49 protein-coding genes and 2 pseudogenes (1 of these 51 only partly in view) are annotated in these 55986 nt (G+C 71.1%); 21 read left to right on the forward strand and 30 right to left on the reverse strand.

Annotated features, from left to right (window positions below):
- The 3 genes from ASF39_RS17195 to ASF39_RS17205 all read right to left on the reverse strand — a co-directional run.
- Window positions 1-680 (reverse strand): outer membrane beta-barrel protein (locus ASF39_RS17195; protein ID WP_056286143.1); only part of this gene is annotated, 680 nt, incomplete at its 3' end.
- A gap of 284 nt (window positions 681-964) precedes the next feature.
- The gene (gene pgeF / locus ASF39_RS17200) at window positions 965-1732 is read right to left on the reverse strand and encodes a peptidoglycan editing factor PgeF (protein ID WP_056286146.1); all 768 of its coding nucleotides are present in this window, start codon (window positions 1730-1732) and stop codon (window positions 965-967) included.
- Between the two features lie 136 nt (window positions 1733-1868).
- Complete coding sequence (locus ASF39_RS17205; protein ID WP_056286149.1) at window positions 1869-4070, reverse strand: 3-hydroxyacyl-CoA dehydrogenase NAD-binding domain-containing protein; 2202 nt, start codon at window positions 4068-4070, stop codon at window positions 1869-1871.
- A 114-nt stretch (window positions 4071-4184) separates the two neighbouring features.
- On the opposite strand from ASF39_RS17205, the gene ASF39_RS17210 reads away from it, so the two are divergent.
- Complete coding sequence (locus ASF39_RS17210; protein ID WP_156387791.1) at window positions 4185-5003, forward strand: EAL domain-containing protein; 819 nt, start codon at window positions 4185-4187, stop codon at window positions 5001-5003.
- A gap of 96 nt (window positions 5004-5099) precedes the next feature.
- Here ASF39_RS17210 and ASF39_RS17215 read toward each other — a convergent pair whose 3' ends face one another.
- The 3 genes from ASF39_RS17215 to ASF39_RS17225 all read right to left on the reverse strand — a co-directional run bounded on the left by ASF39_RS17215 (window position 5100) and on the right by ASF39_RS17225 (window position 8918).
- The gene (locus tag ASF39_RS17215; protein ID WP_055888511.1) at window positions 5100-5600 is read right to left on the reverse strand and encodes a hypothetical protein; all 501 of its coding nucleotides are present in this window, start codon (window positions 5598-5600) and stop codon (window positions 5100-5102) included.
- A gap of 124 nt (window positions 5601-5724) precedes the next feature.
- Window positions 5725-6933, reverse strand: a complete 1209-nt coding sequence (locus tag ASF39_RS17220; RefSeq protein ID WP_055888509.1) for an acetyl-CoA C-acetyltransferase — start codon at window positions 6931-6933, stop codon at window positions 5725-5727.
- 200 nt (window positions 6934-7133) lie between these two features.
- Window positions 7134-8918, reverse strand: coding sequence for an acyl-CoA dehydrogenase C-terminal domain-containing protein (locus tag ASF39_RS17225; RefSeq protein WP_056286152.1), 1785 nt, complete (start codon window positions 8916-8918; stop codon window positions 7134-7136).
- A 288-nt stretch (window positions 8919-9206) separates the two neighbouring features.
- Between ASF39_RS17225 and ASF39_RS17230 the strand changes: the two genes are divergently transcribed.
- Both ASF39_RS17230 and ASF39_RS17235 read left to right on the forward strand, forming a co-directional pair.
- Window positions 9207-12872, forward strand: a complete 3666-nt coding sequence (locus ASF39_RS17230; protein WP_056286157.1) for a tetratricopeptide repeat protein — start codon at window positions 9207-9209, stop codon at window positions 12870-12872.
- Between the two features lie 138 nt (window positions 12873-13010).
- Complete coding sequence (locus ASF39_RS17235) at window positions 13011-13448, forward strand: DUF3429 domain-containing protein (protein ID WP_056286160.1); 438 nt, start codon at window positions 13011-13013, stop codon at window positions 13446-13448.
- A 5-nt stretch (window positions 13449-13453) separates the two neighbouring features.
- On the opposite strand, the gene pdeM is transcribed toward ASF39_RS17235, so the two are convergent.
- The 3 genes from pdeM to ASF39_RS17250 form a co-directional block, all read right to left on the reverse strand.
- Window positions 13454-14167 (reverse strand): ligase-associated DNA damage response endonuclease PdeM, encoded by a 714-nt coding sequence (pdeM, locus tag ASF39_RS17240; RefSeq protein WP_056286165.1) that lies wholly within the window; start codon window positions 14165-14167, stop codon window positions 13454-13456.
- A 62-nt stretch (window positions 14168-14229) separates the two neighbouring features.
- Complete coding sequence (locus ASF39_RS17245; protein ID WP_056286168.1) at window positions 14230-16764, reverse strand: ligase-associated DNA damage response DEXH box helicase; 2535 nt, start codon at window positions 16762-16764, stop codon at window positions 14230-14232.
- Entirely contained in the window at window positions 16757-17719 is a 963-nt protein-coding gene (locus tag ASF39_RS17250) for an alpha/beta hydrolase (protein ID WP_055888494.1), read from the reverse strand. Before ASF39_RS17250 ends, ASF39_RS17245 begins: the two co-directional genes overlap by 8 nt.
- Before the next feature lie 230 nt (window positions 17720-17949).
- Here ASF39_RS17250 and ASF39_RS17255 point away from each other — a divergent pair, with 230 nt between their 5' ends.
- Entirely contained in the window at window positions 17950-18279 is a 330-nt protein-coding gene (locus tag ASF39_RS17255) for a DUF6460 domain-containing protein (RefSeq protein WP_055888493.1), read from the forward strand.
- A 15-nt stretch (window positions 18280-18294) separates the two neighbouring features.
- Window positions 18295-19659 carry an MATE family efflux transporter gene (locus ASF39_RS17260; RefSeq protein WP_056286171.1) on the forward strand — a complete coding sequence of 455 codons (1365 nt, stop codon included), beginning with the start codon at window positions 18295-18297 and terminating at the stop codon, window positions 19657-19659.
- Here ASF39_RS17260 and ASF39_RS17265 read toward each other — a convergent pair.
- Window positions 19625-20647: a DUF2336 domain-containing protein gene (locus tag ASF39_RS17265; RefSeq protein ID WP_056286173.1), complete on the reverse strand. Its 1023-nt coding sequence runs from the start codon at window positions 20645-20647 to the stop codon at window positions 19625-19627. The genes ASF39_RS17260 and ASF39_RS17265 overlap by 35 nt on opposite strands.
- Before the next feature lie 93 nt (window positions 20648-20740).
- Window positions 20741-21133 (reverse strand): hypothetical protein, encoded by a 393-nt coding sequence (locus ASF39_RS17270; RefSeq protein ID WP_156648539.1) that lies wholly within the window; start codon window positions 21131-21133, stop codon window positions 20741-20743.
- Between the two features lie 309 nt (window positions 21134-21442).
- On the opposite strand from ASF39_RS17270, the gene ASF39_RS17275 reads away from it, so the two are divergent.
- From ASF39_RS17275 to moaD, 5 genes are all read left to right on the forward strand, one after another.
- A complete protein-coding gene (locus ASF39_RS17275; RefSeq protein ID WP_055888487.1) occupies window positions 21443-22327 on the forward strand; it encodes a CoA ester lyase in 885 nt (294 codons plus the stop codon).
- A gap of 117 nt (window positions 22328-22444) precedes the next feature.
- The gene (locus ASF39_RS17280) at window positions 22445-22960 is read left to right on the forward strand and encodes a hypothetical protein (protein WP_056286179.1); all 516 of its coding nucleotides are present in this window, start codon (window positions 22445-22447) and stop codon (window positions 22958-22960) included.
- 176 nt (window positions 22961-23136) lie between these two features.
- Complete coding sequence (gene uvrC, locus ASF39_RS17285; RefSeq protein ID WP_056286182.1) at window positions 23137-25188, forward strand: excinuclease ABC subunit UvrC; 2052 nt, start codon at window positions 23137-23139, stop codon at window positions 25186-25188.
- 77 nt (window positions 25189-25265) lie between these two features.
- Entirely contained in the window at window positions 25266-25865 is a 600-nt protein-coding gene (pgsA, locus tag ASF39_RS17290; RefSeq protein ID WP_055888481.1) for a CDP-diacylglycerol--glycerol-3-phosphate 3-phosphatidyltransferase, read from the forward strand.
- A gap of 26 nt (window positions 25866-25891) precedes the next feature.
- Window positions 25892-26143: a molybdopterin converting factor subunit 1 gene (gene moaD / locus ASF39_RS17295; protein WP_055888479.1), complete on the forward strand. Its 252-nt coding sequence runs from the start codon at window positions 25892-25894 to the stop codon at window positions 26141-26143.
- A gap of 4 nt (window positions 26144-26147) precedes the next feature.
- Here moaD and ASF39_RS17300 read toward each other — a convergent pair whose 3' ends face one another.
- Window positions 26148-27056, reverse strand: coding sequence for a zinc ABC transporter substrate-binding protein (locus tag ASF39_RS17300; RefSeq protein ID WP_244472454.1), 909 nt, complete (start codon window positions 27054-27056; stop codon window positions 26148-26150).
- 202 nt (window positions 27057-27258) lie between these two features.
- Between ASF39_RS17300 and ASF39_RS17305 the strand changes: the two genes are divergently transcribed.
- Window positions 27259-29037, forward strand: a complete 1779-nt coding sequence (locus tag ASF39_RS17305) for an ABC transporter ATP-binding protein (RefSeq protein WP_056286187.1) — start codon at window positions 27259-27261, stop codon at window positions 29035-29037.
- Between the two features lie 216 nt (window positions 29038-29253).
- Window positions 29254-30486: an alpha-hydroxy acid oxidase gene (locus ASF39_RS17310; RefSeq protein ID WP_244472455.1), complete on the forward strand. Its 1233-nt coding sequence runs from the start codon at window positions 29254-29256 to the stop codon at window positions 30484-30486.
- An 83-nt stretch (window positions 30487-30569) separates the two neighbouring features.
- Here the strand turns inward: ASF39_RS17310 and ASF39_RS17315 are convergent.
- The 5 genes and pseudogenes from ASF39_RS17315 to tesB form a co-directional block, all read right to left on the reverse strand.
- A pseudogene (locus tag ASF39_RS17315) lies at window positions 30570-33196 on the reverse strand (DNA translocase FtsK).
- 202 nt (window positions 33197-33398) lie between these two features.
- A complete protein-coding gene (locus tag ASF39_RS17320; protein ID WP_244472456.1) occupies window positions 33399-34358 on the reverse strand; it encodes a TorF family putative porin in 960 nt (319 codons plus the stop codon).
- Window positions 34359-34703: 345 nt separating this feature from the next.
- Window positions 34704-36203, reverse strand: coding sequence for an ammonium transporter (locus ASF39_RS17325; RefSeq protein WP_056286196.1), 1500 nt, complete (start codon window positions 36201-36203; stop codon window positions 34704-34706).
- Window positions 36204-36306: 103 nt separating this feature from the next.
- Window positions 36307-36645 (reverse strand): P-II family nitrogen regulator, encoded by a 339-nt coding sequence (locus ASF39_RS17330; protein ID WP_055888467.1) that lies wholly within the window; start codon window positions 36643-36645, stop codon window positions 36307-36309.
- Window positions 36646-36935: 290 nt separating this feature from the next.
- Window positions 36936-37805: an acyl-CoA thioesterase II gene (gene tesB / locus ASF39_RS17335; RefSeq protein ID WP_056286199.1), complete on the reverse strand. Its 870-nt coding sequence runs from the start codon at window positions 37803-37805 to the stop codon at window positions 36936-36938.
- 161 nt (window positions 37806-37966) lie between these two features.
- On the opposite strand from tesB, the gene ASF39_RS17340 reads away from it, so the two are divergent.
- Window positions 37967-39244 carry an FAD-dependent monooxygenase gene (locus ASF39_RS17340; protein WP_056286202.1) on the forward strand — a complete coding sequence of 426 codons (1278 nt, stop codon included), beginning with the start codon at window positions 37967-37969 and terminating at the stop codon, window positions 39242-39244.
- Between the two features lie 55 nt (window positions 39245-39299).
- On the opposite strand, the gene ppa is transcribed toward ASF39_RS17340, so the two are convergent.
- From ppa to ASF39_RS17355, 3 genes are all read right to left on the reverse strand, one after another.
- Entirely contained in the window at window positions 39300-39836 is a 537-nt protein-coding gene (gene ppa, locus ASF39_RS17345) for an inorganic diphosphatase (protein ID WP_055888460.1), read from the reverse strand.
- Between the two features lie 131 nt (window positions 39837-39967).
- The gene (locus ASF39_RS17350) at window positions 39968-40282 is read right to left on the reverse strand and encodes a hypothetical protein (protein ID WP_056286206.1); all 315 of its coding nucleotides are present in this window, start codon (window positions 40280-40282) and stop codon (window positions 39968-39970) included.
- A 76-nt stretch (window positions 40283-40358) separates the two neighbouring features.
- Window positions 40359-40865 carry a GNAT family N-acetyltransferase gene (locus tag ASF39_RS17355; RefSeq protein WP_055888456.1) on the reverse strand — a complete coding sequence of 169 codons (507 nt, stop codon included), beginning with the start codon at window positions 40863-40865 and terminating at the stop codon, window positions 40359-40361.
- A 257-nt stretch (window positions 40866-41122) separates the two neighbouring features.
- On the opposite strand from ASF39_RS17355, the gene ASF39_RS17360 reads away from it, so the two are divergent.
- On the forward strand, window positions 41123-41848 hold the full coding sequence (locus ASF39_RS17360; protein ID WP_056286210.1) for a tyrosine-protein phosphatase: 726 nt from the start codon (window positions 41123-41125) through the stop codon (window positions 41846-41848).
- Window positions 41849-41850: 2 nt separating this feature from the next.
- Here the strand turns inward: ASF39_RS17360 and ASF39_RS17365 are convergent, their stop codons facing one another.
- Together ASF39_RS17365 and ASF39_RS17370 are read right to left on the reverse strand one after the other, a co-directional pair.
- Window positions 41851-42705, reverse strand: a complete 855-nt coding sequence (locus ASF39_RS17365) for a prephenate dehydratase (protein ID WP_056286211.1) — start codon at window positions 42703-42705, stop codon at window positions 41851-41853.
- Between the two features lie 5 nt (window positions 42706-42710).
- Window positions 42711-43454: a 3-deoxy-manno-octulosonate cytidylyltransferase gene (locus ASF39_RS17370; protein WP_055888450.1), complete on the reverse strand. Its 744-nt coding sequence runs from the start codon at window positions 43452-43454 to the stop codon at window positions 42711-42713.
- Window positions 43455-43817: 363 nt separating this feature from the next.
- Here ASF39_RS17370 and ASF39_RS17375 point away from each other — a divergent pair.
- From ASF39_RS17375 to ASF39_RS17390, 4 genes and pseudogenes are all read left to right on the forward strand, one after another.
- Window positions 43818-44354, forward strand: a pseudogene (locus tag ASF39_RS17375) (cytochrome c family protein); the annotation flags it as partial.
- 213 nt (window positions 44355-44567) lie between these two features.
- A complete protein-coding gene (gene crtI, locus ASF39_RS17380) occupies window positions 44568-46103 on the forward strand; it encodes a phytoene desaturase family protein (RefSeq protein WP_055888446.1) in 1536 nt (511 codons plus the stop codon).
- Window positions 46104-46188: 85 nt separating this feature from the next.
- On the forward strand, window positions 46189-46947 hold the full coding sequence (locus tag ASF39_RS17385; protein ID WP_082494659.1) for a lysophospholipid acyltransferase family protein: 759 nt from the start codon (window positions 46189-46191) through the stop codon (window positions 46945-46947).
- Window positions 46947-48077, forward strand: a complete 1131-nt coding sequence (locus ASF39_RS17390) for a glycosyltransferase family 2 protein (protein ID WP_056286225.1) — start codon at window positions 46947-46949, stop codon at window positions 48075-48077. The genes ASF39_RS17385 and ASF39_RS17390 overlap by 1 nt, the downstream gene beginning before the upstream one ends.
- Here ASF39_RS17390 and cutA read toward each other — a convergent pair.
- A complete protein-coding gene (gene cutA, locus ASF39_RS17395; protein ID WP_055888434.1) occupies window positions 48056-48400 on the reverse strand; it encodes a divalent-cation tolerance protein CutA in 345 nt (114 codons plus the stop codon). The two genes, ASF39_RS17390 and cutA, sit on opposite strands and share 22 nt — an antisense overlap.
- Window positions 48401-48484: 84 nt before the next feature.
- On the opposite strand from cutA, the gene ASF39_RS17400 reads away from it, so the two are divergent.
- Window positions 48485-49261, forward strand: a complete 777-nt coding sequence (locus ASF39_RS17400; RefSeq protein ID WP_055888432.1) for an NAD kinase — start codon at window positions 48485-48487, stop codon at window positions 49259-49261.
- Between the two features lie 19 nt (window positions 49262-49280).
- Here ASF39_RS17400 and ASF39_RS17405 read toward each other — a convergent pair whose 3' ends face one another.
- A complete protein-coding gene (locus ASF39_RS17405) occupies window positions 49281-50717 on the reverse strand; it encodes a DUF2336 domain-containing protein (protein ID WP_056286228.1) in 1437 nt (478 codons plus the stop codon).
- The gene (locus ASF39_RS17410; RefSeq protein WP_056286230.1) at window positions 50714-51796 is read right to left on the reverse strand and encodes a hypothetical protein; all 1083 of its coding nucleotides are present in this window, start codon (window positions 51794-51796) and stop codon (window positions 50714-50716) included. Before ASF39_RS17410 ends, ASF39_RS17405 begins: the two co-directional genes overlap by 4 nt.
- Before the next feature lie 173 nt (window positions 51797-51969).
- On the opposite strand from ASF39_RS17410, the gene ASF39_RS17415 reads away from it, so the two are divergent.
- On the forward strand, window positions 51970-52566 hold the full coding sequence (locus ASF39_RS17415; RefSeq protein WP_056286233.1) for an aldolase/citrate lyase family protein: 597 nt from the start codon (window positions 51970-51972) through the stop codon (window positions 52564-52566).
- Here ASF39_RS17415 and ASF39_RS17420 read toward each other — a convergent pair.
- Entirely contained in the window at window positions 52538-53149 is a 612-nt protein-coding gene (locus ASF39_RS17420; protein ID WP_055888424.1) for a flavin reductase family protein, read from the reverse strand. The genes ASF39_RS17415 and ASF39_RS17420 overlap by 29 nt on opposite strands.
- 99 nt (window positions 53150-53248) lie before the next feature.
- Window positions 53249-53812, reverse strand: coding sequence for a nitroreductase (locus ASF39_RS17425; RefSeq protein WP_056286238.1), 564 nt, complete (start codon window positions 53810-53812; stop codon window positions 53249-53251).
- Window positions 53813-54120: 308 nt separating this feature from the next.
- Here ASF39_RS17425 and ASF39_RS17430 point away from each other — a divergent pair, with 308 nt between their 5' ends.
- On the forward strand, window positions 54121-54996 hold the full coding sequence (locus ASF39_RS17430) for a hypothetical protein (RefSeq protein ID WP_244472457.1): 876 nt from the start codon (window positions 54121-54123) through the stop codon (window positions 54994-54996).
- Between the two features lie 6 nt (window positions 54997-55002).
- On the opposite strand, the gene ASF39_RS17435 is transcribed toward ASF39_RS17430, so the two are convergent.
- The 3 genes from ASF39_RS17435 to thrS form a co-directional block, all read right to left on the reverse strand.
- Window positions 55003-55281, reverse strand: coding sequence for a virulence factor (locus ASF39_RS17435; protein ID WP_056286240.1), 279 nt, complete (start codon window positions 55279-55281; stop codon window positions 55003-55005).
- Window positions 55281-55493 carry a DUF5397 family protein gene (locus ASF39_RS17440; protein WP_055888540.1) on the reverse strand — a complete coding sequence of 71 codons (213 nt, stop codon included), beginning with the start codon at window positions 55491-55493 and terminating at the stop codon, window positions 55281-55283. Before ASF39_RS17440 ends, ASF39_RS17435 begins: the two co-directional genes overlap by 1 nt.
- Before the next feature lie 67 nt (window positions 55494-55560).
- On the reverse strand, window positions 55561-55986 hold the end of the coding sequence (thrS, locus tag ASF39_RS17445) for a threonine--tRNA ligase (protein WP_056286244.1). The gene runs 1602 nt beyond the window's last position; the window shows 426 of its 2028 coding nt (coding positions 1603-2028); its start codon lies off the right edge, out of view; its stop codon occupies window positions 55561-55563.

Consider the following 55986-nt stretch of genomic DNA (forward strand, 5'->3'; position numbering starts at 1 on the left):
TTGAAGAAGTTCAGGAAGGAGTCGGTGGGGAGGGCGTATTCGAYACCRCCGCCGGCGGCGTAGCCGGTGCGGAAGTCGTCGTTGCCGCGGAAGCCGCCGAACGAACGCTCGTTGCTGCCGGCGCCGTAGGCGAAGCCGCCGGTGCCGTAGAACAGGACCTTGTCGAAGGCGTAACCGATGCGGCCGCGCACGGTRCCGAAGTAGTCGAGGCTGGCGGTGCCGCGGGGATCGACGAAGGTGACGTTGCCGTCGATCGGGGCGAAGCCGGGGGTCAGGACGAAGGCGTTCCGGTTACGGCCGAAATCGACGTACTGGGCGTCGGCCTCGACGCCGACCACCAGGCCCGAGCCCGGGGTGAACTGGTAGTTGTAGCCGACCTGGCCGCCGCCGGTGAAGCCTTCGTTGGAGCTGTTGGAGAAGGCGATCTGCGACGGGCCGTTGGCGGTGCCGGGCAGGTTGCGCACGAGGCCAGGGAACACGTTGTCGTAGACGTTGCGGTCCTGGTTGCCGGCGTCGAAGCCGTAGCCGGCGTTGATACCGAAGTAGAAGCCCGTCCAGGTGAAGACCGGGACCGGGACGAAGACCGGCGGCGCGGCGCGGCGCGGAAGGTCGGCGGCGAAGGCCGAGCCCGCCAGGACGATGCCGGCAAGAGCGGTGGTGGCCCGAAGGAAGGATTTCATGGTGCTGGTCCTCATACTGTCGATGAGACGGCGCCGGCGCCGGCCTCACGAAGCCTCGTCTGTAGTTCAGCAGCCTGGAAGAAGCTGTTGCGGGCCGATCACGCCAGTCGCCGGAAAAGCGACCCCTTTGTGGCGATGATCCGTCCGTTGTGTTCGTTCGACCTTGGGCTACCTCGACACAGAACGCGCTCGAACGGCCAAGGTTCAATCGCGACGGTGCCTTTCCGGCTCGACCAGGATGACGGATTGTCGCACCCCAGGAATCCGTTTGTCGGGGCCGGATTTCAGGGCGCCAGGGCGATGGCCGAGATCAGGCGGCCGTAGTCGGCCTCCTGGCGGTGGGTGGTGCGCCGGTAGCTGTAGAAGCGCTCGGCGTCGACATAGGTGCACAGGCCGAGCGAGGCGTGGCGGCCGATCTCCTCCTGTTCCAGGCGCCACAGGACGAAGCCCGGCAGGTCGAACTGGGCATGGCCCGGCCGGTCGCCTGGCGCGAAGAACCGCGCCGCCCCCGGTACCGCGTCCTCGAAGCGGTCGCGCAGGTCCGTGCCGACCTCGTAGGATGGCTGGTGGATGGTGGGACCGAGCACGGCGACGATCGACCCGCGCTCGGCGCCGAGCGCCTCCATCGCCGCCACCGTGGCGGCCACGACGCCGCCGAGCGCCCCCTTCCAGCCGGCATGGGCGGCACCGACGACGCCGTTGCGGGTATCGGCGAACAGGATCGGACCGCAATCGGCGGTGGCGATGCCGAGCGCCAGGCCCGGCACGACGCTCACCATCGCATCGGCCTTGGGTCGCTCCGCCAGCGCCGGCGCCTGCGTCAGCACGACCACCTCGGCGGAATGGATCTGGTAGAGGCTGGCCAGGGCGGTCTCGGCGACGCCGAGGGCCGCGCACATCCGCCGCCGGTTCTCGGCCACGCGGCCGGCGTGGTCGCTCGAGCCGAGCCCGCCGTTGAGCGAGGCGTAGAGGCCCTCCGAGACGCCGCCCCGGCGGGTGAAAAAGGCATGCCGGATCGCGGGGTCCGCGAGATCGGGCGAGGTGAGGAACATCGCGTGTCCTTGCCGTTGCGGCACATGACCGAGGGAGGGTCGGGTCATACCCCCTCCCCCGCCGCCGGTCACCGGACATGGGAAGGGCCGGTCCCGCCTCGCGGCACCGGCCCCGGGTGGCGTCGAGCGTCCTGGGCTAGGCCGCCCGCTTGGCGGCCTCGCCGTAGAAGGTGCTCCCCGTCTCGGCCATCGCCGCGAGGTTCTCGGGCACCGCAAAGCGCGCGCCGTGCTTGGCCTCCAGGCTGCGGGCCAGCGCCACGAACTCCCCGGCGCCCATGAAATCGATGTAGGACAGGGTGCCCCCGGTGAAGGGCGCGAAGCCGAATCCGAGGATCGAGCCGACGTCGGCCTCGCGCGGATCGGTGATCACGCCCTCGCCGACGGTGCGGGCGGCCTCCAGCGCCTGCACCACGAGGAAGCGGTGCTTGAGTTCCGTGACATCCACCGCGTCCGGGTCGAGGGTCTTGGGCTGGAGTGCCTTCAGGCCCGGCCACAGGCGCTTCGGGGCACCCTCGGGATAGTCGTAGAAGCCGCGCTTGTTCTTGCGTCCGAGCCGGCCCTCGGTCTCCACCAGGGTGACGAGGAGCTGCTTCTGGCCGGGATCGACCGCGTCGGGGCCCAGCTGCGCCTCCGTGGCCCTGGCGATCTTCAGGCCAAGGTCGAGGGCGACCTCGTCGTTGAGCGAGAGCGGGCCCACCGGCATGCCGGCCAGCTTGCCGGCGTTCTCGATCATCGCGGCGGGCACGCCTTCGAGGAACATCTTGTGGCCTTCGAGCAGGTAGGCCGTGACGCAGCGGTTGGCGAAGAAGCCGCGGCTGTCGTTGACCACGATGGGCGTCTTCTTGATCGCCCGCACGTAGTCGAGGGCGGTGGCGATGGCCCGGTCGCCGGTCGCCTCGCCCTTGATGATCTCCACGAGCATCATCTTCTCCACGGGCGAGAAGAAGTGGATGCCCACGAACTGGTCGGGCCGGGAGGAAGCCTTGGCCAGGCCCGAGATCGGCAGGGTCGAGGTGTTGGAGGCGAAGATCACCTCCGGCCCGATGGCCGCCTCGACCTTGGCGATCACCTCGGCCTTCACCGCGGGGTCCTCGAACACCGCCTCGATGACGAGGTCGCAGCCCTTGAGGTCGGCATAATCGGCGCTGGCGGTGATGCGGGCGAGCAGCGCGTCACGGTCGGCGGTCTTGGCGCGGCCCCGGTTGATCTGTCCGGTGATGAGGGTGTGGGCGTAGGCCTTGCCCTTCTCGGCGGCCTCCATCGACCGGTCGACGAGCACCACCTCCATGCCGGCGTTGGCGCTGACGTAGGCCACGCCCGCCCCCATGAATCCGGCCCCGACGACGCCGACCTTCCTGACGCTGGTGGGAGCCACGTCCTTGGGGCGGCGCGCGCCCTTGTTGAGCTCGCCCATCGACAGGAACAGCGTGCGGATCATCGCCGCGGCCTCCTTCGACCGCAGGATCTTGGCGAAGTACCGGCTCTCGACGCGCAGGGCCAGATCCATCGGCAGCTGCAGGCCCTCGTAGACCGCCCCGAGGATGGCCTTGGCGGCGGGATAATTGTCGTGGGTCTCGCGGCGGTAGATCGCGTTGGCGGGTGGCCAGATCATCATGCCGGCGGGCGAGTAGACCTTGCCGGAAGGCGCCTTGAACTTGGGCGCGTCCCAGGGCGCCACCGCCGAGCCGCCGGCCCTGATCCAGGCACGCGCCTTCTCCACGATCTCGGCCTTGGGGGCGACCTCGTGGACGAGGCCCATGGTCTTGGCCATCAGCGGGCGGATCTGCTCGCCCTTGAACAGCATCTGCAGGGCGTCTCCGGTCTGCATCAGGCGCGGCACGCGCTGGGTGCCGCCGGCACCGGGGAACAGGCCGACCTTGATCTCGGGCAGGCCGACGCGGGTCTTCTCGTCGTCCGACAACACCCGGTGATGGCAGGACAGGCTGAGCTCGAACGCGCCACCGAGGCAGAGGCCGTTGACGGCGGCGGCGAACGGCTTGCCGCAGGTTTCGAGCTTGCGGAACACCAGGGTCAACTGCCGCGACTCCTCGAAGAAGTGGCGCATCGCCTCCTCCTCGCCGGACTTCGCCTTGAGCTTTTCGTATTCGCGGCCGAGGCCCTGCAGCATCGTCAGGTCGGCGCCGCCCGAAAAGCTGTCCTTGCCCGAGGTGATGACGCAGCCCTTGACGGCGGCATCCGCCACCACGGCGTCGATGATCTGATGGAGCTCGGCCATGACCTGCGCCGTGATCACGTTCATCGAGCGGCCGGGCATGTCCCAGGTGGCGAGCGCGATTCCGTCGGCGTCGGTCTCGAAGCGGAAGTTCGTGAGATTCATGGCTGATCCTCCAAAGGGGGCGGCGTGGACCGTCGGCTTCTTAAGTCGATGAAAGGATTTTTGCCGTCATGGTTTTGAAGACAAACGACCGACATTAACATGGGATACGATGGGATGAGCGCGAAGGTAGCCTGCAAGGGGTGTGGAACCGGCAAAGCCCTGGACTTCACCTTCACGATGGCCTTCCAGCCCATCCTCGACGTGGAACGCGGCCGCATCTGGGGCTACGAGGCCCTGGTGCGCGGGACCAACGGCGAGTCCGCCGGTTCCATCCTCAGCCGCGTCACGGAGGAGACGGTCTACCGCTTCGACCAAGCGGCGCGGGTGAAGGCAATCGAACTCGCGGGCAGGCTCTTTCCCGCCGACGACGAGACCAAGCTCTCGATCAACTTCATGCCCAACGCCGTCTACGAGCCGGCGGCCTGCATCCGTTCGTCCCTGGAGGCGGCGCGCCGCTTCGGGTTCGCCCACGACCGGATCATGTTCGAGTTCACCGAGAACGAGAAATTCCGCGATACCGCCCACGTCCAGCGCATCGTCACCGAGTACCGCAAGCAGGGCTTCCTCACCGCGCTGGACGATTTCGGCGCCGGCTTCGCCGGGATGAGCCTGCTCGCCAACTTCCGGCCCGACCTCATCAAGATCGACATGGACCTCCTGCGCGGCATCGACACCGACAAGGGCCGCCAGATCATCACGGGCGGGATCATCGCCATCGCGCGCCAGCTCGGCGTGGCGGTGATCGCCGAGGGCGTCGAGACCCGGGCGGAACTCGACACCCTGCGCGAACTCGGAGCGACGCTGTTCCAGGGTTACCATTTCGCCAAGCCCCAGATCGAAGCCCTGCCGGCCGTGGCGGGGTTCGAGACGCAGGCCGCCCCGGTCCCCACGGGCTTCGAGACGCCGGCCGTGCGCGTCGCCCCGGTCCACTGAGGCGGCGCGAGGTGGCGCCGCCCGGTTCTGCGCCACCGCGGCGGGGGGGCGGCCCGGTCGTATGGTCGTCGCCGCCCGGCCGCGGGGCATCGCGGCTCAGCGGGCCGGTGCGGGAGTCGGTGCCGGGCCCGGCGCCTGCCCGGGCAGGCCCGGAGCGTCGGCCGCCGCGGCGACGGTGAGCATGTTGACGAGCTTGGTCACCGCCGCCTGCGAGATCAGCGTGATGGTCGAACCCGGATCGGCGTTGATCGCCTGGAACTTCTGGTAGATCTTGTCGTCGTAGATGCCCGAGAGATGCTTGATCTCGTCGAGGGTGAACTTGTCGGCGTATTCCTTCGACAATCCCTCGATCAGCGCGGTGCGCTGGCGGTCGAACTCGGCGCGGACCTCCTGGCGGACCTTGTCGCTCTTCTCGGCGGGCATGGCGGCCACGGTCTTCTCCAGCGCGCCGGTGAAGCCCGTCTCGAGGTTCTTGATCACGGTCTTCTGGACCAGCGCCTTGGCGGCCTCGATCCGGTCGGAGGCCTCGTCGGCGCGGGCCGCCATCGGCAGGCCGAGCAGGGCGGCCAGGGCCAGGGTGGGAAGCAGTCTCGTCATAGGGGCGTTTCCTCCGCAATGTTGGCTCGAACCGCGCCGCTCCAGGCGGCGTCGGGCGCGGGCCCGCGTCTATCAGGCTTTGGTACGGCCGGGCAGAGCGGCCGCCGGGTCGGCGGGCCGATCCTCAGACGCGCTCGATGATCGTGGCGGTGCCCATGCCGGCACCGATGCACAGGGTGACGAGCGCCCGCTCCTTGCCGGTGCGCTCGAGTTCGTCGAGCACCGTGCCGAGGATCATCGCGCCGGTGGCGCCGAGCGGATGCCCCATGGCGATGGCGCCGCCGTTGACGTTGACCTTGGCCGGATCGACGTCGAAGGCCTGGATGAAGCGCAGGACCACGGCGGCGAAGGCCTCGTTGACCTCGAACAGGTCGATGTCGGACAGGCTCAGGCCCGCGCGGGCCAGCACCTTCTTCGTCACGTCCACCGGGCCGGTGAGCATCAGGGCCGGGTCGGAACCGATGTTGGCGAAGGCGCGGATCCGCGCACGCGGCCTCAGCCCGGCGCGGTCGCCCGCCTCCTTCGAGCCGAGCAGCACGGCGGCGGCACCGTCGACGATGCCCGACGAATTGCCGGCGTGGTGGACGTGCTCGACCATCTCCACGTCCGGATGGGCGTCGATGGCCACGGCGTCGAAGCCGCCCATCTGGCCCATCTGGACGAAGGAGGCCTTGAGCTGCCCCAGCGACTGCATGTCGGTGGAAGGCCGCATGTGCTCGTCGGTGGCGAGAAGGGTGATGCCGTTGATGTCCTTCACCGGCACGACCGAGTTCTTGAACAACCCGTCCGCCCAGGACTTGGCCGAGCGCTTCTGCGATTCGACGGCATAGGCGTCGCAATCGTCACGGGAAAAGCCGTACTTGGTGGCGATGAGGTCGGCCGAGACGCCCTGGGGCATGAACCACGACTTGATCGCGATCTGCGGGTCCACCGGCCAGGCGCCGCCCGAGGCGCCGAGCCCGACGCGGCTCATCGATTCGACGCCGCCGCCCACCGTCATGTCGTGCTGGCCGGCCATGACCTGGGCGGCCGCGAAGTTGATCGCGTCGAGGCCCGAGGCGCAGAACCGGTTGATCTGGATGCCCGGCACGTGGGTGCCGTAGTCGGCCACCAGCGCCGCGGCGCGGGCGATGTCGCCGCCCGCCTCGCCGACCGGATCGACGCAGCCGAGGACGACGTCGTCCACCTGTCGCGTGTCGAGGTGGTTGCGGTCCTTGAGCGCGCGCAGCGCGACCTCGGCCAGCCGCAGGGCGGTGACCTCGTGCAGCGCGCCGTCGGGCTTGCCGCGGCCGCGCGGGGTGCGGACGTGATCGTAGATGAAGGCCTCGGTCATGTGCGCGTCCCAGGTTGTCCCCGCCGACGAGCGGGCTGTGTCTTGCCGACCTGATCCCGTCGTTCCGGGGCTGCGCAGCAGAACCCGGAAGCCATCAGCCGAGGTCGTGCCTCGGTCTGAACCGACGGCTGTCATGGCGTCCGGGGTCGCTCTGCGAGCGCCCCGGAACGACCCGTGTCGAACGGCTCGGTCCGAGCGCTCTAGAACGCCTCGACCGGCAGCGCCATGGTCGTCTCGGAACCCGCCTTGATCCGCACGAGGCGCATCGCCGTCTCGGGCAGGATCCGCTCCATGTAGAAGCGGCCGGTGACGAGCTTGGCCTCCATGCGCTCGGGCGCCGAGGCCTTCGCGGCGATGGCCGCCTTGGCGATCCGGCCCCACATGTAGCCCATGGCCACGAGGCCGAGCAGGTGCATGTAGTCGGTGGCCCCCGCGCCGGCATTGTCGGGCTTGGAGAACGCGTTCTGCATGAACCACATGGTCGCGGCCTGGAGGTCGTTCAGCCCGGCCTGGAGCGGCGCGGTGAACGGCGTCATCGCTTCGTCCTCGCCGTGGTCCTTCACGAAGGTCTGGACCTCGCCGAGGAAGGCCATCATCGCGCGGCCGCCGTCCTTGGGCAGCTTGCGGCCGATGAGGTCCATCGCCTGGATGCCGTTGGCGCCCTCGTAGATCATGGCGATGCGGGCATCGCGCACGAACTGCGACATGCCCCATTCCTCGATGTAGCCGTGCCCGCCGAACATCTGCTGGGCGGCCACCGCGTTGTCGAAGCCCTTGTCGGTGAGCACGCCCTTCACCACCGGGGTCATCAGGCCCATGTGGTCCTCGGCGGCCCGGCGCTGGGCCTCGTCGTCGGACCGGTGGCCGATGTCGGCCTGCAGGGCGGTCCAGAGGATCAGCGCGCGCCCCGCCTCGTTGAAGGCGCGGATGCCCATCAGCGTGCGGCGCACGTCGGGGTGGACGATGATCGGGTCGGCCGCCTTCTCGGGCGCCTTTACCCCGGTGAGCGACCGGCCCTGGAGCCGGTCCTTCGCGTAGGCCACCGCGTTCTGGTAGGCGACCTCCGACTGGCCCAGCCCCTGGATGCCCACCGCCAGGCGCGCCTCGTTCATCATCACGAACATGGCGTTGAGGCCGCGATTCTCCTGGCCGACCAGCCAGCCCGTGGCACCGTCGTAGTTCATGACGCAGGTCGAATTGCCGTGGATGCCCATCTTGTGTTCGAGGGAGCCGCAGGAGACGCCGTTGCGCGCGCCCAGCGAGCCGTCCGCGTTGACGAGGACCTTCGGCACCACGAACAGCGAGATGCCCTTGGTGCCGGCCGGCGCGCCCTCGATCCTCGCGATGACGAGGTGGATGATGTTCTCGGCCATGTCGTGCTCGCCGGCCGAGATGAAGATCTTGGTGCCGGTGAGGCTGTAGGAGCCGTCGCCGTTGGGCACGGCCTTGGTCTTGAGGAGGCCCAGGTCCGTGCCGCAATGGGGCTCGGTGAGGTTCATGGTGCCGGTCCAGGCACCCTCGGCCATCCGGGGCAGGTAGGTCTGCTTCTGCGCGTCGGAGCCGTGGACCAGCAGGGCCGCCATCGCACCCTGCGTCAGGCCCGGGTACATCCCGAGGGCGAGGTTGGCCGACGAGGCGAACTCCTGGATCGCGCAGTTGAGCGTGTGCGGCAGCCCCTGGCCCCCGTAGGCCTCCGGTAGCGAAAGGCCCATCCAGCCGCCCTGGGCATAGGCGTCGTAGGCGGCCTTGAACCCGGTGGGCGTCGTGACGCTGCCGTCGGGATGGCGCTTGCAGCCCTCGCGGTCGCCCACCGCGTTGAGGGGGGCGAGCACCGTCTCGGCGAGCTTGGCGCCCTCGTTCAGCACCGCCTCGACCACGTCGGGCGACGCATCCGAGAAGCCGGCGAGGTTGTCGTAGCGGTGGAAGCCGAACACGTCGTTCAGCAGGAACAGCGTGTCCTCGACAGGCGCCCGATAGCTCGGCATCTCGCATCCTCCAGGATCTGGGGTCGCCGTTTCGGCCCGTCGAGACCGCCGGCTCCCTCGATGGTTCATATGTAAACTATCAGGCGGCACAAACGTCAAGGGGGCCGTGAACCGCTGCCGCCGGACGGGGCCGGTCGGAGCCCGCTTTCCCATTTCGGCATAGTCCTTAACTCGCTGTTTACCAAGAACGCCAAATGTCGAGCGCAATCGAACCCTTCCGTCCCCGTCGCCGCGAGGCGCCTCGGAGACGTCGGGGCGAAGTCCGGACCTCGCCGCTCAGGTTTGACGATGAAACGCAACGCGACGCTGAACCTCAAGGGCCTCGATCCGGACGTGCTCGACGCGGCCCGCGACGTGGCGCGCCGGGCCGGCATTCCCCTGGAGACCTGGATCGCCTCCGTGGTCGAGCAGGAGGCCGAGCCGCATGCGCGGCGCAAGCGCGGTCCCGGAAGCCTGCCGACCGCGACCGTCCCGTCCCCAGGTCCGGCTCCCGCAAGCCTGCCCCAGCGATTCGCCTCGTCCACCGCCGCCATCGCCGAGCCGCGCCTGCCCGCATCGCGTGTGCCCGATCCGGGCTTCGCGTTCGCTCGCGCCGCCGATGCGCCGCCGGCCCCGCTCGTCGCCGACCGTCCGGCCGAGGCGAGCAGCTTTCCCCCCGTTTCCCCGCCCGTGGAGGCACCTGCGCCCGCGGTCTCTGACGAGGCGCCCGCTTCCGTCGAAGCGGCCGTCGCCGCCCCGGCGGAGCCGCCGGTCCCGCTCGACGCCTTCGCCGCATCCCTCGCGCAGATGTTCCAGCGCCTCGACGCCATCGACAGGAAGATCGACGGCACCCACGAGGCGGCGCGCGACGCGGCCACCACGAGCGTCGCCGGCATCGAGGCGCGGCTGTCCACGGTGCTCGACGGCGGGCTTCCGCCCGTCGCCGAGATGACCGAGCGCCTCGCCACCATCGAGCGCCGGATGGCGGAGCTCGGCGAGCAGCTCGCCCAGCCGCGCGCCCTCGGCCGGCGCGGCCGGTCCGCCGCCCTCGAGATGGCCGACGCGGTGGGCGAGATCCGCCAGCGCCAGCGCGAGCTCGAGGAGCGCGGCGAGGGCCAGGCCTCCGCGCATCGCTCGGTGGCGGCGCTCCAGCACGAGGTGGCCGCCGCCATGGAGGCGACCTTCGGCGGCACGCCGTCCTCGACGATCGGCGAATTGCAGCGCGAGACGAGCCGCCTGCGCGATTCCATCGGCGGCCTCGCCACCGGCCAGGACGTCAACGCCCTCGAACAGGCGGTGCTCAGCCTCGCCAGCGGCGTCGGGCAGGCGCAGAAGCCCGCCGACCTCGCCGCGATCGTCAAGCCCATCGAGATGATCCAGGTCCAGGTCTCGCGGCTGGCCGAGGACGTCGCCGAGAACGTCCACGCCCGCGTGGCGGGGGACGTCGAGCGCCTGGCCGACCGGTTCGACCGGGTGCTGAGCGTCGCGCCCTCCGACCATGCCGACCGCGACGCCCTCGGCAGGCTGTTCGGAGAGATCGAGGAGATCCGCCACCTCATCGCGGCCCTGGCCGGCCCCGAGCGCATCCAGAGCCTCGCCCAGGGCCTTCAGGCCCTGAGCGCCCAGATCGCCAAGCTGCAGGGCGACGCCGACCAGGACGCCACCCGCATGGCCGAGATCCGGCCGCTGCTGGAGGAGATCCGCAGCGACCTCAAGGCGCCCAAGGACGACGGCATCGGTCGCCAGATCCAGGCGATGGGCGAGATGCTCGACGTCCTGCGCACCCGGCCCCTGTCCGACGCCTCCGGGTCGGATGCGATCATCGACCGGATCGACGCCCTGGCCGACAAGGTCGACCGGGTCGGCGTCAACCCGGTCGGCGACCTCATCGGCCGCCTCGAGGACCTCGGCGAGACCCTGCGCCGGCCGGCCGTCCCCGGCGGCGACCTCGCCAGCATCCATTCCATGCTCCACGACCTCGCCGACAAGGTCGACCGGGTCCAGGGCCCCGGCGCCGGCTCTTCCGGCGAAGGGCTCGACGCCCTCGAGAAGCAGATCGTCGCCCTCTCGCAGCGGATCGAGACCCGCGGCTCCGACCCGGCGATCCTCGGCCTCGAACGGTCGATGAGGGACCTCCTCGCCCAGGTCGGCACGCCCGAGGCGCCGGTGGCCGGCCGCACCGAGATCGGCTCGCTCAAGGCGGATCTGGAGGAGTTGCGGACCCATCAGGCGGCGTCCGAGCAGCGCATGCAGGCGACGCTCAACGGCGTCCATGCCGCCCTCGACCGGCTCGCGGGCCAGTTCGGCGGCCCGACCGCGCAGGCGCCTGCGGCGTCCCCTCAAGCGCCTGCGGCGTCCCCTCAAGCGCCTGCGGCGTCCCCTCAAGCGCCCGCCGCGTCCTCTCCGGCGCCCGCCGCGCCTCAGGCCCGCATCGCCATGCCCGAGGCGCCCACGCCGGCGGCCGCACCCCGCCCGCAGGGCGCCGCGCCCAAGCGGCCGGAGCTTCCGAAGAGCGCCGTGGTGCCGACCCCGGATTCCCCCTCGGAGTGGTCGCGGGCCAAGGACGAGATCCTGGAGCCTGGCGCCGGCCGGCCGACCCGCGCACGGCCGGGCGCCACGCCGATCGAGCCCGAGCCTGAGGCGCCCGCCCCGTCGAGCAGCGAGATCAAGTCGAACTTCATCGCCGCCGCCCGCCGCGCCGCCCTCGCCGCTCAGGCCGAAGCGGCCGAGACCGCGAGCCCCAAGAGCCGCTTTCGCGAAGGCCTCGGCAGCGTCCGCCCGGCGTCGGAGGAGGCCGGCGACGTCGCCGGCGAGCCGACGCCCTCGCGCACCGGCCAGATGCGCGCGGCGATCGACAAGCGCCGCAAGCACCTGCTGCTCGGCCTCGCCGCCGTGATCCTGGCGCTGGGCGGCCTCCAGGCCATCCGCGCGTTCTCGCCGGCCCAGGCGCCGGTGCAGGAGGTCGGTGCATCGGCCGACGCGACGGCTCCCTCGAACGCCGCGCCCGTCGATGCCGGCACCAAGGCCCTCGGTTCCGACAAGCCTGTCGATGCCGAGAAGTCCGTCGCCCTCGACAAGCCGGCGGCCCTCCCCCCGGATGCCGGGCGTGCCGATCCCCTGACGACGCAGTCGATCTCGACCGCGCCCGACACCGCGGCGAGTGCGTCCCCGCCGCCCGCCGCCCCGGTCGATCCGGCCGAGGGCGCCAAGCCGGCGCCGTCGCCCGCCCGCAAGGCCGTGCCCAAGGTCGCCGACATGGGAAGCCTCGCGGGAGTGCTGAACGGCCTGCCCGCGAGCCTCGCCTCCGTGAAGAAGGCGGCCCTCGACGGCGACGGCGCCGCCATCTACGACCTTGCCGCGCGCCAGGCCGAAGGCCGCGGTGTCACCCGCGACATGGTGCTGGCGGCCAAGCTGTTCGAGAAGCTCGCCGCGGCGGGCTACGCGCCGGCGCAGTACAAGCTCGCCGGCCAGTACGAGAAGGGCCTGGGCGTCACCCGCGACATCGCCCTGGCCAAGATCTGGTACGGTCGCGCCGCCGACCAGGGCAACATCCGCTCGATGCACAACCTGGCGGTGATCTTCGCCGAGAACCCGAGCGCCACCGGCAAGCCGGATTTCGTCACGGCGGCGCAATGGTTCCGGCGCGGTGCCGATCACGGCGTGCGCGATAGCCAGTACAACCTCGCGGTGCTCCACGCCCGCGGCCTCGGGGTGCCCCAGGACCTCGTGCAATCCTACCTCTGGTTCTCCGCCGCCGCCGCCCAGGGCGACGAGGACGCCGGCAAGAAGCGCGACGATGTCGCCGGCAAGCTCGCGCCCAAGGATCTGGCCACCGCGCGCAGCCTGGCGGCCGCCTTCAAGCCAAAGGCCGTAGACCTGCCCGCGAACGAACCGCCGGCGGTCGCCGCGTCGGCGGCGATGACGCTGCTGGGAGCCCCCGCCCCCGCTCCGATCTTAGCTCCGAAGCGTAGCTGACACTGGGTCTCGGGGTGCGGCGGCGCGATCCGCCGCACCCCGGCGGCTCATGGCCGCCTTGCGGGAACCTCGGTCCGCGGTGCGAATAGACCGGTCTGCCGATCCCGCAGTGGCGCGCGATCGCAGCCGGATGACACGATGCCTCTCGGAAAGCCGGTTCCCCTGATCGCCGTCGTCCTGGGCCTGGGCGGCCTGATCCCCTTCATCGGGTTCGCCGCCCTCTCCCTGAGCGGCAACGACGGCGGGCTCGGCACCATCGGCCTCTCGCCCCGACTCATCCTCTCGGCCTACGGCGCCGTCATCGCCTCGTTCCTGGGGGGCATCCGCTGGGGTGCCGCGGCGGCGCGCGAGGGCGGCAACGCCGATTACGTCATCGCCATCGTGCCGTCCCTGGTCGCCTGGGCGGCGCTCGCCATACCCGCCCCCTGGGACCTGCGGGTGCTCGGCCTGCTCGTCCTCGGCTGGGGCCTCGTCGACCAGGACCTCGTCCGGCGCGGGCTGGTGCCGCTCTGGCTCGGACGTCTCCGGCTCGTGCTGTCGAGCGTCGCCGGGGTGTCGCTGCTGGTGGCGGCCTGACGCCCCTAATCCCGCGCCAGCATCGCCTTGCCGATCGCGAAGATGCGACCGTCGCCGAGCAGATGCGCATTAAACCCTTTCGGGAACAGCGGCTCGAAGGCCGGGTCTCGCACGTTGAGGCCGCCGGCGTAGGCGCCGAAGGCCGGCATCACCATCCGATGGCCGTCGGTGACGAAACAGCGCCGCCGCACGGCGCGCCCGCGCATGGCGACCTTGCCGCAGGGGTGGAGGTGGCCGGCGACCTCGCCCTCCTTCGCGCCCGGCAGCGGCTCGTGGCGAAGGGTCAGGCCGCCCAGTGCCAGAACCTCGGCGTAGCGCCCGCCGACGCCCGATTGCACCGCCTGGTCGTGGTTCCCCGCGATCCAGACCCAGTCGCGCCCCTCCTGCAGCACGGCGATGAGGGCGCGGTCGCCCGGTTCCAGCCGCTCGGGGCCGCGCGCGTCGTGAAAGGAATCGCCCAGCGCCACGACGCAGGCCGGATCGAGCCGCGCGATCACCTCGTGCAGGCCGGCCAGGGTCTCGCGGGTGTCGTAGGGCGGCAGGAACTGCCCGGACTGGGCGGCGAAGGACGAGCCCTTCTCCAGGTGCAGGTCCGAGACCACCAGGGTGCGGTGGGCGGGCAGCCACAGGCCGCCGCACAGGTCGAGGACGAGGGTTTCGCCGGCCAAACTCAGGCCGGGGATCTTCGCGGTTCGTTCGAGTCTCTGGCCGAGCGCCAAGGCGGCATCCTTGCTGTTGTGGTCTGGCTGTTGTGGTCTGGGGGGAGGCGCGCTCCACCCCGTCACCCCAGCGCCTCGTCGAGGAGCTGGGCTTCGGCTTCCGCCAGGATCTCGTCGGCCCCCTCGCCGTAGACCCGTTCGCGCCCGATCTCCAGCATGACGGAGACGGAGAGCGGCGAGACCCGGTCCAGGGCCCGGTGGACGATGCGCCCCTGAACGCGCTCCAACATCACGCCGAGGCGTACCACGTCGAGGAGTCCGGTTGCCGCATCCTGCCGCGCGGCCCGCATGAGGAGGTGGTCGGGCTGGTGCTTGCGCAGGACGTCGTAGACGAGGTCGGTGGAGATGGTGACCTGCCGGCCGGTCTTCTTCTTGCCGGGATGGCGCCGCTCGATCAGTCCGGCGATCACCGCGCACTGGCGGAAGGTGCGCTTCATCATCGCCGATTCGTCGAGCCAGGCCTCGAGGTCGTCCCCGAGCATGTCCTGCGCGAACAGGGCGTCGAGGAAGCCCGGCTCCAGGGCGATGCGCTCGCTGAGATCGCGGGTCATCCAGATCGCGATGCCGTAGTCGTTGGCGGCGAACCCCAGCGGTCGCAGCCGCGCCCGCTCCATCCGCCGGGTGAGCAGCATGCCCAGGGTCTGGTGCGCCAGCCGTCCCTCGAAGGGGAACGCGGTGAGATAGTGGCGCCCGCCCCGCGCGAAGGTTTCGACCAGGAGGTCGCCCGCGCCCGGCAGCACCGAGCGGTCGCGCTGCTGGCCGAGGTAGGTCGACACCTGCGCCGGCAGCCGGTCCCAGCTCGACGGATCGGCGATGATCGCCCGCACCCGCGCCGCCAGGAAGGTCGAGAGCGGGAACTTCGAGCCGGCATAGGAGGGGATCGCCGGATCGGTGCCCGGACCGGCCCGGCTCGTCAGCGCCTCGTCCTCCGACAGGCCCTCGAAGCGCAGGACCTCGCCCGCGAACAGGAAGGTGTCGCCCGGGGTCAGGCCGTCGGCGAAATCCTCCTCGATCTCGCCGAGCACCCGTCCGGTCCTGGGCACCACCGTGCCGGGCTTGCCCCGCATGGCGCGCCCGAGGCGGACCTTCACCGTCGTCGCCTCGATGATGGTGCCGATGTTCATGCGGTACTGCTGCGCGACCCGCGCGTCGCGCACCCGCCAGAGACCGTCCGGCCCGCGAAGGATCTTGGCGAACCGCTCGTAGGCGCGAAGCGCGTAGCCGCCGGTGGCGACGTAATCGACCACGCCCTCGAAGTCCTCCCACGACAAGCCGGTATAGGGTGCGGCCGAGACGATCTCGTCGTAGAGCGACAGGGGATCGAAGGCACCCGCGCAGGCCATGCCCAGCACGTGCTGGGCGAGCACGTCGGGGGCGCCGAGCCGGGCGTCGGGGGTGTCCTGGGCGGCGGCCTCCACCGCTTCCAGCGCGGCCTGGCACTCGAGCATCTCGAACTGGTTGGCCGGCACGAGATAGGCCTTCGAGGGCTCGTCCATCCGGTGGTTGGCCCGGCCGATGCGCTGCATGATCCGGCTCGCGCCCTTGGGCGCCCCGATGTTGATCACGAGGTCGACGTCGCCCCAGTCGATGCCGAGGTCCAGTGTCGCGGTGCAGACGATGGCGCGCAGCTGCCCGGCGGCCATCGCCGCCTCCACCCGCCGCCTCTGGCTCGCGTCGAGGGAGCCGTGGTGGAGGGCGATGGGCAGCGCGTCCTCGTTGATGCGCCAGAGTTCCTGGAAGGTGTATTCGGCCTGCAGGCGGGTGTTGACGAAGACCAGCACCATCCGGTGGGTCCCGATCAGCTCGTAGATCGCCGGCATGGTCTGGAGGGCGGTGTGGCCGGCCAGCGGCAGCCGGCGCCCCGTGACGAGCATGCGCAGGTCGGGGGCCGCACCGCCTCCGACGACCACGAGGTCGGCCATGCGCACCGCCCCCTCCCCACACGGGGGGGAAGAGCATCCCTGCGGCACCAGATACCGCCTCAGCGCGTCCGGTTCGCGCACCGTCGCCGACAGGCCGATCGCGGTGAGCCCGGGGCTCAGGCGATGCAGGCGGGCGAGGCCCAGCGACAGCAGGTCGCCACGCTTGGAGGTGACCAGCGCGTGCAGCTCGTCGAGAACCACGCAGGCCAGGGTCGAGAACAGCTCCTCCGCCTCGCGGTGGGCGATGAGCAGGGCGAGCTGTTCCGGCGTGGTGAGCAGGATGTCGGGCGGGCGCTCGATCTGGCGGGTGCGCTTGTGCGAGGGCGTGTCGCCGGTGCGGGTCTCGACCCGCACGGCGAGGCCCATCTCGGCGATGGGGGCCTCGAGGTTGCGGGCGATGTCCACCGCCAGGGCCTTGAGCGGCGAGACGTAGAGGGTGTGCAGCCCGTGCTGTTTCCGGCCCGAGGGCCGTTGCGACAGGGCGACCAGGGTCGGCAGGAACCCGGCCAGGGTCTTGCCCGCGCCGGTGGGCGCCACGAGGAGCGCCGAGCGTCCGGCCCCGGCCAGGGCCAGGAGGTCGAGCTGGTGCGGCCGCGGCTGCCAGCCGCGCGCCGCGAACCAGGCGGCGAAGCGCTCCGGCAGCCCCTCCGGCTGCGGCGGGGCGGGATCAGGCAAGCGCTGCGAGGAAGCGGTCGATCAGTTCGAGGGCCCGCTCGCTCAGGGCGCCGGGATAGCGGATGAAGACGTGGCAGCCGCCCGGATAGATCGCGGTATGGCCGCCGTTGCCCGCCGCCGCCCAGCGCGAGGACATGTAGAGGGTGTCGTCGAGGAGGGGGTCGTGGGTGCCCACCGAGAACAGCGCCGGAGGCAGACCCCTGAGGTCGGCATAGAGCGGCGAGACGTCGGGGCGACGCCGGTCGATGCCGTCGCGGACGTAGTCGTTGGCGAAGGTGGTGAGGTCGCGGGTGTTCACGACGAGGCGTTCCTCGCCCCAGTTGCGCACGCTCGGCGTCAGCCCGAGGTCGAAGAAGCCGGCGTTGAGGTTGGCGCCGCGGAAGGCGTTCGGCATGGCGTGCCTGTCGCGCAGGCGCAGCAGCGTCATCACCGCCAGGTGCGCGCCAGCGGATTCACCGCCGATCGTCAGGGCCGAGATGCCGAACTCGGCCCGGCCCGGCCCGGCCAGCCACAGGGCCGCCGCCTCGCAATCCTCGAGGGCGGCCGGATAGGGATGCTCGGGCGCGAGGCGGTACTCGACCGACAGGCAGACGAAGCCGCAGCGGTCGGCGATGCGCTCCAGCCACGGGTCCTGCTCGTCGGCCGCCCCCCAGACCCAGCCGCCCCGGTGGATGTGCAGGTAGGCGCCGCGCAGCTTGCCCCACTTCGCGGCGAGGGGGCGGATGACGCGCAGGGAGAGGGGCCCGCCCGGTCCATCGATGGTCATGACCTCGGCGCGCGCGCTGCGCGGCATCGCCGGCGAGGCCTGGGTGCCGCGGCGGCGGCGGGCGCGGACCTCGGCGATCGGCAGCGACCACGGGTCGTCCTGCGCCGCATGGGCCGCGATGACCTCGGCGTTGAGGCGCTTGGTCTCCGGATCGATCGTCGCCGGGTCGAACAGGGCGTGGTCGATCATGAAAGCGTTCGTTTCGTTGTCGGATGGCCGAGGGAGTGGGTGGGGCCGTCGCCTATGGGGAATCGCCCACGCGCGACGGCGCAGCCGTGGAGGATGCCAGTCCGGCCCTTGCCACGGAACCGCGTAACGCTCCAGTGCCGGTGCAGTTTCACACGCCTGTGGCGCGCCGGTCACGCTTCCGCCGGTTTCGCAGGGCTTCGAGGGCCCCGAACCGTTGAGGACCTGACCCGATGATCGTCGACCACGACCCGCGCCGCGAGGGCCCGGCCTATCCCGGCATCCACCCCGCCCGCCCGCGCTCCGCCCTGCACCGGTTCCTCGGCGGCTCGCCGGTGGCGGTGTTCGTCAAGCTCCTGCTCCTGTCCGTCCTGGTGGGCGCGGGCATGGCGATGCTGGGCCTGACCCCCGGGCGCCTGTTCTGGAGCGTCTACGACACGGTCCGGGACCTGATCGACCTCGGCCTCGTGACCTTCCAGGATTTCGGCGGCTGGATCCTGGCCGGGGCCGTGGTGGTGGTGCCGCTGTGGTTCCTGTCGCGGCTGCTCTCCGTCTCGAAGTAGGCCGCGACCCGCCGCATGGCCGCCTCCCTGCCGCCCACCAGCCGCAGCGTCCTCGCCCTGGCGCTGCCGATGACCCTCGCCCATGTGACGACGCCGCTGCTCGGCCTCGTCGGCGCGATGGTGATCGGGCGGCTCGGGGAGGCGGCGCTGCTCGGCGCCATGGCGCTGGGGGCGGTGATCTTCGATGCGATCTTCTGGTCGTTCGGTTCCCTGCGCATGGCCACCGCCGGGCTCACCGCCCAGGCGGTGGGGGCGCACGACCGTGACGACGTCGACCGCACCCTCGCCCGGGCGCTGGCCGCCGCGGTGCTGGTCGGGCTCGTCATCGTGCTGGCGCAGGTGCCGATCGCGGCGCTGGCCTTCCGGATCAGCGGGGCGAGCCCCGAGGTGCTGGCGGCCCTGGCGGCCTATTTCCACGTGCGCATCTTCGCCGCGCCGTTCACGCTGGCCAACTACGCCATCCTCGGGTCGGTGCTCGGGCGCGGCCGTACCGACCTTGGCCTGGTGATCCAGGTCGCGATCAACCTCGCCAACATCGCCCTGACCCTCGCCCTGGTGCTCGGCGCCGGCCTCGGGGTGACGGGGGCCGGGATCGCGACCCTCGTCGCCGAGGTCGCGGGCACGGGCCTGGGGCTCTTCGTCCTCGCCCGCCTCGGGTCGCGGCCGTTCCGCGTGCCCCTGGCGGCGATCCGCGACCCCCTGGCGCTGGCGCGCATGCTCAGCGTCAACGCCGACGTGATGATCCGCACCCTGCTCCTCGTCGGCGCGATCGTGCTGTTCTCGGCGCTGGGGGCGCGGGCCGGGGACGTGACCCTGGCGGCCAACGCCGTGTTGTGGAATCTCTTCCTCGTGGGCGGGTTCTTCCTCGACGGCTTCGCCACCGCCGCAGAGACCCTGTGCGGCCAGGCGGTGGGGGCGCGCGACGAGACGGCGTTCCGACGCGCCGCCCGCCTCAGCCTCGCCTGGTGCCTGGTGTTCGGTGCTGCGATCTCCGGCCTGTTCCTCCTCGGCGGGGAGCGCTTCATCGACGGCGTCACCACGAGCCCGGAGGTGCGCGAGGCCGCCCGGCTCTACCTCGTGCCCGCGGCCCTGGCGCCGCTCATCGCCGGCCTGCCCTTCGCCTTCGACGGGATCTACATCGGCGCCACCTGGACCCGGGCGATGCGCGACCTGATGCTGGCGGCGACCCTGGTCTATGCGGTGCTGATCGTCGCGACATGGCAGGCGGGCGGGGGCAACCTCGGCCTCTGGCTCGCCTTCCTGGGGCTCCTGGGCGCGCGCGGGATCGGGCAGGCGCTGGCCTATCCGGGCCTCGTGGCGCGCACCTTCGGCACGCCGCTCGCCGTCAGGGGCGACGGTAGCGCGCCGCGGCGGCTCTGACCTGGGCCTGGGCCGCCACCACGCTGAGGCCCTGGAAGGCCTGCATCACGTCGTGCATCATCTCCGGCGGCGGCTCGTCCGCGGTCCTGGCGGTGGTGAGGCTCGACAGGATGCGCCAGCCGAACCGGATCGAGCGCACGATCGGCAGCAGCGGCTCGTAGCTCCCGCTCTCGTAGGCATCCACCGCCATCTGGCTCGGAACGCCGGCGAGGCGCGCGAGGCCCACCAGCGCCTCCATCACCTTGCCCGCCCTGATCCAGGCGATCAGCACGCCCTCGTCGATGTCGACCCGGCGGGCCTGGGTGCTCACGAACACCTCGGCCGCCAGGAGGGCGTTGCTGCGAACCGGCGGGAGCGGCGTCGGCGTCGGCTCGGCGGCGCGCACCCTCGCGAAATTGGCCAGGCGCAGCCGCAGGTCGGCCGGCAGGTCGCCGCGGCGTGCCAGCATCTGCCCGAGGTCCGCATCGGCGAAGGCGCGGTCGCCGAGCGCCATGAACCCCTGCGGCGTGAACCGGGCGCCCGGGTTTCCGGCGACGAGGCGCACCACCTCGGGCTCCCCGCGCGCCACCAGGATGTCGGCCACGGCCGGTTTCAGCACCAGGCGCCGCGCCATGGCGAGGAGGTGGCCCTGGCCGCGCCGCGAGGCCAGGGCGGCGAGGTCGGCGTCGACCAGCCGGCGCGAGCGCGCCAGGACCGGCCGGGCCACCGCCGGCACCGCGTCGAAGGCGAGGTCCCGCACCACCCCGCGCGGGGCGTTGGGAATGTCGGCGAGCCGTTCGGACAGTTCGGCGCGCGCCGCATCCTCCATCTCGCGGGCCAGATGCAGGATCACGGCGTCGAAGGCCGCGACCTGATCTTCCCCGAGGCGGGGCGCCTCGTCGGTGAAGAGGGTGGTGAGCCCGCGCAGAAGGCCGTCACGACGACCGAGCCCGCCGCGGGCGACGGAATCCTCGATGTCGGTGAGGAGCGAAGCGAGCGCGGCCACCATGGAAGAAGCAATCCCCGCCGGAGGACCCCAGCCCTCGCTCACGGTCCTGGGCGCGCGACTCGGTCTCGAAGATAGGAGAGTGGGCGAGAAGGATTAAGACTCTCCTGATCCCGCCGGTCGGGCCGCCGCCGGCTCTCGGACCGGGCTGCCCTCCGGGGCGATCCCGACCCTGTCCGCGTCGGCATTGGCACGGCCGTGGGCGTCGATCGCCGCCTCCATCTCGGCCAGGGCGGCCAGGAGGTGCCGGCGCGCCACGCGGTTCACGATCCCTCCCGTGTTCGTCTCGATCTCCACGACGGCGTCGGCGCGCTCGTGGACGCCGCGCCGCGCGGCCGTGACGGCGGGGTGGGGGGCGATGAAGCGCGTGGCGCCGTCGAGCCAGCGCATCAGGGCGACGGCAAGGCCCGCATCGCCCGGGGGATGAGCGATCACCCGCTCCTGCGCCCCCGAGAACGTCCCACGGATGTCTTTGCGAAGCTGCGTCACGGCCCTTGCCCCTCGGCCACGCCGCGGGCCGGCGCCCCCACGCGCCCGTCCCGGCCGGGGACGAGGCCTCGCGCCCAGGGTGTGTCGGCGTGCGAAACCCGTTCCGCTGCGGGAGGATCGGACGATGGCGGCAACCGGTTAAGGCTTCGTGCGCCCCGCCTCCCGGCGTCGGCAACCGGGGATGTCGCCCGTGTCCGGCGCCTCCGCGATGGTATCAAACCGGTGGGATCGACAGGTTTTCGCAGCTTGGCAGGGTGTCGCGGCAGGCGCCGTGCATTAAGTTCCGCGGCCTCACCAGGGGAATGCCCGATGTCCGACCTCCGCCTTCGCCGCAGCGTCCTCTACATGCCCGGCTCGAACGCCCGGGCGTTGGAGAAGGCCAAGACGCTGCAGGCGGATTCGCTGATCCTCGACCTCGAGGACGCGGTCGGGCCCGACGAGAAGGAACTGGCCCGCCAGCAGGTCTGTGCCGCGGTGGAATCGGGCGGCTACGGCGAGCGCGAACTCGTCATCCGCGTCAACGCCCCCCAGACCCCGTGGGGCGAGGCCGACCTCAAGGCGGCGATCCAGGCGCGGCCCAACGCGATCCTGATGCCGAAGGTCTCCTCGCCGGCGGTGCTCGAGAGCATCGCCAACCACCTGGAGGCCCTCGACGCGCCCGAGCACATCGCGATCTGGGCGATGATCGAGACCCCGGCCGCCATCCTCAACATCCAGGAGATCGCGAAGGCCCGGCGCGACCGGCGCACCCGCCTCACCTGTTTCGTGCTCGGCACCAACGATCTGGCCAAGGACACCTGGGCCCAGCTCGTGCCCGGCCGGGTGCCGATGCTGCCCTGGATGATGCTGACCCTGGCCGCGGCCCGTGCCGAGGGCCTGACCATCCTCGACGGCGTCTGGAACGACATCGCCGACGTCGAGGGCTGCCGCGTCGAGTGCCGCCAGGCGCGCGACCTCGGGTTCGACGGCAAGACCCTGATCCACCCCAACCAGCTCGAACCCGCCAACACCTCCTTCGCCCCCACCGAGGAGGAGGTCCGCCGCGCCCAGCTCGTGATCGACGCCTTCGACAAGCCCGAGAACGCCCGCCGCGGCGCCATCAAGGTCGAGGGCCGCATGTACGAGCGCCAGCACATCGGCATGGCGCGGCGCGCGGTGAACTGGTCGGAGGCGATCGCCGCGCGGGGGTATTGAGGGGGCCAACGCGCTCTCCGGGGCCGCGGCGATCCTGCGGCGGCGGGTCCGCTCGCGGGGACCGGCTTCCTGTCGTAGGCTGACCCCTCGAGCAATGGCGGCGGAGGGCCGGACGTCGTGCGACGCCTCCTGAAATTCCTGCATACGATGGGCGCCATCGGCATGATGGGGGCGATGGCCTGCCTCGTCGTGATGCTGAGCTTCACCCCGCCCCCGGCCGCGCTGCCCGGCTACGCCCTGATGCGCGGTGCCATGGGGGCCGTCGCCACCTGGGTGTTCCTCCCGTCCATGGCGCTGACCCTGCTGGCGGGCCTGCTGGCGATCGCCCAGCGCGCCTTCCACAACGCCGGCTGGGCCTGGGCCAAGCTCGCCACCGGCGTCCTGATCTTCGAGGGCGGGCTCGTCTACATCCAGGGGCCGATGCGGCAGGAGGCCGACCTCAGTGCCGGCGCCCTCGCCGGCCGGGTCGACCCCGCGATGCTGGCCGACCTCGGCTCGGAGCGCGGCGTGCTGTGGACGCTGCTGGCGGTGTCGACGGCCAACGTGGTGCTCGGCGTCTGGCGCCCGCGGCTCGTCCGGCGGCCGGCGAGCCCGCCCGCCGACGATCGGATCGTGGTCGAGGCCGTGCGCTAAGCATCATTCTGCGAAGTGGTCTGCGGTTCGCAGGAAAAAATGATGCCCCATCAAGGAGATTGAAGCAGGCCTTCGTGGGGCGACCCACGAAGGCCTGCTTAGGATCGAGGACGTCGGCCGGGCGTGACACGCGCCCGGCCCTTCCCTCGCTCGGCGCCGCGGCCTAAGTCTCCGGCATGAGCCGCGTGCCCGCGAAAGACCGTTCCTTCCAGAAGGACCTGCCGCCGGACGGCTTCGACGAGCGCGAGGAGGTCGACGAGTCGCCCGAGCGTGCCGACGACAGCCCCGAGATCGACTTCGATTTCGAGGAGGGCGCGGTCAAGGCCGGCACCGAGATCATCCGCCGGTTCTGGACGACGCTGCCCTCGGGGCCGGGCGTCTACCGGATGTTCGACGACAAGGGCGACGTGCTCTACGTCGGCAAGGCCAAGAACCTGAAGGCCCGCGTCGGCTCCTACGCGCGGGGCCAGGCGCATTCCAACCGCATCGCCCGCATGATCTCGCAGACGGCGGCGATGGAGTTCGTCACCACCGCCACCGAGACCGAGGCGCTGCTGCTCGAGGCCAACCTCATCAAGCAGCTGAAGCCGCGCTTCAACGTGCTGATGCGCGACGACAAGTCGTTCCCCTACATCCTGGTGACGGCGGATTCCGAGGCCCCGCAGATCGTCAAGCACCGCGGCGCGCGCCGGCGCAAGGGCAGCTACTACGGGCCCTTCGCCAGCGTCTGGGCGGTGAACCGGACGGTGAACGCGCTTCAGCGCGCCTTCCTGCTGCGCACCTGCTCGGACAGCTACTACGAGAACCGCACCCGGCCCTGCCTGCTCTACCAGATCAAGCGCTGCGCCGGCCCCTGCACCGGCGAGATCGCCCTCGACGATTATGCCGGCATGGCCGAATCCGCCCGCGCCTTCCTCTCGGGCAAGTCGAACGCGGTGAAGGACCGCATGCGAGAGGAGATGCAGGCGGCCTCCGAGGCCCTCGAATTCGAGCGCGCCGCCCGCTTTCGCGACCGGATCGCCGCGCTCTCGGCGATCCAGGGGACGCAAGGCGTCAACACCCAAGGGGTCGAGGAGGCCGACGTCTTCGCGCTCGACGAACAGGCCGGCCAGTTCTGCATCGAGGTGTTCTTCTTCCGCAATTTCCAGAACTGGGGCAACCGCGCCTATTTTCCCAAGGCCGACCGGACCATGACGCCCGACGAGGTGCTCGCCTCCTTCATCGGGCAGTTCTACGACGACAAGCCCGCGCCCCGGATCGTGCTGGTCTCGCATCCGATCGAGGACGCGGAACTGCTGGGTGCCGCCCTGTCGAGCCGCACCGAGCACCGGGTCGAGATCCACATGCCCCAGCGCGGCGAGCGCAAGAACCTCGTCCTCTACGCCCAGCGCAACGCCAAGGAGGCCCTGGCCCGCCGGCTGGCCGACACCGCTTCCCAGGGCAAGCTGCTGGTGGCGCTCGGGCAGTCGTTCGGGCTCGCCAGCAGTCCGCGCCGGGTCGAGGTCTACGACAATTCGCACATCATGGGCACGAACGCGGTCGGCGGCATGATCGTGGCCGGACCCACCGGCTTCATGAAGACCCACTACCGCACCTTCACCATCAAGTCGGAGGAGATCACCCCCGGTGACGACTACGGCATGATGCGCGAGGTGCTGCAGCGGCGCTTCAAGCGCCTCGTCAAGGAAGCGCCGCGCAACGCCGTCGAGCCAGTGGTGGCCGCCGATGCCTCTGCGGCCCCCGCCGATCTGCCCGACGAGGTCGAGACCTTCCCGGCCTGGCCGGACCTCGTCCTCGTCGACGGCGGCAAGGGCCAGCTCGACGCCGCGCGCACCGCCCTCGAGGAGATCGGCGTCACCGACGTGACGCTGGTGGGGATCGCCAAGGGCCGCGACCGCGACGCCGGCCGCGAGACCTTCTTCGTGCCGGGCAAGCCGCCGTTCAAGCTGCCGCCGCGCGATCCGACCCTGTACTTCGTGCAGCGCCTGCGCGACGAGGCCCACCGCTTCGCCATCGGCACCCACCGGGCCAAGCGCAAGCGCGAGCTCGTGCGCAACCCCCTCGACGAGATCGGCGGCATCGGCCCGAGCCGCAAGCGCGCCCTGCTCAACCACTTCGGGACGGTCAAGGCCATCGAGCGCGCCGCCTTCGAGGACATCGCCAAGACCCCGGGCGTCAACGCCGCAACCGCGCGGGCGGTGTACGATTTCTTCCATGCGAACGGGTGAGGATGGCGCGGCCTCGCCGCATGGGATGGCCTAGCGGACCGGTTGACCCCCGCGACCCAGCGTGGTTCACCGCGCCCATGAACGCCGTCCTCCCCCGACGCCGGTCGCCGGCCTGGAACCTGGCGAATTGCCTGACCTACGGGCGCCTGGCGGCGGTGCCCGTGATGGTCGCCCTGCTGTACTGGCCCGACGAGCCGGCGGCCCGCTTCACCGCGCTCGGCGTCTTCGTCCTGGCCGCGATCACCGACTATCTCGACGGCTACGTCGCCCGCACCTATGCCCAGAGTTCGGCGCTGGGTCGCATGCTCGACCCCATCGCCGACAAGCTCCTGGTGGCCGCCTGCCTGCTGATGCTGTCGGCGGACGGGTCGATCTCCGGCTGGACCCTGTGGGCCGCCATCGTGATCCTGTGCCGCGAGATCCTGGTGTCGGGCCTGCGGGAATACCTCGCCGAGCTCAAGGTCGGTGTACCCGTGAGCAAGGTCGCCAAGTGGAAGACCACGCTGCAGCTCGTGGCGATCGGCTTCCTGGTCGCAGGCCCCGCCGGCGAGACGCTGCTGCCCGGCACCATGGCGGCCGGGATCGGCCTGCTCTGGCTCGCCGCGGCCCTCACGCTCTACACCGGCTACGACTACATGAGAGCCGGCATCAAGCACGTGATCGACGATCCGCGCTGATCGGGGCAGGGCTGAGGAGCCGGACAATGAAGCTCGTCTATTTCGCCTGGGTGCGCGAGCGCGTCGGCAAGGCCGAGGAGATTGTGGACCTGCCCGCCGGCATCGCCACGGTCGCCGACCTCGTCGGCTGGCTGCGCGGGCGCGGCGAGGAGTATGCCGCCGCCTTCGCCGATGCCGGCGTGGTGCGGGCGGCCATCGACAAGGTCCACGCCAAGCCGGATTCCGCCCTCGCCGGGGCCAGCGAGATCGCCTTCTTCCCGCCGATGACCGGCGGCTGAGCGCTCAGGGCGGCGTCAGGGCCGAGCCGAACGCCGCCAAGTTGTTGGTCATCATGTCGATGTAGCTGGCCGCCGGCCCGTCCGGCTTCGAGAGGGCGTCCGAATAGACCTTGCCGCCGATGCGGGCGCCGCTCTCCTTGGCGATCTGCTGCATCAGGCGCGGATCGGCGATGTTCTCCAGGAAGACGGCGGGGATCTTGTCCTTGCGGATCTGGCGGATGATCCGGGCGACGTCGCGCGGGCTCGCCTCGCTGTCCGACGAGACCCCCTGGGGGGCGATGAAGCGAAGGCCGTAGGCGGCGCCGAAGTAGCCGAAGGCGTCGTGCGTGGTGATGACCCGGCGCTGGTCGGCCGGGATCGCCGCGATCGCCGCCCTGGCCCGCGCATCGAGGGCGTCGAGCCTGGCGAGATAGGCGGCGGCGTTGGCCGCATAGGCCGCGGCATGGGCGGGATCGACCCTGGCGAGCCCGTCCCGGATGTTGGCGACGTAGCGTTTGGCATTGGGAATGCTCTGCCAGGCATGCGGATCGACCGGGTGGTCTTTTCCGTGATCATGCCCGTGATCCTGATCCGCAATGGTGGCGACCCCCGTCGAGGCCGTGATCACCGGCGCCTTGCTGCCCGAGGCCTTGATCAGCCGGTCGATCCAGCCCTCGAACCCGATCCCGTTGACGAACACGATCTGCGCCTCGAGCAGGGTGCGGGCGTCGCCGGGGGCCGGATTGTAGCCGTGGGCGTCGGCATCCGGCCCCACCAGGGTCGAGACGACGACCCGGTCGCCGCCGACCTGGCGCACGAGGTCGCCGAGGATGGAGAAGGTGGCCACCGCCCGGATCGGGGTCGCCTCCTGGCTCGTGGCGGACCCGAGGGTCAAAGCGGACCCGAGCCCGGAGAGCAGGACCGTCAGGAACACGATCGCGCGTGAGCGCCGGTCCGGGCGGGAGGGAAATCGGGGTCGCATGCGGGGCCTCGTCCTCAACGATCGCGACGTCTTAGTGTAACACTATCACATTGCCAATCCGCCCCATGATCTTGATCTCGGGACCGGGCACCGCCAAACAGCGGGCGACGCGGCGGCGACCGGCCTTCGCGTCGGGCACCACGAACGGATCAGCATGGCGCGTCGGCCGCTCCCGAGGGGCGATACCCTCCCCCTCCTCGGCCGCGTCTGGCGGGAATGGCTGGCGCCGCACCGGGCGACGCTGGCCGTGGTGCTGGTGCTCATCGCCGTCGTCGGCGCCGCCACCGGCCTCTATCCGGTGCTGATCAAGTCCGCCTTCGACGCCTTCGACGCCAAGGACGTCGGCGCGCTGTCCTACGGCCCGATGGTCGTGGTCGCCATCACCGCCATCCGCGGTTTCGCGCTGTTCGGGCAGACCGTGCTGACCAACCGGGTGGTGACGCGGGTGGAGGCCGACATGCAGGTGGCGCTCTATTCCCACCTGATCGAGGCGGACCTCGCCCAGCTCGGGCGCGAGAGCCCGGCCGCCTTCACGCAGCGCTTCACCACCGACTTCGCCTACATCAAGGAGGCGCTGACCCGGATCTCGACGGTGCTCCTGCGCGACATCGCCATGCTGGTGGCGCTGGTGGCGGCGCTGGTCTGGATGGACCCGGTGCTGACGCTGGTGGCGGCGGTGACGGTGCCGTTCGTGGCCGGGCCGATCGCGCGGATCGGGCGCAAGCTCAGGCGGGTCTCGACCTCGACCCAGGAGCAGATGGGAGCGGCCGCCAGCCTCATCAACGAGAGCCTGCAGGGTGCCCGCATCGCCAAGACCTACGGCCTGGAGGGCTACCTCAAGGGCCGGGCCAGGCAGGCCTTCGACGAGGTCCGCCGCCTCAAGATGAAGACCGCCAACGCCCGCGGACGGCTCGATCCGCTCCTCGAGGTCGGCGGCGGCCTGGCGGTGGCCGCCGTGCTGGTGCTCGTGGGCCAGCGCGTCATGTCCGGCGAGCGCACGGTGGGCGATTTCACAGGCTACGTCGCCGCGCTCCTGCTGGCGGCCCAGCCGGCCCGGGCGCTCGGCACCCTCAACGCCATCCTGCAGGAGGCTGCGGCCGCCCTGCAGCGCTACTTCGCCCTGATGGACGAGGCCCCGCGGGTCCGACAGGCGGCCGACGCGACGCCCCTGCGTCTGGATCGCGGCGAGATCCGGTTCGAGGGCGTGCGGTTCCGCTACCGCGACGACGCCCCGGCCCTGGAGGGGATCGACCTGACCGTGCCGGCGGGCTCGGTCACCGCGCTGGTGGGGCGCTCGGGCTCCGGCAAGTCGTCGCTGCTCAACCTGGTGCCGCGCCTCTACGACGTCACCGCCGGACACGTCGCCATCGACGGCCAGGACGTGCGCGCGGTGACGCTCGCCTCCCTGCGCGAGGCCGTGGCCGTGGTCTCGCAGGAGATCGTGCTGTTCGACGACACCATCGCGGCCAACATCGGCTTCGGCCGGGCCGGTGCGACCCGCGCCGAGATCGAGGCCGCCGCCGAAGCCGCCGCGGCGCACGGCTTCGTCTCGCGCCTGCCGGAGGGCTACGACTTCCGGGTCGGCCCTGGCGGCGGCCGCCTCTCGGGCGGCGAGCGCCAGCGCATCTCGCTGGCCCGCGCCTTCCTGCGCGACGCGCCGATCCTCCTCCTCGACGAAGCCACCAGCGCCCTCGATTCGGAGTCCGAGCGCCTGGTCCAGGCGGCGCTCGCCAGGCTGATGCGCGGCCGCACCACCCTGGTCATCGCCCACCGCCTCTCCACCGTGCGCGACGCCGACCTCATCGTGGTGATGGAAGCCGGCCGCGTGGTCGAGACCGGAACCCACGAGGCCCTCATGGCATCGGGCGGGGCCTACGCCCGCCTCCACCGCGTCCAGCTCACGGGCGACGCCGAGACGCTGCCCGAGCCCTGAGCGGCCCCGACCGCCGCCGGCCGCGTGCCCCGGCGGCGACGGCCGTCAATTTATTTGCGGTGCGACGTAAAAATTTTGCGCTGCGGCATAGTAGGCCGGTCAGCGGTGATGATAGACGACATCATTGCCGATGACCGAACTGCGAGACCGATCATGCATGAAAATTCAGTTTCCGAGGGTAAATCCGAGTCCGAGACGTCGTTCAACCGGCGCCGATTGCTTGAGTATCTGACCGCCAGCCCGCTCCTCGCCCCGAGCGGCGCCAGGGCCGTGGCCGGATTGCTGGCGCTCGGCACATCCGAGGCCATCGCCCAGAGCTACGACGTGCTGCGGCAGGCCCCCGTCATGAACGGCGACCTCATCGCCTCGCCGGCCCAGGCGCTCAACGTGTTCGACTTCGAGCCGGTGGCCAAGAAGGAATTGCCCCCGGCCCATTACGGTTACCTCGCCAGCGGCGTCGACGCGGACAAGACCCTCAGGGCCAACCGGGACGACTTCGACAAGATCACCATCCGCACCCGCCGCCTGATCGACGTGCGCAAGATCGACACCTCGGTGAAGATCTTCGGCGAGACCTGGGCGAGCCCCATCGCGCTGGCCCCCGTGAGCAGCGTCGGCGCCTTCCATCCCGAGGCCGAGGCGGCGGCCGCCCGCGCCTGCAAGGTCAAGGGTCACCAGATGATCCTCTCGACGGTGGGCAGCACCTCGATCGAGGACGTGATCAAGGAGCGCGGCGCCCCGGTCTGGTACATGCTCTACCCCACCGACGACTGGGCGGTGACGGAACTGCTGGTGGCGCGGGCCGAGATGGCCGGCGCGCCCGCCATCGTCCTGACCGTGGACCGCCAGGGCGGCCGCAACACCGAGACCCTGTTTCGCGACCGTCGCGGCGACACCCGCACCTGCACCGATTGCCATACGCCCGGGTTCAAGAACGAGGTCAGCCGCAAGCCGATGTTCGACGGCATCGACGTGTCCAAGGTGACCAACCTCTACGGCACCGGCATGACCTGGGATTACGTGAAGCGCCTGCGCGGCATCGTGAAGGGCAAGCTCGTCCTCAAGGGCATCGTCACCCACGAGGACGCCAGGACCGCGCTGAACTACGGCGTCGACGCCATCATCGTCTCGAACCACGGCGGCCGTGCCGAGGAGAGCCTGCAGTCGACCATCGGTGTGTTGCCGGAAGTCGTCTGGGCGGTGAACGGGCGCATCCCCGTGCTGGTCGACGGCGGGTTCCGCCGCGGCACCGACGTCCTCAAGGCGCTGGCCTCGGGCGCCACCGCCGTCTGCATCGGTCGGCCCTACGTCTGGGGTCTGGCCGCCTTCGGCCAGCCCGGCGTCGAGATGGTGCTCACCATCATGCAGCGCGAGTTCGAGACCATCATGCGCCAGGTCGGTGCGACCAGGCTCGCCGAGATCACCGGCGCCAGCATCCACCGCGCCTGAGCCGACAGCGATCCCGGACCTTCGTTAGGTCCGGGACGATCGTGGGCGATCAGGCGATTTGGGCGATCAGGCGACTTGGGCGCTCAGGAGACCTGAGCGTCCGCTTCCACCAGGATCTCGCGCTTGCCGGCGTGATTGGCCGGCCCGACGATGCCCTCGACTTCCATCTTCTCCATCAGCGAGGCGGCGCGGTTGTAGCCGATCTGCAGGCGGCGCTGGATGTAGCTCGTCGAGGCCTTCTTGTCCCTGAGCACCACCGCCACGGCCTGGTCGTAGAGTTCGCCGCCGGCCTCGCCGAAGCTGCCCTGGTCGAACACCGCGATGTCGGCCTCGGGCTCCCCCGGCTTGGCCGGATCGCCCGATCCGTCGTCGGCGGTGACGGCGTCGAGGTAGGACGGCCGGCCCTGGCGCTTGAGGTGGGCGACCACGCTCTCGACTTCCGAATCCGAGCAGAACGGCCCGTGCACGCGAGTGGTGCGCCCGCCGCCGGCCATGAACAGCATTGCTCGGCGCCCATCTCGCCCAGGATCGTGCGGCTGTCGATCTTGCTCGTCACCTGGAAGCTCATCCGGGTCGGGAAGTTCGCCTTGATGGTGCCGGTGATGACGTCGACGGACGGGCGCTGCGTCGCCATGATCAGGTGGATGCCGGCGGCGCGCGCCATCTGGGCGAGACGCTGGATCGCGCCCTCGATGTCCTTGCCCGCCACCATCATCAGGTCGGCCATCTCGTCGACCACGATCACGATGTAGGGCAGCGGGTTGAGGTCCATCTCCTCGGTCTCGTAGACGGCCTCGCCGGTGTCCCGGTCGAACCCGGTCTGGACGGTGCGGGTGAGGACCTCGTCGCGGTCGCGGGCTTCCGTCAGGCGCGCATTGAAGCCGTCGATGTTGCGCACGCCGAGCTTCGACATCTTCTTGTAGCGCTCCTCCATCTCGCGAACGGCCCACTTGAGGGCGATGACCGCCTTCTTGGGGTCCGTCACGACCGGGGAGAGCAGGTGCGGGATGCCGTCGTAGACCGAGAGTTCGAGCATCTTGGGGTCGACCATGATCAGGCGGCACTCCTCCGGCTTCATCCGGTAGAGCAGCGACAGGATCATGGTATTGATGGCCACCGACTTGCCCGAGCCGGTGGTGCCGGCCACCAGCAGGTGGGGCATCTTGGCGAGATCGGCGATGATCGGCTCGCCGCCGATGTTCTTGCCGAGGCACAGGGCGAGCTTGTGCGGCGTCTCGGCGAAGTCGGCCGAGGCCAGGAGTTCGCGCAGGTACACGGTCTCGCGCTTGTCGTTGGGCAGTTCGATGCCGATGGCATTGCGGCCGGGCACCACGGCGACGCGGGCCGAGACCGCCGACATCGAGCGGGCGATGTCGTCGGCGAGCGAGATCACCCGGCTCGACTTGGTGCCCGGCGCCGGCTCCAGCTCGTAGAGGGTCACCACCGGGCCGGGCCGCACCGCCAGGATGTCGCCGCGCACGCCGAAATCGCTCAGCGTCGCCTCCAGCAGCGTCGCGTTCTGCTCCAGCGCATCGGAGGAGATCAGGCTGGACGCCGACGGACCCTTGGGCTCGGCCAGCAGCGTCAGGGCCGGATGCGCATAGGCGCCGTTGCGCGGGGCGGGCGCTGCGGCCGCCGGGCGCACCGTCGGCGGTAACGACGACGGCGGCTGGCTGACCCGCGAGCGCACGGGCGCGGGCGTCTCGTGCAGGGGCTCGTCGACGACCGTGTCGTCGTCGCCCTCGTCGTCGTGCAGGACCGGCGGCAGGCTGGCCCTGCGCGCCGCGACCGGTGCAGGCGCCGCGGGCCGATCCGACACGTCGAAGACGGGCTCGCGCCGACCGTCGTGCCCGGCGGCCCCGGTCCAGGCCGGCTCGTCCTCGTCCGCGAAGGCCCGCTTGGCGGCGAGCGCCGGCGAGTTGCCCGTGTAGACGGCCGCCGTGGCGGCGGCGGTCCGTTGCGCCCGCCAGTCGCGCACCCAGGTCCCGATGCCCTCCCGCCCGGCCATGACGCCCTGCGCCACCGTACCCAGCGACAGGATGCCGAAGCTCGGCTCGTCGGCGGCCTCCCGCTCCGCCCGGCCGGGCTCGCGCCGCACGGGGCTGCGTACGGCCGGATAGGGCTCCTCCTCGATCTCGTCCGCCGGGCCCACCCGGCAGGCGGCGGTGAGCGCCAGGATCGCCACGACCGCGAAGCCGAAGCCGCACAGGGAGGCCGCAGCGGTCGAGACGACGCCGACCAGGGTGCGGGCGGCATGCATCAGCGCGTCGCCGGCGACCCCGCCGAGCCCGGTCGGCAGCGGCCAGCGCGTGGTCGGCGGCAGGGCGCTGGCGACGGCGCTGGCCGCGAAGAACCCGATGATCCACAGGGTGATGCGCAGGCCGCCGTTCGGCAGGTCGCGCGAGCGCATGAGGCGGATGCCCCACAGGGTCGGCGGCAGGGCGAAGGCCAGCGAGCCGAGCCCGATCAGCTGCATGGCGAGATCGGAGACCACGGCGCCGGGCGCGCCGAGCACGTTGTGGGCGGCATGGTTGGTGGCGTGGTTGAGGCTGGGGTCGTCGATCGACCAGGTGGCCAAGGCCACCGTGAGCGCCGTGGCGCCCGCGAACAGGACGAGGCCGCCGAGTTCCGTCATCCGCTTGGCCAGGAACGGACGCAGGGATTCGACGAAGGTCTCGTAGGGCGATGCGGAACGTCGGAGCGAGCGCATGCGGGACCAGACACAATGAGAACTGTCCGGTAACGCTAACGGCCGTCGAGTTAACGGCCGTTTAAGGATGCCGCCGTGGCCGCCAGATGCCTGTGGGCGGCGGCCGAACACCCGTCGCGAACCTCTGCGGCGCGATCGGACGCGCCCACGAAAAAGGGCCCCGGATCGCTCCGGAGCCCCAAGGCAGTCGCGTCGGCTGAGATCAGCGGAAGAGGTTCAGCAGGCCGCCCGGCTCGGCGTAGATGCCGGGAGCCGCGGTGGAGGTCTGGAAGGTGATCGACCCGATGAAGGAGTCGCCGCACCACTTGGAACGGCCGCCGGTCACCAGTCCGCGGAAGTCGCCCGAGACCGTGCCGCACTGGACCTGGTTCAGGTTGGTGGTGTGGTAGCGGGCGTCGAGGACGATGTTCTTGTAGGTGTAGGAGATGCCGACGTTGCCGTAGGCGTAGCTCGGCAGGTCGATCACGTTGAAGCGACCGATGGCGGGGTTGAAGCCGCTGGCCGAGTTCTTGAGGGCGCCGAGGAAGTAATGGCCGCCTTCACCCGAGATCGAGAAGCCGCCGGCATAAGCCTCGGGCAGGAAGGAGAACAGGGTCGCGGGAAGCGTGTAGGCGAGCGTGCCCGAAGCGTAGGTGCCGTTGGTGTGGGTGCCGAGGTAGTTCGGCGCGAAGAACACGTTGGCGCCGACGGTGAGCGAGTCGGTCAGGGGGTAGGTGACCTTGCCGGCGTACTCGATGAAATCGGTGTTCTTGGTGGTGAACGGCACGCCCGGGGCGGCGAACAGCTGCGTCTCGTTGGGGTAGAAGTAGTAGATCACGCCGAAGTCGAAGGCGAGCTTGTCGAAGGTCGGGCGGATACCGGCGACGAGATCGAACTCCATGTCCGGGCGCGTCGGCAGGCGGGTCTGGTAGGTGGCGAAGCCCGTGTAGGCGAAGCCGCCGAAATACTGTGCCTCGAAGAAGGTCTGGTAGCTGCCCTGGCGATTCGACTGGGAAATACCGCGGAAGTTGTAGTCCGTCTGGTAGCGCGAACCGAACGAGAAGCCGATCAACGGATCCGGAGCCTTGGCTTCGATCGGCATGACCTTGGGGGCTGCGAGATCTGCTGCATGAGCCTGGCCCAGGCTCAGCAGGGCCGCGACGGAAGCAGCAACTCCGCGCATGGACATCTTCGACTTCATAGACCTCAGCCCCTTTTTCGACGTTGACTGACGGTGCCGGAAACGGGGGGAGACAGCAAAACTAACTTTCGGGCAAATGCCCAATTCTTGGGCAGATAACCCCTCTGCATGGGGGTTCCCGCCGCGATGTTGTTTTCGCGACACAATTTCGCCGTCGGATCGCCCTCGCCGGACGCGTCTGCTCGCCGGTTCGACCGGTGGCGCCTTCGCCGCGCGGCAGCGGCGGGCAATGAAAAAGGGCCCCGGTTCGATGAACCGGAGCCCTTTGACGTCGGCCCGCCGCGATCGACGGTCTCGGCGGCGACCGCCGATCCCGTCGTCGGCCGGTCAGTAGTTGTAGGCGCGCTCGCCGTGGTCGGCGATGTCGAGGCCTTCGCGCTCCTCGTCCTGTGTGACGCGCAGGCCGATGGTCAGGTCGACGAGCTTGTACAGGATCGCCGAGCCGATGCCCGACCACAGGATGGTGAAGCCCACCGCCTTGGCCTGGGCCAGCATCTGCGTGGCCATGTCGTAGCTGCCCACCACGAGCTCACCGGGCTTGGTGGTGTAGTCCGGCAGGCCCGCGCCGCCGAAGTCCTGGCTGACGAGGATGCCGGTGGCCAGGGCACCGAGGATGCCGCCGACGCAATGGACGCCGAACACGTCCAGCGAGTCGTCGTAGCCGAGCGCGTTCTTCACCGTGGAGCACATGATGAAGCAGAGCGCGCCGGCCACGAGGCCCAGCACGATCGAGCCCATCGGGCCGGCGAAGCCCGCCGCCGGCGTCACCGCGACGAGACCGGCGATGGCGCCCGAGAGCATGCCGAGCAGCGACGGCTTGCCCTTGAGCAGCCACTCCACGAACAGCCAGGAGACGGCGGCCGCGGCGGTGGCGACGAAGGTGTTGATCATGGCCAGGCCCGTGGTGCCGTTCGCCTCGAGGTTGGAGCCGGCGTTGAAGCCGAACCAGCCCACCCAGAGCAGCGAGGCGCCGATGGCGGTCATGGTCAGGGAGTGGGGAGCGAGCAGGTCGCGGCCGTAGCCGATCCGCTTGCCGAGCATGATGCAGCCCACCAGGCCCGCGACGCCGGCGTTGATGTGCACGACGGTGCCGCCGGCGAAGTCGAGGGCACCCCACTTGAACAGCATGCCGGCGTCGGCGTTGACCGCGTCGAGCGCCGCTTGGGCCGTGGCCTTGGAGGCCTCGTCCGTGGCTGCGGCCACCGCCGCGGCGGCGTTGCCGACCAGATCCGGGCCGCCCCAGTACCAGACCATGTGCGCCATCGGGAAGTAGATGAGCGTGGCCCACAGGACCATGAACACGACCAGCGCCGAGAACTTCATCCGCTCGGCGAAGGCGCCGACGATGAGGCCGGGGGTGATCATCGCGAACGTCATCTGGAAGCAGATGTAGACGTATTCCGGGATGACGACGCCGTTGGAGAAGGTGGCCACCGTGGTGGTCGGGTCGACGCCCTTGAGGAAGGCCTTCGAGAAGCCGCCGACGAAGTCGTTGAGGCCGCCGCCGTTGGTGAAGGCCATGCTGTAGCCGAAGCAGACCCACAGCAGGCAGACGAGGCAGGCGATGGCGAAGACCTGCGTCAGGACCGAGAGCATGTTCTTGGTGCGCACGAGGCCGCCGTAGAACAGGGCCAGGCCCGGCAGCGTCATCAGCAGCACGAGGGCGCTCGACATGAGCATCCAGGCGGTGTCGCCCTTGTTCGGGACCGGTGCCGGCGGTGTCGCGGCCGCGGCGGGCGTCGGCGTCTGTGCGAGGGATGGCTCGATGATGAGAAGGGCCAGTGCGGCGCCTCCCATCCCGAGCGCCAGGGCATTGCGAAGTTTCATGGAAACGAGACTCCCGATCGGGGTGCGATGCTGATGTGAAGGGGTGAAGGGTGGGGGCTGCCCGCGGCGGGCCGTCCTTCCGGTGAGGGTCGGCTGCGACGTCCTAGAGGGCGTCGGCGTCGGTCTCGCCGGTGCGGATGCGGACGGCCTTCTCGAGGGGCAGCACGAAGATCTTGCCGTCGCCGATCTGGCCGGTGCGGGCGGCGGCGGCGATGGCGTCGATCACGGTTCCGGTGACGTCCGCGGAGACGGCGACCTCGATCTTGAGCTTGGGCAGGAAGCTGACCGCGTATTCGGCGCCGCGGTAGATCTCGGTGTGGCCCTTCTGCCGGCCGTAACCCTTCACCTCGGTCACGGTGAGGCCGTGGACGCCGATGCCGGTCAAGGCATCGCGCACCTCCTCCAGCTTGAACGGCTTGATGATGGCCATCACGATTTTCATGGGCGGCGCCCCCTTGTCCGATGTTGGCCCGGACCCCCGTCCCGCTCGAGGGCGGGACCGGACGCGATCCGGACGATGTCGCGGGGGCCGGCATGGCTCCGCTCGGGCCGCCGTCATTCAAGGACTATGCCAAGCGGAACCTTTTGTGTCCGGGCGTATCTGCCCGCCCGGCGGCCTGTTCTGGCGCCCAAAGCGGCTGGGCGATGCGCTCGTGGGCGGAGAGCCGGGGGCTTCAGATCATCGAAGTCGCATGTTGGCGACAAAATAGGCAAACCGGGCTGTGCGACGGCTCAGCTTTCGCTGCGGCGAGGGCGAATCATCCCCTCCTGCGCCACCGACGCCACGAGCCGGCCGTCCTGCGTGTAGATCAGCCCCCGCGCGAAACCGCGCGCACCGCCCGCACTCGGGCTGTCCTGCGCATAGAGCAGCCACTCGTCGGCGCGGAACGGCTGGTGGAACCACAGGGCATGGTCGAGGGAGGCCGACTGGATGGCCCCGTCGAACACGGTCTGGCCGTGGGCGATCAGGGTGGCGTCCAGCAGCGTCATGTCGGAGGCGTAGGCCAGCACCGCCTGATGGATCGCCGGATCGTCGGGCAGGGGCGCCGCGGCGCGCAGCCAGACGTGGAAGCGCGGCTCGCGCGGTTCGCGCCGAAGATAGCGCTCGATCTCCACCGGCCGCAGCTCGATCGGGCGCTCGCGTCCGAAATAGGCGAGGACGGGGCTCGGCATGCCCCCTCCCCCCTTGGCGGCGACCTCGCGGGAATCGGGCAGGCCCTCCGGGCCGGGCACGTCCGGCATCGGCAACTGGTGGACGACGCCGGTCTCCGGGTCGTGGTAGGACACCGACATCGCGAAGATCGCCCGGCCGTGCTGCCTGGCCACGACCCGCCGGGTGGTGAAGCTGCGCCCGTCGCGGATGCGCTCGACCTCGTAGAGGATCGGCTCCTTCGGGTCGCCGCCGAGCAGGAAGTAGGCGTGCAGCGAGTGGGGCGGACGCGTCGCAGGCACGGTCCGGGTCGCCGCCACGAGGGCCTGGGCCACCACTTGGCCCCCGAACACCCGGGGCCAGCCGACGGTCGGGCTGATCCCGCGATAGGCATCCTCGGCGATCGCGTCGAGATCGAGGACGTGGAGGAGTTCGGTGACGATACCAGTCATGCGGCCGGGCTGCCCTTCATGCGGTCGCGATCCCGTGGGAAGGTGATCCGGACCGATGGCCGCGTTGCGGCCGTTGGACGGGGGACATAGCAGTCCCGGTGCCGCGATCCAGACGGTTCGCGACACCGATGCAGGATGGGACGCAGGAAGGAATGAGCGGAATGGACGGCGTGACGACGGACCCGGCCGAGAGACGCCTGCCGCGACGGACCATCCTCGTGGCCGGCGCGGGCATCCCCGGCCTCGTCCTGGCGCTGGCCCTCAAGCAGGCGCACGGCGAAGCCCTCGACGTCCTCGTCTGCGATCCCGCCCTGCCGGCGGGAGCCCACCGCCATCGCGGGCGCGCCTACGCCGTCGCCAGCGCGGGAAGGCGCCTGCTGACGCGCCTCGGGCTCTGGTCCGGGATCGCGGGTGCGGCCGAGCCGATCCGCGACATGACGATCAGCGACAGCCGCCTGTCCGACCCCGTGCGTCCGGTGTTCCTCACTTTCGCGCAGGATGCGGATGCGGGCGAGACCGCACCCTTCGCGCACATGGTCGAGGCCGAGCCCCTGGTGGCGGCGCTGCTCTCGGCTTGCGCCGCCGCCGGTGTCCGCCTCGAGGCCTCCGGCGTGGTGGAGGCGGTCCCGGCCGGGGGCGCCCTGTCGGTGCGGCGCGACGACGGCAGCGTCGTCGCCGCGTGCCTGGTGGTGGCGGCCGACGGTGCCCGCTCGCGCCTGCGCGAGGCTGCCAAGATCGGCTGGGTCGGCTGGTCGTACCCGCAGGTGGGGATCGTCGCCACGGTGGGGCACGAGCGCCCGCACCACGGCCGGGCGATCGAGCATTTCCTGCCGAGCGGCCCCTTCGCGATCCTGCCCCTCGTGGACGGTGGATCCCTCGGGCACCGCTCCTCCATCGTCTGGACGGAGCGGAGCGCGGATGCCACCGCTCTCCTGGGCGGCACGGACGAGGACACCCTGGACGAGGTCGAGCGTCGTTTTGGCGCCGGTCTCGGACGGATCGCGCTGGAAGGAGCGCCGCGCCCCTACCCCCTCGCCTTCGGCATCGCGCGGGCGTTCCAGGCGGAGCGGCTGGCGCTCCTGGGCGACGCCGCCCACGTCATCCACCCGATCGCCGGCCAGGGCCTCAACCTCGGCCTCGCCGATGTCGCCGCCCTCGCCGAGGCGGTCACCGACGCCCTGCGGCTCGGCATGGACCCCGGCGGGCGCGACGTACTGCTGGCCTACGAGCGCAGCCGCCGGTTCGACACGCTCGCCATGGCGACCGCCACCGATGGGCTCAACCGTCTGTTCTCCAACGACATCCTGCCGCTGCGTCTCCTGCGCGACCTCGGCCTCGGCCTCGTCGACAGGCTGCCCCGCCTCAAGCGCCGGTTCATCGGCCAGGCGTCGGGCGAGGGCAAGGCCCTGCCGCGGCTCCTGCGCGGCGAGCCGCTCTGAACCCCGCATCCGGCCGGTGAGGCCGGATGCGGGCCTGTGCCCGCTCCGGGCGGCCTCAGGCCTTGCGGGCCTTCTCCCGCTCGATGCCCTCGAGGATGAGGCGGTGGGCCTCCGCTTTGTCGCCCCAGCGCAGGATCTTGACCCACTTGCCGGGCTCCAGGTCCTTGTAGTGCTCGAAGAAGTGCTGGATCTGGTGGATCGTGATGTCGGGCAGGTCGGTATAGTTCTCGATGCGGTCGTAGCGCATGGTGAGGTTGCGCGAGGGCACCGCGATGATCTTCTCGTCCTCGCCGGCATTGTCCTCCATCACGAGGACGCCCACGGGGCGCACGCTGATGATGGCGCCCGGCGCGATGGCGCGGGTGTTGGCCACGAGCACGTCGCAGGGGTCGCCGTCGCCCGACAGGGTGTGGGGGATGAAGCCGTAGTTCCCCGGGTAGTGCATGGCGGTGTAGAGGAAGCGGTCCACCACCAGGGCGCCGGCCTCCTTGTCCATCTCGTACTTGATGGGCTCGCCGCCGATCGGCACTTCGATGATCACGTTGACGTCGTGGGGCGGGTTCTTTCCGATCGAGACGGCGTCGATGATCATGGTTCGTTATCTCCCGGGCATCGAGGGCCTGTGGCCCCGTTGCCCGTGTCTTTAAGGCGCCCGCGCCGCGAAGCAAAATCGTCCGCGGCGGTTTCCGGTGACAATCCGGGCGTTTCGACCGGAGCGAAGGGTCAGGCGCCCGGCTTGCGCCAGCGCGCGGCCAGGCGCTCCCAGGTCCGCTCGATCCAGCGGGCGGAGCGTTCGAGGGGCACCTTGAGGCCCGGGACGTCCTGGCTGATGAGGGCGAGGCCCACGGGCAGCATCCACAGCCCGAGGACCGGCAGGATCGAGAACACGCCGCCGAGCATGAACAGCGCCGCCGCGACGATCCGCACCGGACGCCGTGACGGCTCGCGCAGCCAGTCGAGGCCGGCGCGCAGGCGATCCGGCAGCTTCGCGCTCAACCGGTCGACGCGGGAATCCCAATCGGCGGCCGTGACGTCCATGGTCGTTCGCTCCTCGGGCGACCGCGACGGGATGGCGGCCCCTTACGGACGTGAACGAACGAACGCGCGTCGGCGTTCAACCGAACCGATAGCCGACCTTGGGCAGGAGCGCGCCGGCCAGCCGTTCCACCGACTGCCCGACCACGATCCCGCCCTGGCCGACGTAGAACGCCAGGGCCCGCTCGTTGTCCGCCAGCGACCACACGCCCACCCGGCCCATGCCGCGGTCGGCCAGGTCGTTGCGGATCGCCCGGAACAGGCGCCGGCCGAGGCCGAGGCCCTGGTAGGCGGGGGTGATGTAGATCTCGTCGACCTCGCCGGCCGTGCGCAGGATGCTGCCGCGGGTCCGGCCGTAGCTGGCGTATCCGACGATGGTGTCGGCCGCCTCCACCACCACGAGCGGGCGGCCGCGCCGGGCGGCGGCGCACCACCAGGCCGGGCCGCGCCGGGCGATCATCTGCTCCAGGCAGATGCCGGGGATGATGCCGCGGTAGGCCTCGCGCCAGGTCTCGTCGAACACGTCGGAGAGACGATCCGCGTCCTCGGTGCGGGCCCGGCGGATGCTGATCGTGCTCGTGCTCATGACGTGTCCCCGCGGCGGATGGGAAGAGCGAACCGGCATCGAAGACCACGATGTCGGCAAAGACAAGGCCGGTCGCGCAAGGCAAGCCCGATGCCGGACGCGCAGCACGCGCCCGGTCCGACGTGGCGCCAGGTCCGACGTAGCGCCCGGTCCGACATGGCGCCCGTCCCCGATGCCGGCCACGTTGCCGCCCCGTTGGCCGACTGGTAGAGCCGGACGGATCGTCCCTCGAAGACCCCGGCTGGCCCCTCCCCCTCGTGTTCAAGCGCTTCCTGAAGCCAGAGACCCGCTATGCCCGGCGCATGGCGCGCATCGCCCGGTTCGAGCGGCCGATCGCAGGCCCGGTCTCGCGGGCCAAGGCCTGGGCCAACATGCTGCTGGTGGATCACGGCATCTTCAGGCTGGCCTACCTCAACCGTCACAGGCTCGGGCAAGGCAAGATCTGGCGCTCGGCGCAGCCGACCCCGCACCAGCTCGCCTGGTTCCGCCGCCAGGGCGTGAAGACCGTGGTCTCCCTGCGCGGTGGCCGCGAGCACGGCTCGTGGCCGCTGCAGCGGGAGGCCTGCGAGCGCGAGGGGCTGGTGCTGGTGGAATTCGTGCTGCGCTCGCGCGAGGCGCCCTCCCGCGAGACGATCCTGGCCGCCAAGGCCTTCTTCGACGGTATCGCCTATCCGGCGGTCATGCACTGCAAGTCCGGCGCGGACCGGGCCGGCCTCGGCTCGGTGCTCTACCTCATCCTGCACGAGGGCCGGCCGGTGGCCGAGGCGATGGGCCAGCTCTCGGCCCGCTACGGCCACTTCCGCTTCGCCAAGACCGGCATCCTCGACGCCTTCTTCGACCTCTACCGGCGCGAGGGCGAGGCGAAGGGGATGGATTTCCTGACCTGGGTCGAGACTACATACGACCCGGAACGGCTCACGCGCGAGTTCCGGGCCGGGTTCTGGTCGGACCTCCTGGTCGACCGGGTGCTCAAGCGCGAATAGGCCTATTCGGCCGCCACCCGCGACGCCTCGCGGAACGGATGCGCCGGATACGTCCCGATGATGCGCAGTTCCCGCGAAAAGTAGCCGAGCTCCTCCAGCGCCCTGGCGAGGCCGGCGTCGTCGGGCCGGCCGTCGACCTCGGCATAGAATTGCGTCGCCGAGAACTGGCCCTCGACCATGTAGCTCTCGAGCTTCGACATGTTGACGCCGTTGGTGGCAAAGCCCCCCAGCGCCTTGTAGAGCGCGGCCGGCAGGTTGCGCACCCGGAACACGAAGCTCGTCACCGCGGCGACATCCGCCGCCGGCGCCTCCGGCTCCGGCGCGAACACCACGAACCGGGTGGTGTTGTGGCTCTCGTCCTCGACGTCGCGCGCCAGGATGTCGAGGCCGTAGACCTCCGCCGCCAGCGCCGGCGCCAGGGCGGCGCGGCTCGGGTCGCGCGCCTCCATCACCTCGCGGGCGGCACCCGCTGTGTCGCCTGCCACCACCGCCTTGAGCCCGAGCCGGCGGATCAGGCGCCGGCACTGGCCCAGCGCGTGGACGTGGCTGTGGACGCTGGTGAGCGCCGACACCGGCGTGCCGGGCAGCGCCATCAGCTGGAAGTGGATCGGCAGAAAGTGCTCGGCCACGATGTGGAGCGGCGAGGTCGGGATCAGGTGGTGGATGTCGGCGACCCGGCCGGCGATCGAGTTCTCGATCGGGATCATCGCCCGGTCCGCCCGCCCCTCGATCACCGCCGCGAAGGCGTCCTCGAAGCTCGGGCACGGCAGCGGCGTCCAGTCCGGATAGGCCTGCGAGCAGATGATGTGCGAGTTGGCGCCGGGCTCGCCCTGGTAGGAGATCGTCGTCTGGGTCATGCGGCTCAGTTCAGGCGGCGGGCGGTGAGGAGCGCGCGGGCGCGCTCCAGGTCGGCGGGGGTGTCGACGCCCAGGGGCAGGTCCTCGACGACGACGGCGTCGATGCGCATGCCCGCCTCGAGGGCGCGCAACTGCTCGAGTTTCTCGCGCTGCTCCAGTTCGCCCGGCGGCAGCGCCATGAAGCGCCGCAGCGCCTTGCGGCGGTAGGCGTAGAGGCCGATGTGGTGGAACAGCGGCCCGTCGCCCCAGGGCGCCTGGGCCCTGGTGAAGTAGAGCGCGCGCAGGCGGTTGGGCCCGACGCTGTGGCCGATGAGCTTGACCACGTTCGGGTCGCGCGCCTCCTCGTCGCGGGTGATGACCGCGCAGAGGGTGGCGATGTCGACCGTGCGGTCGGCCAACGGCGTGATCGCCGCGCCGATCACCGCCGGGTCGATGGTCGGCAGGTCGCCCTGCACGTTGACGACCACGTCGTGGTTGCCCTCGGGGTCGATGATCTCCAGGGCCTCCGCCAGCCTGTCGGAGCCGGAGGGGTGGTCCGCCGCGGTGAGCACCGCGAGCCCGCCGGCCGCCTCGATCACCGCGACGATCTCCTCGGCGTCGGTGGCCACCACCACCGGACCGATCCCCGCCTCCACCGCCCGGCGCCAGACGTGGAGGATCATCGGCTCGCCGGCGATGTCGGCGAGCGGCTTGTTCGGCAGGCGGGTGGCCGCCAGACGGGCGGGGATCAGGACGAGGGGATCCGACATCGATGCCCAAAAAACCCTGCGTGGCGCGGCGGCCCGCCGCGGATCGGCGACCTTCGCGGCCGACCGGTCGAAGGCGAAGCGGCGGCCCGCGCCGCGTGCTTACCAGGGGGGTCGGCACTTGTCATGGCCGGGACTCTTGTCAGGGCCGGGACTCTTCCAAGCCGGGACCGCAGCGGTTTCCGGCGCTTCCTCCGTCCCGTCCCGGCAAAGCGGCGACTGCGACGCCGAGGAATTTCGATCCGGCATTGTCAAGATCGACCCCGAGCGGCTAAGCACCCTCAACCCTTTTTAAAAGTCCGGCGTGCAACGACCGCCGGACGTGCCCGCGCGCCATCGCGGCTGGTCGCACCGGAGTTGTCGAGAATGGACTCGTTCGAGCTGAACAAGGTTGCTGGCGCGGTGCTCGGCACCCTCCTGTTCGCCATGGGTTCGGGGTTCGTGGCCGAGCTGATCTACAGTTCCAAGCCCGCCGGCGGTGCGGGTTACGCCCTGCCCGAGCCCGTCGCCGCCACTGGCGCCCCGGCGGCGGCGGCCAAGGTGGAGCCGATCGCGGTCCGCCTGGCCAGCGCCAGCGCCGAGAAGGGCCAGGCCGGCAGCAAGGCCTGCCAGGCCTGCCACAGCTTCGACAAGGCCAGCGCCAACAAGGTCGGCCCCGGCCTCTGGGAGGTGGTCGAGCGCAAGCTCGGTTCGCACGCCGGCTTCGAGTACTCGGCGGGCCTGAAGGAGAAGGGCGGCGTCTGGGACTACGCGCAGCTCGACGGCTTCCTCGAGAACCCGAAGGGGTACATCAAGGGGACCAAGATGGCCTACGCCGGCATCTCCTCGCCGCAGGAGCGGGCCAACGTCATCGCCTACCTGCGTACCCTCGCCGAGAGCCCCAAGCCGCTTCCGGCCGCCGAAGCCAAGCCCTGATCGCAAGCCCCGATCGCGCGACGGTCGGGCGGACCGGGCTGGGCCGGCGCCGGCCGGATTTCTCCACCTCCGCGAGCGCGCGGCGCGGGACCGATGGACCCCGACGGGGCGCGACCGGGTAGCGCGTTGACCGTCCGGTGATCCGGCCTAGCTTGCATCCGGGCAGCGGTGGGTCATGCTGCCCGCGGGAGCGTCAAGAACATGGGTGTCGAGTCTTCGGTTGCCGTCATCGGCTCGGGGTTGGGCGGGTTGGCAGCGGCCTGCGTGAGTGCGGCGCGCGGCCATAAGGTCACGCTCTACGACAAGAACGATTGGCTCGGCGGCAAGGCGGCGGTGCTGCACGAGGGCGGCTTCCGCTTCGACATGGGGCCGACCATCCTCACCGTGCCGAAGGTGCTGGAGCGCATCTTCCAGGAGGCCGGGCGCGACATCACCGACTACCTCGACCTGCGCCGGCTCGACCCGCAGTGGCGCTGCTTCTTCGACGACAACACCCAGATCGACCTGATGGCCGACGTGCCGACCATGGCGGCGTCGATGGACCGCTTCGCGCCGGGCACCGGCTCCGGCGAGGGCTACAAGAAGTTTCTCGAAATCTCCGAGCATCTCCACGGCGTCTCCGAGAAGTTCTTCTTCTGGAAGCCGGTGGAAGACCTGTTCGACACCATCAACATCCGCGCCAACATGAATCCCGGCACCCTGCGGGACGTCCTGTCCCTGCGCATGGGTTCGTCGGTGGCCGGCACCATCCGGTCCAAGGTCAAGGACGAGCGCCTGGCGCAGATGCTCGACCACTTCGTGCAATACGTCGGCTCCTCGCCCTACGGTGCCCCGGCCGTCCTCTGCGCCATCGCCCACATGCAGACCGCCGAGGGCGTCTGGTATCCGATGGGCGGCACCCGCGCGGTGGCCGAGGCCCTGGCCAAGCTCGCCGGCGAACTCGGCGCGACCCTGCGCCCCGGCGACGAGGTGACCGGCCTCGCCATCGAGAACGGCGCGGTCAAGGGCGTGAAGACCGCCACCGGCGTCACGCCGTTCGACGCCGTGATCTCCAACATGGATTCGGTCCGCACCTACCGCGAGCTGGTGGGTGGCGACGTCGGCCGATCCTACGAGAAGAAGAGCTTCGAGCCGGCCTGTTCGGGCGTGGTGCTCTACCTCGGGCTGAACAAGCGCTACGAGCACCTTAACCACCACGACTTCGTCTTCTCCCGCGATCCGGAGGAGGAGTTCGACTACATCTACCACAAGGGCGAGCCGGCCCCGGACCCCACCGCCTATCTCGCGGCCCCCTCCTCCACCGACCCGAGCGTGGCGCCCGAGGGCGGCGAGGCGCTCTACGTCCTCGTCCACACGCCCTACCTGCGGCCCCACCACGACTGGAACGCGATGTTCCCGGCCTACCGGCAGGTGATCCTCGACAAGCTCAAGCGTACCGCCGGCATGCCGGACCTGGAGGAGCGCATCGTGGTGGAGCGGCACCTGACGCCCCAGGACATCCACGAGCGCTACAAGGTCCTGAACGGCGCGATCTACGGTCTCGCCTCCCACGGCAAGTTCATGGGCGCGTTCAAGCCGGGCAACCGCTCGCGCCAGGTGCGCGGCCTCTATCTCGCCGGCGGCGCCGCCCATCCCGGCCCCGGCATGCCCATGGTGATGATGTCGGGCTGGATCGCGGCCGATGCCCTCGATACCGACATCCAGGGTGGCGCCAGGGCCGGCAAGAGCGCGGCGTGATGCGCATGTCTCGGGTTCGAGCGTGAGCCGGCGACCGGCGGGGGACGATCCGGGCGCCGCGCGTTCGGCCCTCGCCTGGGCGTTCATGGTCGCCTATTTCACCCGGTTCACCCGCCGCCACCTCAACGCGGTGCGGCTGGCGGACTGGGGGCGCCCGGCGATCGCCGATCACCCCGGGCCGGTGGTGGTCTACTGCAACCACCCGGCCTGGTGGGATGCGGCCGTCGTCGTCCTCCTCGCCGACCGCTTGTTTCCCGCCCGCGTCAGCTTCGCGCCGTTCGACGCCAAGATGCTCGAGCGCTACGGCATCTTCTCCCGCATCGGCGCCTTTGCGGTGGACATCGACTCGCCGCGCGGGGCGGCCCAGTTCCTGCGCGCCGCCCGCCTGCTCCTGGCGAGGCCCGACGCCATGATGTGGATCACCGCCCAGGGGCGCTTTTCCGACGTCCGGGTGCGGCCCCTCGGCCTCAAGGCCGGCGTCGCCCATCTCGCCGAGATCGCCCCGGACGCCGTCCTGGTGCCGCTCGCCCTCGAATACGCGTTCTGGGAGGAGCGGGGGGGCGAGGCCTTCGCCGCCTTCGGCGCGCCGATCCTCGCCCGCGACCTCCTCGCCCTGCCCCGGGGTCAGCGCCTGCCACGCCTGGAGGCCGACCTGACCGCGACCCTCGACCGGCTGAGCGGCGACGTCATCGCCCGCGATCCCGCCCGCTTCGACGATCTCGTGGCGGGGACGAAGGGCGTCGGGGGCGTCTACGACGGCTGGCGTCGCCTGCGCGGGCTCGTCACGGGACGCCGCTTCGACCCCGCCCACCGCGCTGCCGCGCTCGGGAAACCCGCCCCGTGATGCTCGCCCTCTCGCTGGCCGCCTTCGCCCTCGCGTTGCTTCCCGCCGTCCTCGCCGCCATCAATCTCACCCTGCTGCGGACGCCCGAGCCCGATGCGGCCAGCGGCGGCCTCGTCTCGATCCTGATCCCGGCGCGCGATGAGGCGGCGACCATCGCCGGCACCGTCACCGCCGCCCTGGCCAGCACCGGCATCGCCGTCGAGGTCCTGGTGGGCGACGATCACTCCACCGACGCCACCGCCGCAATCGTGCGGGACATGGCGAACGCCGACCCGCGCCTGCGCCTCGTCGCGATCCCGGCCCTTCCCGAGGGCTGGACAGGAAAGAACCACGCCTGCGCCAAGCTCGCCGCCGAGGCCCGCGGCGACCGCCTGCTGTTCATCGATGCCGACGTGGCCCTGGCGCCGCGGGCCGCCGCCGGTCTGGCCGCACACGCCGCCCGCAGCGGCGCCGCCCTCGTCAGCGCCGTGCCGCGCCAGCGCATGGAGACGCTCGGCGAACGGCTCACCGTGCCGATGATCAACTTCCTGCTCGTCGGCTACCTGCCGATCGCGATGATGCGCGCCTCGCTGCGTCCGTCCCTCGGCGCGGCCTGCGGGCAGCTCGTCCTCGTCGACCGGGCCGTCCATGCCGCCACCGGCGGCCACGGCGCCATCCGGGCGCGGCTGCACGACGGCGTCTTCCTGCCGCGCCTCCTGCGCGAGGCCGGACACCGCACCGACCTCGTCGCCGGCCATGCGCTGGCGACCTGCCGGATGTACCGCAGCTTCGGGGAATCCTGGGCCGGCTTCTCGAAGAACGCCCACGAGGGGCTGGCCACCCCCCGCGCCCTGCCGGTCTGGACGCTGCTGCTCGCCGGGGGGCACATCCTCCCGTGGCTGCTGCTGGCCGCCGCCGCGGTCGGCGCCTCCTCCGGGGCCGCCGCCTTCGTGGCCTTCGCCGCCCTGCTGGTGTCCCTCGGAACCCGCATGGCGATCACGCTGGTCACCCGCGAGCCGGCGGCGACCATCCTGCTCCACCCCCTCGGCGTCGCCGTGGCGCTGGCGATCCAATGGAACGTGCTCCTGCGCAAGAAGCGGGCGGGCGCCGCCCTGTGGAAGGGCCGGAGCTACCCCGTCGGCGGAGCCTGAGGCTCGTCGCCCGTCTCGGCCACGATCCAGGCCATCGTGTCCGGGTCGGCCTCCAGCACGGGCAGATGCAGGACGATCGGCGTCTCGTAGGGATGGCGCGCCTTGAGCGCCGCGGCCAGGGCGGGCCCCAGGCTCTCGCGGGTCTTGAGGATCGTCACGACCTCGTTCCCGCGCTCCACCGTGCCCTTCCACGCATAGACCGAGGTCATGCCGGGCAGCACGTTGACGCAGGCGGCGAGCCGGGCCCGGACCAGTTCCTCGCCGATGGCCAGCGCCGTGCCGGCGTCGGGGAAGGTGGTGTAGACGAGGAGCGGACGCTCCATGCTAAGAGCCTTTCGTCGGACCCGCCGATACGGCGGCCCCCGATGGAGAGGTGCGGGAAGCCCCCGCGTCAAGAAGGCGGACGCATGCTGAACCCGCGGCGCTTCCACCGGCTCGCCTTCATCGCGAGCCCGACGCCGGATGCGCGCCAGGCCGCCGCGACGCTGATGCGCCGCTACGACCACGTGGCGCCCGAGGAGGCCGATGTGGTGGTGGCCCTGGGCGGCGACGGCCTGATGCTGCAGGCGCTGCACCGCTTCATGGCCGCCGGCACCCCGATCTACGGCATGAACCGCGGCACCGTCGGCTTCCTGATGAACGAATTCCGGGAGGACGGGCTGATCGAGCGGCTGGAGGCGGCGCAGGTCAGCATCATCCATCCCCTGCTGATGGAGGCGGTGGACACCGAGGGGCGGTCGCACCGGGCGCGCGCGCTCAACGAGGTCTACATGCTGCGCCAGACCCACCAGACCGCCAAGCTGACGATCGCGGTGGACGGTCATGTCCGCCTGCCCGAACTCATCGCCGACGGCGTGCTCGTGGCGACCCCGGCCGGATCGACCGCCTACAACCTCTCCGTGGGCGGGCCGATCCTGCCGCTCAACGCCCAGCTCCTGGCCCTGACCCCGATCTCGGCGTTCCGGCCCCGGCGCTGGCGCGGGGCGCTGCTGCCCGATTACGCCCGTATCCGCATCGAGGTGATCGACGCCGAGCATCGGCCGGTCTCGGCGGTGGCCGACCACACCGAGTTCCGCCGCGTCGCCACGGTGGAGACCTGGCTCGACCAGGAGACCGACCTCGTCCTCCTGCACGACCCCGACCACAGCCTCGACGAGCGTATCCTGCGCGAGCAGTTCGGGTGAACCGGCTCCGCCGGCTGATTCAAGCGGCGAGCCGCACCCGGTCGGCGCGGTAGCTCGCCACGAGGATGTCGGGGATCGTGTCCTCGGAGGTAGCCGTGGGGGTCGTCCGCTCGACCCCTTGCGCGAATTCCCGCATCAGCGCGTCGGACAGGCCGTCGAGGATGGCGGCCACCGATCCGGGCGCGGCCACATCGGCGGCGGGGGCTGCGGTCGCCTCCAGGTCGGCGTAGTCCGGCGCCTTGGCGATCCGGGCCTGCGCGTCGCGCCATTCGGCATCGATCACCTCGGCCTCGATACGGGCCTTCTCCTCGGCCTGGGCGACCTCGCCCAGCGCCTTGGCCACGAGGCGGGCCTCGTCGCGGGCGGCTTCGGCCTCGTAGCGCGCCAGCAGCGCCACGATGCCGGACGCCTCGGCGAAGGGCATCGCCTCGCAGGCGGTGAGCGCCCGCTCGATCATCCGCCGCGACAGTGCCGCGTCCGAGATCTCGACGCGGCCGCGGCTGGCCTCCCGCCACGCCGAGAGGGCGCCGGAGAAGGCCGGCAGCAGCGCCTCCGGCAGGCCGGCGCGGCGATGGAGGGCGGTGAATCCCGCACCCGAGGAATCGAGCATCAGCCCGGCGACGCGGTTGCCGCCGAGGCCCGTGAGATCGCAAAGGGCCGCTTCCACGAAGGCCATCCGCCCCGACAGGATCGCCCGCAGGATCAGGCCGGCGTTGAGTTCGCCCTGGCGGCGCAGGTGCGTCACGAGGCGGGCGAGGTCGATGGGGTGGGCGTCGACGCTGAAGGTGAGGGTGGCGCGCTCGCGGGCCTCGCGGCTCGCGCGCTCCGAGCGCACCGGCGTCAGCCAGCCGGAATCCACCGCGAAAGCGGCGAGCGTCTCGGCGAGGCGGGCGGTGATCGCCTGGCGCACTTCGAGGGGCAGGTCCGGCCGGGCGAGCAGCGCCTCGCGCAAGGGCGCCGCGTCGCCGTGCCGGGCCACCATGCGCAGGAGGCTCCCGGTGGTGATCTCGGCCTCGTGGTTGGTCGCGAGCGCCACCAGGGACGGCACCTCCCCGAGTTCGGCCAGGGCGCCGGCCACCGCGTAGCTGAGGCGGTCGCGCGCGGCGATCGCCGAACGGACCGTCTCGCAGCCGATGGCGATGCCGTCGACGAGGTCGGCGTCGCTCAGTACCGGCGACCGCGCCAGCACCACCGCGGCGATGTCGGCCTGGTCGGAGGCCAGGGCGATGATGAGCGCGCGCGGCGCTTCGGACGCACTGGCGCAGGCCAGCGCCAGCGCCAGCCGAACCTGGCGCGAGGGATCGTCGAGGAGCCCGATTAGGGCGGTCCTGGCGTTCCAGGTCTGCTCCGCGTCGAGGCCGCCGTAGAGGAAGGCCCTGGCGAGATGCGTCGCCGCCTCCGCCCGCCGGGCCGTCGAATCGTCTTGGGTCCAGGCGAGGAACTGGCGGATGATCATGGACCGCTCCGGGTCGTGGAGAGGAAAGGAACGAGGCTGCCCGCCTGGCGGCTCGGCGGCACGACGAATTCGGCCGGGCGCGGCGGCGGCGCCGGTGCCCCGACGAGGGCGACGGAGACGGTCGAGACCCGTGCCGTCTCGGCCTGGACCGCGGTGGCGGCCGGCGCCGCCACCGTCTCGGTGCCGGTGCCGTCCGAGCGCGGGAAGTAGCTCGGCGCGCTGCGGGTCGCCTCGATGGTGCCGCGCGCCTGCCAGAGCTTGGCGACACCGTCCGAGACGGCGCCCTGGCGGCGGTCGGTCTGGAACATCGAGCGCAGGCCGCCGCCCTCGAGGGCGGCATAGGCGGTGGGGGCGCCGGGCAGGTCGGTGATCGTGGAGGCGGCCGGCCGTGCCGCCCCGGCCTGGCCCGTGGCCTGGGCGGTGCCCAGCAAGGCATAGAGTTCGGCGGCGCCGCGCGGCCGCCCGGTCCTGTCGTAGAACAGGGAGCGGTTGGCGGCCGCGGCCTCGGGCATGTCGAGGGCTGCGGCGCGGGCCGGGCTCGCCTGCGCCGTGCCGATGAGGGAGGCCGCCCCGCGCGCGCCGAGCACATGGGCGGCGTAGAGGTCGCCCGAGGTCGGCTCGCGCCCGAGGCTGGTGGTGAGGGCGTCGCGGTTGGCCTGGGTCAGGGCACCGGCCATGGTGGCGGCGATCCTGGGGTCGCGGCGCAGGTCGAGGATCGCCTGGCGGGCGGAGGCATCCGCCACCGCGAAGGTACCGTCGGCGCGCGCGGTGATGGCGTCGGCATAGGTGGCGAGGCCGAGCTTGGGTCCGGCGGTCTTCATGACGCCGAGCCAGGTCTGCTCGATGAACTGGAACAGGCCGGTGGCCGAGGAGGTCCCGGCCTTGGCCGAGGGATCGAGCCCGGATTCGCGCTTGGCGGTGGCCAGGAGATAGTCGAACCCCGTCCCCGAACTCTGCGCACCCTCGCGGATGGCGTCCACCACCGCGCCGCCGCCCGTCCCGGCCGTGGCGCGCGCACCGGCGTCCCGGCCGGTGCCGGTCTCCCTGGTGGTCGCGGTGGGCGTGGTGAACAGGTACATGCGCCGTCCGGGTGAGGGCGCCGCGCCGGATGGGACGCCGCGCCGGAGGGATGGCGTCGGCCCTCCCTCGGTCGCGCGATTTTGTCTTGCCTATGGTAAAGGAAGCTTGAAGGCGGCCCTACGCCGTTCACCCTTCCCGCAGGCCGGCGCCCGCCGATGCGAGCGATTCCCTCATGCGAGCGATTCTCCTGGGCGACGCAGGCCAGGACCGGTTCGGTCCCACCGGGGTGGACTGGCCCGCCGGGGTGGATTGGCTCGCGCCGGCTCCCACGCAGGACGGCGACGGCGGGGCCCCGATCGCGACCGGTGCCACCGGCCTCCTGCTACCGGTGCGCGACGGGCGTGACGTCGCGCGCCTCGGCGTCCGGCTGGCGGTCCATGAGGCGCGGGCCGGGCTCGGCGACGGGTCCATCCGGATCGTGGCGATGATCGCCGACGCCCGCGGCGTCCTCGGCCTGCCGAGCCTCGTCGGAGCCGGTCCGCGGCTGTCGGGCATCGCCTGGGACGCTGAGGCCCTTTGCGCCGAGATGGGGCTGCCGGCCTGTCGCGACGCGGCCGGCGGGCTCGTCGCGCCGCTCGCCCGGATCAGGGGGCTCGTGCGGATCGCGGCCGCCGCCGCCGGCATCGCGGCGATCGATACGGCCTGCCCCGACGATCTGGAACTGGCGGGCGATGTCGCCGCCGCCAGGGCCTATGGGTTCGCGGCCAAGATCGCGGCCCGACCCGGCCAGGTCGCGGCGATCACTGCCCCGCCCCAGGCGGACGCTTGAGTTCGAACCGGCTCTCGGGCGTGACCGTGAAGTAGTCGGTATGGCCGCCGCGCATGATCGGGCCCATGGCGGCGGTGTCGACCTGGCCGTCCCTGACGAAGGCGTCGTCGATGTAGACCGACACCACCTGCCCGATCACCATGAAGTGGCTGGCCTCGCCGCCCTCCAGGGGGACCAGCGGCACGGTGCGCACCCAGCGGCACTCGATCGCCGCCGGCGATTCGGCCACCCGCGGCGGCCTCACCTTTCGCGACGGGGCCGGGGTCAGGCCCGCGAAGGCGAACTCGCTGCGGCCGCGCTCCAGCGGCGCCGAGGTGGCGTTCATGGCATCGCGCAGGGCGTAGGTGGCGAGGCTGCACACGAACTCGCCGCCCTCCTCCGCGAAGGCCAGCGCGTCCTTGCGGCCGTAGGAGGAGAACATCACCATGTCCGGGTCGCTGGCGATGGCGTTGAAGTAGGAATAGGGGGCGAGGTTGAGCGCGCCCGCCTTGTCCATGGAACTGATCCAGCCGATCGGCCGCGGCGCGACGAGGGCCTTCAACGGGTTGTGGGGCAGGGTCCGGTCGGTCGAATCGTAGTGCATGCGGGCCTCGGGGCTCCCACGGAAACAGGGACTTCGTGTCGCGACGTGAATTCTGCTGGAAGTCCGGTGGCTCGAAGTCCTTCGTTTCGGTGGGGACCCTCAGAGCCGGGTGACGATCGAAGCCGGATCCGGCCTCGGCCGGTCGCTCGGGATCTCCGTGGGGTGTCCGATGTGGACGAAGCCGGCCATCCGCTCCTGCGGCGCCAGCCCGAGCGCATCGAGGACGCGCCGGTCGTAGGCGAACCATTCGGTGAGCCAGGCGGTGGCGAAACCGGCCGCATTGGCCGCCACCACGAGGTTCATGGTCGCCGCCCCTGCCGAGAGCACCTGCTCCCACTCCGGGATCTTGATGTGCGGCCCGGCCCGCGACACCACCGCCACGACGCAAGGGGCGTGCGACAGCCGTCTGCGTTCGAGCTCGAGGCGGCCGGCATCGGCCTGGGGATGGTCGGCGCCGTAGGCCTGGGCGATCACCTCCCCGATGCGCCCCCGCGCCTCACGCTCGATGACGATGAAGCGCCAGGGGGCGAGCTTGCCATGGTCGGGCACCCGCGCGGCGATGGCGAGGATGGCGTCGAGCGTCTCCTCGCTCGGACCCGGTTCGGCGAGGTTCACCGGGGGCACGGAGCGGCGGGTGCGCAGGAGGTCGAGGGTGGCGGTCATCGGGGCTCTTCGCGGCTGTCGGTCGTGGGCGGCCGCCTTCGGTCCCGCCCACGGTGCGACACCCCCTATAGGCGAAGCGGCCCATCCGCCGGAATGGAGGCGGACGCGGCAAAGGGTCCGGAAATACCCCCAGAAATGCCCCAAGCGATCCATGGATGCGGACGCGCGTCCACGCCGGCATCGGCTTTCGTCACGGAGCCGCCACGGTCGCGCGGCATGGCCGGTGGATGCGGGCTTTCGGGAGGCGTGGGATGAATGCGATGCGGCTGACCTGCCGTCGATCCGGACGGTGCGGTTCGATCCTCGCCGTGATCCTCACGATCGCCGGCCCGGCCCCGGTTCGGGCCGAGGAGCCCCCGGGCCGCAACCAGGGCCTGCCGACCCCGTCCATCACCGGCGGGCAACTGCCCCTCCCCTCCACCCAGGGCGAGACCGCCTTGAGTCTCACAGCGCTTCTCGCCGGGAGCGACCGGGCCCTGCGCTCGGGCCTCACCTGGCGCATCTACGAGGATCGCAGCGATGCCGGCCGGCCCGCCATCGTCGCCCGCTCCACCGACGCCGACCCGCGCTTCTCCCTCGCGCCGGGGGCCTACGTCGCCACCGTCACCTACGGCTTCGCCAGCGCCTCCAGGCGCATCGTCGTCTCCGGCGCCGCCATGACCGAGCAGGTGCGGATCAACGCCGGTGCCCTGCGGCTCTCGGGCGCCATCGGCGACGTGCGGATCGCGCCGGCCGACCTCGCCTTCTCGATCTTCGTGCCGATCGGGGCCAATTCCGAAGGGCGCCTGGTGCGCAGCGCCGTCAAGGCCGGCGACCTGATCCGCCTGCCGGAGGGGACCTATCACGTGGTCTCCACCTACGGGGAATCGAACGCGATCCAGCGGGCCGACCTCAAGGTCGACGTCGGCAAGGTCACCGACGCCACCCTCAACCACCGTGCCGCCACGGTGACCCTCAAGCTCGTGGCGGCACCCGGCGCCGAGGCCTTCGCCGGCACCGCCTTCAGCGTGCTGACCCCGGGCGGCGACACCATCCGCGAGGCGATCGGCGCCTTCCCGGCGGTGACGCTGGCGGAGGGCGACTACGTGCTGATCGCCCGCCACGACGGTCAGGTCTACACCCGCGAGTTCAAGGTCGAGAGCGGGCTGAACCGGGATATCGAGGTTCTGGCCAAGGCGGGGTAATAGCGGTCAGGATTGCACGAGCGTCGTGAAATCTGACCATTGTTCGATCCGAAAGGCACGGATGTCGCGTACCGACCGTGGAAACCAGGCAAGCGCTTTCAATACCGTGATCGCCGAGAAGAGGACCGCGAGATCCTCGTCGGAGCTGACGTAGAGACTTCCCTGAATCCACGCAAAACCGTAACGATCGAGCGTAGAACGGATATCGGCGTAGGCCTGCGGGACACCTTTGGGGTGATGGGCTTGGGTGTCGGCGACGACCAGATCGAAGGCGATGGCGAACATCAGCCTTCGATCGGATCGTCGAGGAGGTCCTTCAGGCGGTAGTCGACCTCTTCGTTCGTCTCGACGACCCGAACCCGCATGGCTGGATCACCCGCGGACGATGTCGTTCCGACACCGACGATTTCATAGACCGGGCCGATCTCCCCGAACCGGCGCCATGTGCCGATCAGGCTCTGCGGGGACGGGCGTGATTCGATCGCGGCTTGGCTCATGTCCGGAAGGTACCAAACGCGGCCCTGAAAGACGACATCGAACAGGGGCCCACGTCCAAACGTCGGCTCAGGGCGCCGGAGCCACCGCATGCCGCCCGTCGAGCGTCACGTCCTCGCTCGGCGCGCTCTCGGCGACGGCATTTGCCCGCCTGCGATCCGGCGAGGTCGCCTCCGCCACGAGGTCGGCCAGCGCCTGGTCGAGGCCCACGGTCCGGGTCTGCTGGCTGCCCATGCGGCGGATCGAGACGGTGCGCTCCTCGCCCTCCTTGCGGCCCACCACCAGCATCACCGGCACCTTGGCCAGCGAATGCTCGCGGACCTTGTAGTTGATCTTCTCGTTGCGCAGGTCCGCCTCCACCCGCATCCCCGCCCGGTCGAGGGCGGCGACGACCTCGCGGGCGTAGGGGTCGGCATCCTGGGTGATCGTGGCCACCACCACCTGGACCGGTGCGAGCCACAGCGGGAAATGCCCGGCGAAATGCTCGATCAGGAT

Origin of the sequence: Methylobacterium sp. Leaf108 (assembly GCF_001423265.1) — a bacterium.
Taxonomy (GTDB): Bacteria; Pseudomonadota; Alphaproteobacteria; order Rhizobiales; family Beijerinckiaceae; genus Methylobacterium.

Bases quoted from the DNA above. Each gene is read 5' to 3' on its own strand.
- pgeF (WP_056286146.1), bottom strand. From the start codon at position 1,732: ATGTTCCTCACCTCGCCCGATCTCGCGGACCCCGCGATCCGGCATGCC.
- ASF39_RS17205 (WP_056286149.1), bottom strand. From the start codon at position 4,070: ATGAATCTCACGAACTTCCGCTTCGAGACCGACGCCGACGGAATCGCG.
- ASF39_RS17210 (WP_156387791.1), top strand. From the start codon at position 4,185: ATGAGCGCGAAGGTAGCCTGCAAGGGGTGTGGAACCGGCAAAGCCCTG.
- ASF39_RS17215 (WP_055888511.1), bottom strand. From the start codon at position 5,600: ATGACGAGACTGCTTCCCACCCTGGCCCTGGCCGCCCTGCTCGGCCTG.
- ASF39_RS17220 (WP_055888509.1), bottom strand. From the start codon at position 6,933: ATGACCGAGGCCTTCATCTACGATCACGTCCGCACCCCGCGCGGCCGC.
- ASF39_RS17225 (WP_056286152.1), bottom strand. From the start codon at position 8,918: ATGCCGAGCTATCGGGCGCCTGTCGAGGACACGCTGTTCCTGCTGAAC.
- ASF39_RS17230 (WP_056286157.1), top strand. From the start codon at position 9,207: ATGAAACGCAACGCGACGCTGAACCTCAAGGGCCTCGATCCGGACGTG.
- ASF39_RS17235 (WP_056286160.1), top strand. From the start codon at position 13,011: ATGCCTCTCGGAAAGCCGGTTCCCCTGATCGCCGTCGTCCTGGGCCTG.
- ASF39_RS17250 (WP_055888494.1), bottom strand. From the start codon at position 17,719: ATGATCGACCACGCCCTGTTCGACCCGGCGACGATCGATCCGGAGACC.
- ASF39_RS17255 (WP_055888493.1), top strand. From the start codon at position 17,950: ATGATCGTCGACCACGACCCGCGCCGCGAGGGCCCGGCCTATCCCGGC.
- ASF39_RS17260 (WP_056286171.1), top strand. From the start codon at position 18,295: ATGGCCGCCTCCCTGCCGCCCACCAGCCGCAGCGTCCTCGCCCTGGCG.
- ASF39_RS17265 (WP_056286173.1), bottom strand. From the start codon at position 20,647: ATGGTGGCCGCGCTCGCTTCGCTCCTCACCGACATCGAGGATTCCGTC.
- ASF39_RS17275 (WP_055888487.1), top strand. From the start codon at position 21,443: ATGTCCGACCTCCGCCTTCGCCGCAGCGTCCTCTACATGCCCGGCTCG.
- uvrC (WP_056286182.1), top strand. From the start codon at position 23,137: ATGAGCCGCGTGCCCGCGAAAGACCGTTCCTTCCAGAAGGACCTGCCG.
- pgsA (WP_055888481.1), top strand. From the start codon at position 25,266: ATGAACGCCGTCCTCCCCCGACGCCGGTCGCCGGCCTGGAACCTGGCG.
- moaD (WP_055888479.1), top strand. From the start codon at position 25,892: ATGAAGCTCGTCTATTTCGCCTGGGTGCGCGAGCGCGTCGGCAAGGCC.
- ASF39_RS17305 (WP_056286187.1), top strand. From the start codon at position 27,259: ATGGCGCGTCGGCCGCTCCCGAGGGGCGATACCCTCCCCCTCCTCGGC.
- ASF39_RS17320 (WP_244472456.1), bottom strand. From the start codon at position 34,358: ATGCGCGGAGTTGCTGCTTCCGTCGCGGCCCTGCTGAGCCTGGGCCAG.
- ASF39_RS17325 (WP_056286196.1), bottom strand. From the start codon at position 36,203: ATGAAACTTCGCAATGCCCTGGCGCTCGGGATGGGAGGCGCCGCACTG.
- ASF39_RS17330 (WP_055888467.1), bottom strand. From the start codon at position 36,645: ATGAAAATCGTGATGGCCATCATCAAGCCGTTCAAGCTGGAGGAGGTG.
- tesB (WP_056286199.1), bottom strand. From the start codon at position 37,805: ATGACTGGTATCGTCACCGAACTCCTCCACGTCCTCGATCTCGACGCG.
- ASF39_RS17340 (WP_056286202.1), top strand. From the start codon at position 37,967: ATGGACGGCGTGACGACGGACCCGGCCGAGAGACGCCTGCCGCGACGG.
- ppa (WP_055888460.1), bottom strand. From the start codon at position 39,836: ATGATCATCGACGCCGTCTCGATCGGAAAGAACCCGCCCCACGACGTC.
- ASF39_RS17350 (WP_056286206.1), bottom strand. From the start codon at position 40,282: ATGGACGTCACGGCCGCCGATTGGGATTCCCGCGTCGACCGGTTGAGC.
- ASF39_RS17355 (WP_055888456.1), bottom strand. From the start codon at position 40,865: ATGAGCACGAGCACGATCAGCATCCGCCGGGCCCGCACCGAGGACGCG.
- ASF39_RS17365 (WP_056286211.1), bottom strand. From the start codon at position 42,705: ATGACCCAGACGACGATCTCCTACCAGGGCGAGCCCGGCGCCAACTCG.
- ASF39_RS17370 (WP_055888450.1), bottom strand. From the start codon at position 43,454: ATGTCGGATCCCCTCGTCCTGATCCCCGCCCGTCTGGCGGCCACCCGC.
- crtI (WP_055888446.1), top strand. From the start codon at position 44,568: ATGGGTGTCGAGTCTTCGGTTGCCGTCATCGGCTCGGGGTTGGGCGGG.
- ASF39_RS17385 (WP_082494659.1), top strand. From the start codon at position 46,189: ATGGTCGCCTATTTCACCCGGTTCACCCGCCGCCACCTCAACGCGGTG.
- ASF39_RS17390 (WP_056286225.1), top strand. From the start codon at position 46,947: ATGCTCGCCCTCTCGCTGGCCGCCTTCGCCCTCGCGTTGCTTCCCGCC.
- cutA (WP_055888434.1), bottom strand. From the start codon at position 48,400: ATGGAGCGTCCGCTCCTCGTCTACACCACCTTCCCCGACGCCGGCACG.
- ASF39_RS17400 (WP_055888432.1), top strand. From the start codon at position 48,485: ATGCTGAACCCGCGGCGCTTCCACCGGCTCGCCTTCATCGCGAGCCCG.
- ASF39_RS17405 (WP_056286228.1), bottom strand. From the start codon at position 50,717: ATGATCATCCGCCAGTTCCTCGCCTGGACCCAAGACGATTCGACGGCC.
- ASF39_RS17410 (WP_056286230.1), bottom strand. From the start codon at position 51,796: ATGTACCTGTTCACCACGCCCACCGCGACCACCAGGGAGACCGGCACC.
- ASF39_RS17415 (WP_056286233.1), top strand. From the start codon at position 51,970: ATGCGAGCGATTCTCCTGGGCGACGCAGGCCAGGACCGGTTCGGTCCC.
- ASF39_RS17420 (WP_055888424.1), bottom strand. From the start codon at position 53,149: ATGCACTACGATTCGACCGACCGGACCCTGCCCCACAACCCGTTGAAG.
- ASF39_RS17425 (WP_056286238.1), bottom strand. From the start codon at position 53,812: ATGACCGCCACCCTCGACCTCCTGCGCACCCGCCGCTCCGTGCCCCCG.
- ASF39_RS17435 (WP_056286240.1), bottom strand. From the start codon at position 55,281: ATGTTCGCCATCGCCTTCGATCTGGTCGTCGCCGACACCCAAGCCCAT.
- ASF39_RS17440 (WP_055888540.1), bottom strand. From the start codon at position 55,493: ATGAGCCAAGCCGCGATCGAATCACGCCCGTCCCCGCAGAGCCTGATC.